This window comes from Amycolatopsis samaneae (assembly GCF_039541975.1).
GTDB classification, from domain to species: domain Bacteria; phylum Actinomycetota; class Actinomycetes; order Mycobacteriales; family Pseudonocardiaceae; genus Amycolatopsis; species Amycolatopsis samaneae.
The window spans coordinates 55982-113652 of the sequence record NZ_BAABHG010000012.1 but is presented as its reverse complement, the minus strand read 5'-3'; the positions used below and the strand labels follow the sequence as shown (position 1 = coordinate 113652).

General features: G+C 69.8%; 49 protein-coding genes (2 of these 49 running past the window's edge). 28 read left to right on the top strand and 21 right to left on the bottom strand.

From position 1 onward, the window contains the following. A protein-coding gene (locus ABD987_RS29475) for a multifunctional oxoglutarate decarboxylase/oxoglutarate dehydrogenase thiamine pyrophosphate-binding subunit/dihydrolipoyllysine-residue succinyltransferase subunit (RefSeq protein WP_345401052.1) crosses the window boundary here: on the bottom strand, positions 1–802 show its 5' portion. 2909 nt of this gene lie to the left of the window's left edge; only the first 802 of its 3711 coding nucleotides appear in the window; the start codon lies at positions 800–802; the stop codon falls past the left edge of the window. A 237-nt stretch (positions 803–1039) separates the two neighbouring features. On the opposite strand from ABD987_RS29475, the gene ABD987_RS29470 reads away from it, so the two are divergent. The 4 genes from ABD987_RS29470 to ABD987_RS29455 are packed head-to-tail and all read left to right on the top strand — an operon-like array spanning position 1040 to position 6836. Beyond that, positions 1040–1588 carry a YbaB/EbfC family nucleoid-associated protein gene (locus tag ABD987_RS29470; RefSeq protein WP_345401049.1) on the top strand — a complete coding sequence of 183 codons (549 nt, stop codon included), beginning with the start codon at positions 1040–1042 and terminating at the stop codon, positions 1586–1588. A gap of 12 nt (positions 1589–1600) precedes the next feature. Then, positions 1601–1921, top strand: coding sequence for a type VII secretion target (locus ABD987_RS29465; protein WP_345401046.1), 321 nt, complete (start codon positions 1601–1603; stop codon positions 1919–1921). Between the two features lie 28 nt (positions 1922–1949). Continuing rightward, the gene (locus ABD987_RS29460; RefSeq protein WP_345401043.1) at positions 1950–6551 is read left to right on the top strand and encodes a DUF6531 domain-containing protein; all 4602 of its coding nucleotides are present in this window, start codon (positions 1950–1952) and stop codon (positions 6549–6551) included. Positions 6552–6557: 6 nt separating this feature from the next. Next, positions 6558–6836, top strand: a complete 279-nt coding sequence (locus tag ABD987_RS29455; protein WP_345401040.1) for a hypothetical protein — start codon at positions 6558–6560, stop codon at positions 6834–6836. A 40-nt stretch (positions 6837–6876) separates the two neighbouring features. Here ABD987_RS29455 and ABD987_RS29450 read toward each other — a convergent pair whose 3' ends face one another. The 5 genes from ABD987_RS29450 to ald all read right to left on the bottom strand — a co-directional run bounded on the left by ABD987_RS29450 (position 6877) and on the right by ald (position 15185). Continuing rightward, a complete protein-coding gene (locus ABD987_RS29450; RefSeq protein ID WP_345401037.1) occupies positions 6877–7497 on the bottom strand; it encodes a DUF4291 domain-containing protein in 621 nt (206 codons plus the stop codon). 173 nt (positions 7498–7670) lie between these two features. Further along, positions 7671–11435, bottom strand: a complete 3765-nt coding sequence (locus ABD987_RS29445) for an ABC transporter ATP-binding protein (RefSeq protein ID WP_345401034.1) — start codon at positions 11433–11435, stop codon at positions 7671–7673. A 124-nt stretch (positions 11436–11559) separates the two neighbouring features. Continuing rightward, positions 11560–12441: an ABC transporter permease subunit gene (locus ABD987_RS29440; protein WP_345401031.1), complete on the bottom strand. Its 882-nt coding sequence runs from the start codon at positions 12439–12441 to the stop codon at positions 11560–11562. Beyond that, positions 12441–13541 (bottom strand): ABC transporter ATP-binding protein, encoded by a 1101-nt coding sequence (locus ABD987_RS29435; protein WP_345401028.1) that lies wholly within the window; start codon positions 13539–13541, stop codon positions 12441–12443. Before ABD987_RS29435 ends, ABD987_RS29440 begins: the two co-directional genes overlap by 1 nt. A gap of 528 nt (positions 13542–14069) precedes the next feature. Then, entirely contained in the window at positions 14070–15185 is a 1116-nt protein-coding gene (ald, locus tag ABD987_RS29430; RefSeq protein WP_345401025.1) for an alanine dehydrogenase, read from the bottom strand. A gap of 196 nt (positions 15186–15381) precedes the next feature. Here ald and ABD987_RS29425 point away from each other — a divergent pair, with 196 nt between their 5' ends. From ABD987_RS29425 to ABD987_RS29415, 3 genes are read left to right on the top strand one after another with little or no spacing between them, the layout of a single operon-like run. Next, positions 15382–16314, top strand: coding sequence for a zinc-binding dehydrogenase (locus ABD987_RS29425; protein ID WP_345401022.1), 933 nt, complete (start codon positions 15382–15384; stop codon positions 16312–16314). Continuing rightward, a complete protein-coding gene (locus ABD987_RS29420; RefSeq protein WP_345401019.1) occupies positions 16314–17201 on the top strand; it encodes an LLM class flavin-dependent oxidoreductase in 888 nt (295 codons plus the stop codon). The genes ABD987_RS29425 and ABD987_RS29420 overlap by 1 nt, the downstream gene beginning before the upstream one ends. Next, entirely contained in the window at positions 17198–17623 is a 426-nt protein-coding gene (locus tag ABD987_RS29415; protein WP_345401016.1) for a pyridoxamine 5'-phosphate oxidase family protein, read from the top strand. The genes ABD987_RS29420 and ABD987_RS29415 overlap by 4 nt, the downstream gene beginning before the upstream one ends. 247 nt (positions 17624–17870) lie before the next feature. On the opposite strand, the gene ABD987_RS29410 is transcribed toward ABD987_RS29415, so the two are convergent. Further along, complete coding sequence (locus ABD987_RS29410; protein WP_345401013.1) at positions 17871–19439, bottom strand: PucR family transcriptional regulator; 1569 nt, start codon at positions 19437–19439, stop codon at positions 17871–17873. A gap of 104 nt (positions 19440–19543) precedes the next feature. Beyond that, complete coding sequence (gene rdmE / locus ABD987_RS29405) at positions 19544–21112, bottom strand: aklavinone 12-hydroxylase RdmE (protein WP_345401010.1); 1569 nt, start codon at positions 21110–21112, stop codon at positions 19544–19546. Between the two features lie 153 nt (positions 21113–21265). Between rdmE and ABD987_RS29400 the strand changes: the two genes are divergently transcribed. Both ABD987_RS29400 and metX read left to right on the top strand, forming a co-directional pair. Next, the gene (locus ABD987_RS29400; protein ID WP_345401007.1) at positions 21266–22582 is read left to right on the top strand and encodes a bifunctional o-acetylhomoserine/o-acetylserine sulfhydrylase; all 1317 of its coding nucleotides are present in this window, start codon (positions 21266–21268) and stop codon (positions 22580–22582) included. Further along, positions 22579–23706, top strand: coding sequence for a homoserine O-acetyltransferase MetX (gene metX, locus ABD987_RS29395; protein WP_345401004.1), 1128 nt, complete (start codon positions 22579–22581; stop codon positions 23704–23706). Before ABD987_RS29400 ends, metX begins: the two co-directional genes overlap by 4 nt. 551 nt (positions 23707–24257) lie before the next feature. Here the strand turns inward: metX and ABD987_RS29390 are convergent. Then, complete coding sequence (locus ABD987_RS29390; RefSeq protein ID WP_345401001.1) at positions 24258–24755, bottom strand: hypothetical protein; 498 nt, start codon at positions 24753–24755, stop codon at positions 24258–24260. 67 nt (positions 24756–24822) lie between these two features. Next, on the bottom strand, positions 24823–25410 hold the full coding sequence (locus tag ABD987_RS29385; RefSeq protein ID WP_345400998.1) for an SACE_7040 family transcriptional regulator: 588 nt from the start codon (positions 25408–25410) through the stop codon (positions 24823–24825). A gap of 177 nt (positions 25411–25587) precedes the next feature. Here ABD987_RS29385 and ABD987_RS29380 point away from each other — a divergent pair, with 177 nt between their 5' ends. The 4 genes from ABD987_RS29380 to ABD987_RS29365 all read left to right on the top strand — a co-directional run bounded on the left by ABD987_RS29380 (position 25588) and on the right by ABD987_RS29365 (position 31235). Beyond that, entirely contained in the window at positions 25588–26388 is an 801-nt protein-coding gene (locus ABD987_RS29380; protein ID WP_345400995.1) for an SGNH/GDSL hydrolase family protein, read from the top strand. Between the two features lie 94 nt (positions 26389–26482). After that, entirely contained in the window at positions 26483–28096 is a 1614-nt protein-coding gene (locus ABD987_RS29375; RefSeq protein WP_345400992.1) for a carboxyl transferase domain-containing protein, read from the top strand. 2 nt (positions 28097–28098) lie between these two features. Continuing rightward, positions 28099–30084: an ATP-binding protein gene (locus tag ABD987_RS29370; RefSeq protein WP_345400989.1), complete on the top strand. Its 1986-nt coding sequence runs from the start codon at positions 28099–28101 to the stop codon at positions 30082–30084. Continuing rightward, complete coding sequence (locus ABD987_RS29365) at positions 30081–31235, top strand: acyl-CoA dehydrogenase family protein (RefSeq protein ID WP_345400986.1); 1155 nt, start codon at positions 30081–30083, stop codon at positions 31233–31235. The genes ABD987_RS29370 and ABD987_RS29365 overlap by 4 nt, the downstream gene beginning before the upstream one ends. 81 nt (positions 31236–31316) lie before the next feature. Here the strand turns inward: ABD987_RS29365 and ABD987_RS29360 are convergent, their stop codons facing one another. Further along, a complete protein-coding gene (locus ABD987_RS29360; RefSeq protein ID WP_345400983.1) occupies positions 31317–32069 on the bottom strand; it encodes an alpha/beta fold hydrolase in 753 nt (250 codons plus the stop codon). Positions 32070–32181: 112 nt separating this feature from the next. On the opposite strand from ABD987_RS29360, the gene ABD987_RS29355 reads away from it, so the two are divergent. The 7 genes from ABD987_RS29355 to ABD987_RS29325 all read left to right on the top strand — a co-directional run bounded on the left by ABD987_RS29355 (position 32182) and on the right by ABD987_RS29325 (position 38614). Next, positions 32182–33300 carry a hypothetical protein gene (locus tag ABD987_RS29355; RefSeq protein ID WP_345400980.1) on the top strand — a complete coding sequence of 373 codons (1119 nt, stop codon included), beginning with the start codon at positions 32182–32184 and terminating at the stop codon, positions 33298–33300. A gap of 163 nt (positions 33301–33463) precedes the next feature. Further along, entirely contained in the window at positions 33464–33976 is a 513-nt protein-coding gene (locus ABD987_RS29350; RefSeq protein ID WP_345400977.1) for a GNAT family N-acetyltransferase, read from the top strand. A 57-nt stretch (positions 33977–34033) separates the two neighbouring features. Next, positions 34034–34915 (top strand): SDR family oxidoreductase, encoded by an 882-nt coding sequence (locus ABD987_RS29345; RefSeq protein ID WP_345401657.1) that lies wholly within the window; start codon positions 34034–34036, stop codon positions 34913–34915. Between the two features lie 117 nt (positions 34916–35032). After that, positions 35033–36091, top strand: coding sequence for an alpha/beta fold hydrolase (locus tag ABD987_RS29340; RefSeq protein ID WP_345400974.1), 1059 nt, complete (start codon positions 35033–35035; stop codon positions 36089–36091). A 199-nt stretch (positions 36092–36290) separates the two neighbouring features. Continuing rightward, positions 36291–36494, top strand: a complete 204-nt coding sequence (locus tag ABD987_RS29335; RefSeq protein WP_345400972.1) for a hypothetical protein — start codon at positions 36291–36293, stop codon at positions 36492–36494. Positions 36495–37162: 668 nt separating this feature from the next. Then, a complete protein-coding gene (locus tag ABD987_RS29330) occupies positions 37163–38077 on the top strand; it encodes a hypothetical protein (RefSeq protein ID WP_345400970.1) in 915 nt (304 codons plus the stop codon). Positions 38078–38290: 213 nt separating this feature from the next. After that, positions 38291–38614: a hypothetical protein gene (locus tag ABD987_RS29325; protein WP_345400967.1), complete on the top strand. Its 324-nt coding sequence runs from the start codon at positions 38291–38293 to the stop codon at positions 38612–38614. Here ABD987_RS29325 and ABD987_RS29320 read toward each other — a convergent pair. Further along, positions 38607–39080 carry an NUDIX hydrolase gene (locus tag ABD987_RS29320; RefSeq protein WP_345400964.1) on the bottom strand — a complete coding sequence of 158 codons (474 nt, stop codon included), beginning with the start codon at positions 39078–39080 and terminating at the stop codon, positions 38607–38609. The two genes, ABD987_RS29325 and ABD987_RS29320, sit on opposite strands and share 8 nt — an antisense overlap. A gap of 8 nt (positions 39081–39088) precedes the next feature. Further along, positions 39089–39832, bottom strand: a complete 744-nt coding sequence (locus ABD987_RS29315) for a DUF5919 domain-containing protein (RefSeq protein ID WP_345400961.1) — start codon at positions 39830–39832, stop codon at positions 39089–39091. A 428-nt stretch (positions 39833–40260) separates the two neighbouring features. Between ABD987_RS29315 and ABD987_RS29310 the strand changes: the two genes are divergently transcribed. Beyond that, positions 40261–40476, top strand: a complete 216-nt coding sequence (locus ABD987_RS29310) for an AMED_5909 family protein (RefSeq protein ID WP_345401654.1) — start codon at positions 40261–40263, stop codon at positions 40474–40476. A gap of 66 nt (positions 40477–40542) precedes the next feature. Here ABD987_RS29310 and ABD987_RS29305 read toward each other — a convergent pair whose 3' ends face one another. Then, entirely contained in the window at positions 40543–41745 is a 1203-nt protein-coding gene (locus ABD987_RS29305) for an acyl-CoA dehydrogenase family protein (protein ID WP_345400958.1), read from the bottom strand. Positions 41746–41768: 23 nt separating this feature from the next. Then, complete coding sequence (locus tag ABD987_RS29300) at positions 41769–43064, bottom strand: acyl-CoA dehydrogenase family protein (protein WP_345401652.1); 1296 nt, start codon at positions 43062–43064, stop codon at positions 41769–41771. Positions 43065–43252: 188 nt separating this feature from the next. Here ABD987_RS29300 and ABD987_RS29295 point away from each other — a divergent pair, with 188 nt between their 5' ends. Further along, the gene (locus tag ABD987_RS29295; RefSeq protein ID WP_345400955.1) at positions 43253–43795 is read left to right on the top strand and encodes a hypothetical protein; all 543 of its coding nucleotides are present in this window, start codon (positions 43253–43255) and stop codon (positions 43793–43795) included. A gap of 105 nt (positions 43796–43900) precedes the next feature. On the opposite strand, the gene ABD987_RS29290 is transcribed toward ABD987_RS29295, so the two are convergent. Next, positions 43901–45097, bottom strand: a complete 1197-nt coding sequence (locus tag ABD987_RS29290; protein WP_345400952.1) for a TetR/AcrR family transcriptional regulator — start codon at positions 45095–45097, stop codon at positions 43901–43903. A 158-nt stretch (positions 45098–45255) separates the two neighbouring features. Between ABD987_RS29290 and ABD987_RS29285 the strand changes: the two genes are divergently transcribed. The 3 genes from ABD987_RS29285 (at position 45256) to ABD987_RS29275 (ending at position 51682) form a co-directional block, all read left to right on the top strand. After that, positions 45256–46467, top strand: coding sequence for an acetyl-CoA C-acetyltransferase (locus tag ABD987_RS29285; RefSeq protein WP_345400949.1), 1212 nt, complete (start codon positions 45256–45258; stop codon positions 46465–46467). A gap of 12 nt (positions 46468–46479) precedes the next feature. After that, positions 46480–48651, top strand: a complete 2172-nt coding sequence (locus ABD987_RS29280) for a 3-hydroxyacyl-CoA dehydrogenase NAD-binding domain-containing protein (protein ID WP_345400947.1) — start codon at positions 46480–46482, stop codon at positions 48649–48651. A 211-nt stretch (positions 48652–48862) separates the two neighbouring features. Next, on the top strand, positions 48863–51682 hold the full coding sequence (locus ABD987_RS29275) for a type 1 periplasmic-binding domain-containing protein (protein WP_345400944.1): 2820 nt from the start codon (positions 48863–48865) through the stop codon (positions 51680–51682). A gap of 142 nt (positions 51683–51824) precedes the next feature. Here the strand turns inward: ABD987_RS29275 and ABD987_RS29270 are convergent, their stop codons facing one another. Beyond that, on the bottom strand, positions 51825–52427 hold the full coding sequence (locus tag ABD987_RS29270; protein WP_345400942.1) for a TetR/AcrR family transcriptional regulator: 603 nt from the start codon (positions 52425–52427) through the stop codon (positions 51825–51827). Positions 52428–52433: 6 nt separating this feature from the next. Then, complete coding sequence (locus ABD987_RS29265) at positions 52434–53297, bottom strand: alpha/beta fold hydrolase (protein ID WP_345400939.1); 864 nt, start codon at positions 53295–53297, stop codon at positions 52434–52436. A 179-nt stretch (positions 53298–53476) separates the two neighbouring features. On the opposite strand from ABD987_RS29265, the gene ABD987_RS29260 reads away from it, so the two are divergent. Then, entirely contained in the window at positions 53477–54160 is a 684-nt protein-coding gene (locus tag ABD987_RS29260; protein WP_345400936.1) for a hypothetical protein, read from the top strand. 24 nt (positions 54161–54184) lie between these two features. Here ABD987_RS29260 and ABD987_RS29255 read toward each other — a convergent pair whose 3' ends face one another. Further along, positions 54185–54838 (bottom strand): GNAT family N-acetyltransferase, encoded by a 654-nt coding sequence (locus ABD987_RS29255; protein WP_345400933.1) that lies wholly within the window; start codon positions 54836–54838, stop codon positions 54185–54187. Positions 54839–54899: 61 nt separating this feature from the next. Next, complete coding sequence (locus ABD987_RS29250) at positions 54900–55304, bottom strand: VOC family protein (protein WP_345400930.1); 405 nt, start codon at positions 55302–55304, stop codon at positions 54900–54902. A gap of 102 nt (positions 55305–55406) precedes the next feature. Between ABD987_RS29250 and ABD987_RS29245 the strand changes: the two genes are divergently transcribed. Continuing rightward, on the top strand, positions 55407–56390 hold the full coding sequence (locus tag ABD987_RS29245) for a helix-turn-helix transcriptional regulator (RefSeq protein WP_345400927.1): 984 nt from the start codon (positions 55407–55409) through the stop codon (positions 56388–56390). A 55-nt stretch (positions 56391–56445) separates the two neighbouring features. Beyond that, on the top strand, positions 56446–57429 hold the full coding sequence (locus ABD987_RS29240; protein ID WP_345400925.1) for a DUF2332 domain-containing protein: 984 nt from the start codon (positions 56446–56448) through the stop codon (positions 57427–57429). Between the two features lie 8 nt (positions 57430–57437). On the opposite strand, the gene ABD987_RS29235 is transcribed toward ABD987_RS29240, so the two are convergent. Beyond that, positions 57438–57671, bottom strand: partial view of a hypothetical protein gene (locus tag ABD987_RS29235; RefSeq protein ID WP_345400922.1) — the end only. The gene runs 846 nt beyond the window's last position; only the last 234 of its 1080 coding nucleotides appear in the window; the start codon falls outside the window, past its right edge — the gene reads right to left on this strand; its stop codon occupies positions 57438–57440.

Here is a 57671-nt window from a genome sequence, read left to right as displayed (position 1 = left end):
TGTTGTTGCGCGCCTTCTTGACGATGTCCTCATACGCCTGCCAGAACTGCAGGAACGTCATGTCCTCGCAGCCCTTGATCGACGCCACGACCAGGGTGCGGGAGTTGTCCTTGCCCTTCATGTCGATCGCGAGGCCGAAGTTGACGTGCTCCGGCGTGACCGCGAACGGCTTCCCGTCGATCAGCTGGTAGTGCCGGTTCATGTTCGGGAAGCTCTTCAGCGCCCGCACCATCGCGTAGCCGATGAGGTGGGTGAAGGAGATCTTCCCGCCGCGCGTGCGCTTGAGGTGGTTGTTGATGACGATGCGGTTGTCGGCCATCAGCTTGGCCGGGACCGCGCGCACGCTGGTCGCGGTGGGCACGGACAGCGAGGCGTCCATGTTCTTCGCGATCGCGGCGGCGGCGCCACGCAGCGGCTTGGACTCCGGCTCGCCCTGCGTCGCGGGCTTCGCGGCGGGCTTGGCGGCCTTGGCGGGCGCGGGCTTGGCGTCGGCGGGCTTGGCCGCGGGCTTCGGGGCCGCGGGCGCCGGGGCGGCGGCCTGCTTGGCGGCGGATGCGGCGTTCTGCACGGCCTGCGTTGTTGGCGGAGTGGGCTGCCCGTTCGTGGTGCTCGCGGCCTGCGCGTCGGCGGTCTGGCGGGCCGTGTCGGCCTTCGCCTGTGCCGTCTGGGTCGGCTTGAAATCCGCGAAGAAGTCGTGCCAGGCGGCATCGACTGAGGAGGGGTCTGCGAGGAACTGGTCGTACATCTCTTCGACCAGCCACTCGTTAGGGCCGAATTGTGACGCAGGGCTGCTGCTGGACACGGCTTGGGCTCGCCTCTATCCGTCTCGATCTTGAATCGGGGTGATGCGCCTACCAGGCTAACCCCCTCCGTAACAGGCGTGTGATCGAACTGGCTTGTGTGAGGCGTGGCGCACTAGGGCATAGGTCACTGATTCGATCACTGACTCGATACAGATCGGGAGGTGACCGGCTTGCCCAGGTGCGGGGAACCAGGGGAAGGTCACTTCCGTCAGTACCGGAGAGCGGAAGGGGCCGAGGTGGCGGATCTGTCGGACGTCGAACAGATGGTCGACGACTGGGAGCGGGACGCGGTCGCGCGGTCACAGCGCTTCCAGGCGATGCAGGAGCAGGTGGGGCAGATCTCGCTCACCGGGACGGTCGCCGGGGGCGCGGTCAGCGTCACGGTGGGTCACAACGGCCTGCCCACCGCGATCAAGATGACCGACGGCGTCCGCTCGATGAGTCCCGACGAGATCGCCGCCAACGTGATGAAGGCGATCCAGAAGGCACAGTCGCAGTACCCGGAGAAGATGCGCGAGATCCTCGCCGAGACCGTCGGCGACGACGAAGCCTCGCGGCACATCGCGGAGACCGCCGAGCGGAACTTCCCGGACGCGCCGGAGGAGGACCCGGAGCCCGCGCTGCCCGCCGAGCCGCAGCGCCGGCTGTTCGAAACGGACGAGGAGCCCGCACCGCCGCCGCGGACCCCGCCGCCCGCGCCCAAGCCACCCGCCGCACCCCGCCGTCCCGCGCCGCCGGACGACGACGAGGACTTCGGCGACCAGAGTTTCCTGCGACGCGACTAGGGGGAGTGGGTCATGCCCGACGGAGGCTTCAAGGTCCTCGGCGAGGAACTGGGGACGCACGAGAGCAAGGTGCGGGGTTTCGCCGACCGGATGAAGGCCGCGGTCGACGCCGCGCAGCAGGTCACCATGGACAACAGCGCGTACGGCGTCATCTGCCAGCCGTTCGCGCTGCTGCTGGACCCGTTCGAGGAAATGGGCGTGCGCGCGCTGCAACAGGCGTCGGACTCGATCAACGGCACCGCGGACAAGGTCAAGGACGCCGCGGACGCCTACCGCAAGCAGGACGAGGCGTCCGTCGACGCGATCAAGAAGGCCGGGCCGAAGGACGCCTGAGGTGTCCTTCGAGTGATGGGGGTTCGTGATGGACGGTAATCCGCTGGTCGCGCAGGCGCAGTCGCAGACGACCGGGGTGACCGGGATCGGTGTGCTGGAGTCGGCGAACGACCTGGCCAACGGCGTCAAGGACGGTTCGTGGGTCGAGGCCGGGCTCGGCGGGCTCGGTGTCGGCCTCGAAGTGCTGTCGCTGGTTACCGACCCGATCGGCACGCTGGCGCAGTACGGCGTCTCGTGGCTCATCGAGCACGTCAAGCCGTTGAAGGACTGCCTGGACTGGCTGGCCGGGAACCCGCCGGTGATCCAGTCCTTTTCGGACACCTGGGCGAACGTGTCCAAGGAGGTCAACGCGATCGCGGGTGACCTGTCCACCGAGGCGAAGGGCGGCACGGCGGGCTGGACCGGCGAGGCCGGGGACTCCTACCGCGGTGAGGTCGCCGAGCAGACCGACGCGCTGGCCGGCGCGGCGTCGTTGTGCGACGGGATCTCCGGCGGCGTCATGGTCATGGGCCAGGTCGTCGCGGCGGTGCGGGAGACCGTGCGCGACCTCATCGGCACGCTGGTCGGGAAGCTGATCTCGTGGGCGCTGGAGGAGGCCTGCACGCTCGGGTTCGCGACCCCGGCGGTGGCGGTCCAGGCGACGACGGCGATCACGAACACGATCAACAAGGTCTCGACGCTGATCCGCAAGCTGATCAAGACGATCTCGAACGTGGGCCCGAAGGTCCGCAAGATCGTGGAGAAGCTGGGCGAGATCATCGAAAAACTGTCCAAACTGGCCAAACGACTGGGCAAACGGGGTGAGCACACCAGCGCGTCCGCCGCCCGCAAGGCCGAGCACGCCGCGGACGACGTCCACGCGCCCAAGGACCACACCTCACCGTCGAGCGCGCACGAGAGCACTTCACCCTCCGGCACCCACGATGGCACGTCCCCTTCGGGCACGAAGGGGAGTGAGCACCCGGACACCGGCTCCCCATCGTCCAAAACGGACCCTTCCGGTCCTGGCGCCCACGACAGTGGCACGGGCTCGCCCGGCTCGGCCGACCCCGGTGGCTCACGCCCGCCGGGCAAGGGGGACGGCACGACGATCGGGGAGAACGCGGATCCCCGGGTCGACGGCCGGGACAACCCGTGGAAGTGCACCGACGGCGACCCGATCGACCTGGCCACCGGCGAGATGATCACCGGGTACACCGACCTCGATCTCCCCGGTGTGCTTCCGCTTGTCCTGCGGCGGTCCCATCACTCCAGCTATCGCGTCGGCCGGTCGTTCGGCGGGACCTGGTCGTCCACTTTGGACCAACGACTGGAGATCGACGACGACGGGATCTGGTACGCCGCCGAGGACGGCGTCCTGCTGCGGTACCCGCACCCGGCGCGGGCGGGCGAGCCGGTGGAACCCGTCGAAGGCGCGCGGCGGCCCCTGGTCCGGGACGCGGACGGTGGCTACGCCGTCCGCGACGTCGCGTCCGGGCGGACCTGGCGGTTCGCTCCCGGCGCCGGGAGCGAGCGGCCACTGAGCACGATCACCGACCGCAACGGGAACCGGATCGACCTGCTCGCCGACAAGGGAGGGCAGGTCACCGAAATCCGCCATACCGGCGGCTACCGGGTCGCGGTCGATCGCGACGGGCCGCTGGTGACCGGCCTGCGGGTACTCGACGGGACCGCGGGTGACGTCCACGTCCTCCGGTTCGGCTACGACGGCGACGGCCGCCTGGCCGAGGTCGTCAATTCTTCGGGACGGGCCGAGCGGTTCTCCTACGACGTGGTGGGCCGCGTGGTCCGCTGGGAAGACCGGACCGGTGAGTGGTATGCCTACCACTACGACGAGAACGGGCGCTGCGTTCGCACCGAAGGCTCCGGCGGGGTACTCACCTGCCGCATCGACTACGACGTCGAAAGCCGCATCACCACCTACGTCGACGCGCGCGGGCACGTCACGAGGTACCACTTCAACGAGCGGTGGCAGCTCGTGCGGGAGATCAGCCCGCTCGGGGTGGCGGCGACGTTCACCTGGGACCGCTACGACCGGTTGCTTTCCCGTCGCGACCCGCTGGGTCGGGTCACCGCCTATGGCTACGACGACGCCGGGAACATCACTTCGGTGACAAGGCCGGACGGCCGGCGCGCGACCTCGGAGTACAACGCGTTCGGGCAGCCGGTGGTCATCACCGATCCGGACGGCGCCGTCTGGCGCTACGAATACGACGGCGCGGGCAACCGGACGGCGATCATCGATCCTTCGGGAGCACGAACGTCGTTCGGCTACGGCATGTCCGGGGAACTGGTGGCGACGAGCGACGCGCTCGGCAACACGCATCGCTTCGAGAACACCACGGCCGGCCTGCCCGCCGTGGTGACCGACCCGACCGGGGCCGTCGTCCGGTATCAGCGTGACCTGCTCGGCCGGGTCGTCTCGATCACCGACCCGCACGGGTCGGTGAGCCGTCTGTCGTGGACGGTGGAGGGAAAGCTCCTCGCACGCACGGCGCCGGACGGCGCGACCGAAGAGTGGCGCTACGACAGCGAAGGCAACCACACCGAGCACGTCGACCCGCTCGGCAAGGTGACGACCACCCGCTATACCCACTTCGGCCTGCCCGCGAGCCGGACAACGGCCGACGGCGCGACGCACACCTTCGAGTACGACACCGAACTGCACCTCACCGCGGTCACGAACCCGCATGGCCTTGTCTGGCGTTACGAATACGACGCGATGGGTCAGGTCACGAGCGAGACCGATTTCAATGGCCGGACGGTGCGTTACCGCCACAATGAGGCGGGCGAGCTCGTCGAGCGCGTCAACGGCGCGGGTGAAACTGTCCGCTACACGCGCGACCTCATGGGCAATGTGCTCGAACGGGACGCCGCGGGCGCGGTGACGAGTTTCGAATACGACCCGCTCGGGCGCGTCCTGCGCGCGCGCAATGCCGACTCGGAGGTGGTCTACCGGCGTGACGTGCTGGGCAGGCCGCTCACGGAGAGCGTCAACGGCCGTGCCGTCGAACTGACCTACGACGTGCTCGGCCGCAAGATCGGCAGGCGTACTCCGAGCGGGGCCGAGAGCCATTGGCGTTATGACGCCAACAACCGTCCCGTGGAACTCCGGGCCGGCGGGCACGCGCTGGCGTTCGCGTATGACGTTTCGGGCAGGGAAACCACGAGGTGGCTCGGCGGCGGTTCGGTGCTGACGCAGGCGTGGGACGGCAACGACCGGCTGATCGGCCAGACGATCCGGCGGACGGCGGACGAATCCGCCCGGCCGGTGCGCGAGCGGCGCTTCTACTACCGGCAGGACGGCTACCTCGGTGCCGTCGAGGACCAGGCGGCCGGGCCGCGGGCGTTCGATCTCGACCCAGTGGGCCGGATCCAGGCGGTGCGAGCCGAGAACTGGTCGGAGCGGTATGCCTACGACACCGCGGGCAATCTCGTCGCGGCGGAGAGTCCTGCCGACGGTGAAACGACGGCGGGGCCGCGACAGTACTCCGGCACGTTGCTCAAACAGGCGGGGAATACGCGCTACGAGCACGACTCGCAGGGGCGCCTGGTATCACGCACCCAGCGCACCCTGTCGGGCAAACAGCGGTCTTGGCGCTATGAATGGGACGCCGAAGACCGGCTGACCGGTGTGGTGACGCCCGACGGGGCGAGGTGGCGGTACACCTACGACGCGACGGGCCGGCGTCTCGCGAAGGTGCGCCTCGGTGACGACGGGGAGACGGTGCTGGCGCGTACCGGCTTCACCTGGGAAGGCACCTACCTCGTCGAACAGGACGACCACACCGGAAAGGCGGTCACCTGGGACTGGCGGCCCGGCACGACCACCCCGGTGAGCCAGTTCGAGCGGAGCGCGGGCGCGGATGGCCAGGACTGGTACGACGAGCGGTTCTACTCCATCGTCACCGACCTGATCGGCACGCCGACCGAGCTGGTGGCCACCGACGGCGCTGTCGCCTGGAGCGCACGGACGACCTTGTGGGGACAGCCGCTCGCGCCGACGGCCGGCCAGGCGAGTACGCCGCTGCGGTTTCCCGGGCAGTACCACGACGAGGAGTCCGGTCTCCACTACAACTACTACCGCTACTACGATCCGGGCACCGCGCGCTACCTCGACGCGGATCCGCTGGGGTATCTGGGCGGTGCCGATCCGCACGCTTACGTGGCGAACCCGACGATGGCCTCGGACTTCTTCGGGCTCACCGGATACGCGTGCGGTCTCACCCAGACGGGGCCGAACACCTACGACTCGCCCGCCGGGCTCAGGTACAACCCGGATCCGAGCCCGCACTTCGACAGCAGGTTCGATCACGTGCTGAACCACGCGCAGGACATCCCGGGGAGGCCGCAGCATGGCGTGTTCGCCGACCCCAACCCGAACTCGGTCGGCCAGGTCGTCGACGACGCTTACCGGAGGGTGCAGAACGGTGAAGCGTTCTCGGTTCCCCAGGGCAACCGGATGGTGCACTACGTGAACATGAACGAGGACGTCGGCTACATCGGCGGTGTGCCCGGCGCGGCGTCGGGTCACCCGCCCGCGCGCTATATTCAGCTCGTTCTCGAAAACGGCAACGAGGTGATCACCGCGTTCCCGGTGTCCGGGATTCCGAGCAGGGTATTGGGGTAGGGCTGGATGTGGTTGGTCGAATGCCCGTTCTTCTGGGACCAGGGGCAGCTCCGCCCGCTGGTCACGGAGTCGGGCAAGGTCGTGTTGTTCTGCGACTCCTGTTCCACCGTGTGGTGTTCACCCGACGATGTGGCGGACGTCGATGCCGAGCGGTACACGTCTCCGTCCGGGCCGGACTGGGAAACCCGGTGCGGTGACCACGTGCGTCCCGGCACCACACGCTGGGCGACGCGAGAAGACCTCGTGCGGGTCGGCTGGGACCGGCTGGACTGGCAGGAGGGCTGACCGGCGGTGTCGTTGTCCGTCCATTGTGGATGGGCAACGGTCAGTGGGGCGTCCCGGTGTCGTGCGCGCCGATCGACGCGGTCAGACGCGAGGGCAGCGGGTACGGCGTTTCCACGGGGAGAAGCTTTTCGGCGTCGGTGGTACGGCCCGCTACCAGGTGAGTGCGGATGGCGTGCATGGCCGGGGTGACGTCGGTGACGCCGGTGATCCAGGAGTCGACGTAGCGGTCGACGGCTTCCCCGCTCAGGCCGATCTGGATGCTCCGGTGCGGCAGCGGCCGGTGGTGCAGATCCCGTTCGGGGTCCCATTGAATCCGCACCGGGTCCGCCCGCACGCTGTCGCGCCAGGCCTGTTCGCTTACGTGGAACGTCCGGTCGAAGTGGCTGAGCGCGGCGTTTTCGAGCGCCCAGGAGAAGCCTTCGCGGGTGATGTCGAGGGCGAGAACGCGTTCCTGGCCCGGTTTTTCACCCCAGCCGCAGCGGTAGGCCATCCACAGGAAGGACGGCTTGATCCAGGTCATCCGCTCGCGCTTGAACGGGGCGACGAAGGTGCCCGCGGCCAGCGCCGCGTCGGCGATCTCGGGCCGGTAGGCCTGGTAGACCCGGATCGTGGTTTCGGTGTGTACCGCCCGGATCTGCCGGGCGGGAATGCGGTCCTGCATGCCGTGATGGTGGCAGGCTTCCGCGCGGTGGTCGACGGAATTGCCGGTCCCGGAAGGCGGTGACGCGGGTTGGCCGGGCACGACGGTCTGTGCGGGAAGGGCGAACTCGGGTGTGTGGGCGGGGGATTCGTGTGCTGGAACGGAGATCTCGCGTGTTTGGACGGGGCTCGCGGTCAGGCCAGGGACCATAGGCGGGCGTAGTGGCCGTTCGCGGCCAGTAGCTCGGCGTGGGTGCCCTGTTCGATGACGCGGCCGTGGTCGAGAACGATGATGCGGTCGGCACGGGCGGCGGTGGCCAGGCGGTGCGCGACGACGAAGGTGGTGCGGCGCCGGGCCAGCTGGTCGGTGGCGCGCAGGACGGTCGATTCGGTGGCCGGGTCCAGCGCGGCGGTGGCCTCGTCGAGCAGCAGGATGTCCGGGTCGACCAGTTCGGCGCGGGCGAGCGCGACGAGCTGCCGCTGGCCAGCGGACAGCGAACGGCCGCGTTCCCCGACCGGCTGCCGGAAACCCGCCGGGAGCGCGGCGACCCCGTCGAGCGCGCCGACGGCGCGGACGGCGGCCTCCACCTCGGCGTCGGTGGCGGACGGGCGGCCGTAGCGGACGTTGTCGGCGACCGTGCCGGAGAACAGGTGCGCCTCCTGGGGGACCACGCCCATCCGGCCGCGCAGGCCGGACAGGTCGTACTCGCGGACGTCGGTGCCGTCGATCCGGAGTTCGCCGCCGGTGACGTCGTAGTAGCGCGCGATCAGCTTCACCGCGGTCGACTTCCCGGCGCCCGTCGCGCCCACCAGCGCCACCGTCTCGCCGGCCGCGACGTCGAGCGAGAGATTCGACAGCGCCTGGGTTTCCGCTGTGGTGTAAGCGAAATCGACCTCCTTGAAGCTGACTTCGCCGCGCAGCCGCGCCGGGACGGTGACCGGGCGCTCGGCCGCGGGCACCGAGGTCGGCGTCCGCAGCAGGTCGCCGATGCGGTCGAGCCCGACGCGTGCCTGCTGGTAGCCATCGAACACCGAGGACAGCTGCTGGATCGGGGAGAAGAACTGTTCGAGGTAGAGCAGGAACGCCACCAGCACACCGGCGGACAGCGCCCCGCTCGCCACCCGGTTCGCGCCGACGACCAGCACCGTGGTCGTCGCCAGGTCGGACAGGAACGCCACCAGCGGGAAGTAGGTGGCGATGTAGGCCTGCGCGCGCAGCCGGGAGCGCCGGTAGTCCCAGCTGCGTTCGGCGAACGCGGCCGCGGAACGCTCCTCGCGCGTGTAGGCCTGGGCGACGCGCAGGCCGCTGAGGTTCTCCTGCATGTCGGCGTTGACCAGGCTGACCCGCTCGCGGGCCTCGTTGTAGGCGCGTGAAGCGAACCGGCGGAAGATCACCGTGGCCACGAGGAGGACGGGCAGCACGGCGAGCGCGTACACGGCCAGCGTCGCGTTGATCACCAGCAGTGCCACGGAAATCCCGGCCAGTGTCAGCACGGAGACGATCGCCGTCGCGACCCCGGTCTGCAGGAACGTCGAGAGCGCGTCGACGTCCGTCGTCATCCGGGTCATGATCTTCCCGGCGAGTTCGCGCTCGTAGTAGTCGAGGCCGAGCCGTTGCAGATGCGCGTAACTGCGCACCCGCAGGCTGTAGAGCACGGTTTCGCCGACCTTCGCGGTGAGCCGGGTCTGGAGGTGGACGATCAGCCAGTCGGTCGCGATCACCAGCGCGCCCACCCCGGCCAGCAGCCACACCACCCACGCCACGCCCGGCCGCACGCCGTGGTCCACGCCCTGCTGGTACAGCGCGGGCAGCGCGATCGAGGCCAGCGCGTCGGCCGCGACGAGGCCGACCACCACGGCCAGTGGCCAGCGCACCGGGCGCAGCAGGCGGCCCAGCCGGAAACCGGGGTCGGGCGCCGTGATGTCCACATCGGACAGCCGGGGCCGGTCGTTCGCCGGTGGCAGGGCGCGGACGCCGTCCAGCAGTTCCCGCGTCGGGGGAAGCGCGAGCGCCGCGCCCTCGCCCCGGCTGCCGACGAACCCGCTGCCCGCCGCGCCCGCGGAGCTGCGTTCCCGCGCCGCGTCGGCCAGATCGTCGACCTCGTCACGGGAATCGTCACGCGGCCACAGCGCGGGGGTGATCCCGGACGGGCCGCACTCCAGGCCCTCGCACCGGCACTTCTCCTCGACGTCGTCACCCGGGCCGGCCACCAGCTCGCGGAACAGGGCACAACGCTCCAGCAACTCCGCCTCGGTACCGACGTCGACGACGCGGCCCGCGTCGAGTACCGCGATCCGGTCGGCGAGCGCCAGGGTGGACCGCCGGTGCGCGATCAGCAGCGTCGTCCGGCTCGCGGTCACCGAACGCAGCGTGTCGTGGATCGCGGCCTCGGTCACCGTGTCGATCGCCGAGGTCGCGTCGTCGAGGACGAGCACCCTCGGGTCCGTGATGAGCGCCCTGGCCAGTCCGAGCCGCTGACGCTGCCCGCCGGACAGCGTCAGCCCGCGCTCCCCGACCTGGGTTTCGTAGCCCTCGGGCAGCGCCCGGATGAACTCGTCCGCCTCGGCCGCCCGCGCCGCCGCGACGATCTCCTCCTCGCTCGCGTCCGGCCTGCCGTAGGCGATGTTCTCGCGGACCGACGAGGAGAACAGGAACGCCTCCTCGAACACCACGCCGATGGACTGCCGCAGATCCTTCAGCCGCACGTCCCGCACGTCGGCACCGCCGACCGTGACCGTGCCCGCGTGCACGTCGTAGAAACGGGGGAGCAGCAGGGAAATCGTCGACTTCCCCGACCCCGCCGTGCCGACCAGCGCCAGCGTTTCCCCCGGTCTGGCCTCGCACGACAGCCCGTCGAGCACCGGCTCGCTGCCGGTGTAGCCGAACCGGACGTCGTCGAGCCGGATCCCGAGCGGCCCCTCGGGCAGGGGGACCGCGTCCGTCCGCTCCCGGACCTCGGGCTGCGCGTCGATCAGCTCGTACACCCGCTCCGCGCCGGCACGGGTCAGCTGCGCCTGCACGACGAACGAGGAGAGCATCCGCGCCGGGCCGATCAGCGCGGCCAGGTACGTCGCGAAGGCGAGGAACGTGCCGAGGCTGATGGTGCCGTGCATCGCCAGGAGACCGCCGAACGCGAGCACGGCGACCTGCCCGGCGGCGGGCAGCGCCGAGGTCGTCGCGGTCGGCACCGCGGCGAGCTTGGCCGCGCGCAGCCGCTCGGCGAACAACAACCGCGCGGTGCGGCGCAGCCGGGAGACCTCGCGCTCCTCCTGCCCGAAACCCTTGACGACCCGGACGCCGGAAACCGTTTCCTCGACGTGCTGCGCCACGTCGGCGGCGCGCTGCTGCGCGGACCAGGTGGCCGGGAAGAGCCGTTTCCTGCTGCGCGCCACCACGATGGCGACCCCGGGCCCGACCACGAGCGCGATGAGGGTGAGCACCGGGGACATCCACAGCATCGCGCCGAGCGCGAGCACCGAGAAGATCACCGAGCCGGTGGAAATGGGGAACTGCATGAGCAGCGCGCTCACCAGCTGCAGGTCGGTGATGGCGCGCGAGGCGACCTGGCCGGTGCGCAGCGAGTCCTGCTTGCCGCCGTCGAGCCGGGAAATCGCGCCGAACACCCGGCGCCGCAGGTCGTGCTGGACGTCGAGGGCGAGCCTGCCCCCGACGTACCGCCGGGCGAACGCGCTGGCGAAGGTCAGCAGTTGCAGCCCGACCAGCGCCGCGGCGAGCACACCCAGCCGCGCCGTCTGCCCCGCCACCGCGTCGTCCACCGCGGCCCGGACCAGCAGCGGGCTCGCGGCCTGCAGGCCCACGCCGAGGATCGCCGCGCACAGCGAAAGCACGAAGAGGGCGGGATGCGCCCAGCAGGCGGCGGCGATCCGGCGTGCCCAGCCGGGCCGCCGTTCCGCCGTCTCGTCTGCCGGGAGCCCTGGACGGGCGCGGGTGATGGTCACGTCTCCACAGTAAGCGCGACCACCGACAGGATTCGCCGCAGCAACGGCCACCTGCGCCGAAGGCCACCTTGAGGGACTTGGATTCCCTCAAGGTGGCCTTCAGAGGCTTTGCGCGCCGGACGGCTCAGGTGATGTCGCGGCGCTGGTTACCCGCCCAGCCCGCCACGAAGAACGCCATCGTCCACGCGAGGAAGATCAGCGCCGAGGCCCACCACGAGAACACCCCTGGCGCGCCCGCGGCGAGCTGGAGGCCCAGCTGCGACCAATGGTCGACCCCGTCCGGCAGGTTCAACGTGTTGATCTTGAAGGCGTCCGCCGCGATCCCGCCGACGATCCCGTTCGCGGTGCCGTTCGGCAGGATCCCGCCGAGCGCGCTGGTGACCCCCCACATCGAGATCACCAGCACGTTCTCCACGATCAGGAACCACACCAGCAGCAGCACCACCGCGAGCGTGACATTGCGCAGCACCGCGCCGAATCCGATGCCGAACAGCATCACCAGCACCGACGCCAGCACCGTTCCGCCCAGCGCCCCCAGCCACTGCGGCCCGCTCGGCAGCCGGGTGGAGTCCACGCTGAGCACCGTCGCGAGCGCGGACACCCCGAAGCTGATCAGCCCGTAGATCACGCCCCACACGATGTAGGTGAGCATCTTCGCGCTCAGCGCGGTCAGCCGGTTCGGTGCGGTGAGGAACGTCGTCGTGATCGTCTTGCTGCGGTACTCGCCCGCCAGCGCGAACACCCCGAACAGTGCCGGGATGATCTGCGCGATGTTGACCCCGTGCGCGATCGCGAGCAGTCCCACCGGAAACGCGTCCGCGTTCAGGCCCACCGACTCGGCGAGTTTCCGCGCCGTCCCCCGCCCGATGTAGGAGGCGAAGTTGTCGGTGATCCGGCCCCACACGAACGTCAGGCCGAAGGACACCACCACCAGCGGGATGATCAGCACCCACCACGTGTTCAGGGTCAGCGTCTTGCGGAACTCCGCCTTCAACAGGTTACCCATCAGCGCGGCCCTCCCCAGCCCTCGTTCTGCTGCTGCGGCTGTTGTTGTTGCTGTGGCGGCGCGCCCTGCTGCCCCGGCGGTGGACCCTGCGGGGCATACCCCGGCGGCGGCCCGTATCCCGGCGGCGCCTGCGGGACCTGCTGCTGCGGCGCCCCGTATCCCGGCGGCGGAGCCTGGCCGTACGCGGGCGCGCCCGCGTACTGACCCTGGGTCAGCTGGAAGAACATCCGCTCCAGATCCGCAGTCTCCTCCTGCATCCCGTACACCGCGATCCCGGCCTTCGCGGCCAGGTCACCGATCTGCTGCACCGACGAACCGCCCACCGCGACCCGGCCGTCCGGCGTCGGCGACACCTGCGTGATCCCGTTCTCCTGCAACGCCTTCGCCAGGCCGGCCGCGTCGGCGGGCTGCACCAGCACCCGCGACTGCTGGCTCTTGCGCAGCTGGTCCAGCGAGCCGTAGTACCGCGTCATGCCCTGGCTGATGATCACCACCTGGTCGATCGTCTGCTCGACCTCGTTGAGCAGGTGACTCGACACCAGCACCGTCCGGCCCTGCTGCGCGTACCCCCGCAGGAAGTTCCGCAGCCACAGGATGCCCTCCGGATCGAGCCCGTTCGTCGGCTCGTCCAGCACCAGCACCTGCGGGTTGCCCAGCAACGCCGTCGCGAGCGCCAGCCGCTGCCGCATCCCGAGCGAGAACCCGCCCGCCTTGCGATCCGCCGCCGCGCCCAGCCCGACCAGCCCCAGCACCTCGTCGGCACGCTGGTCAGGGACCCCGATCGCCGCCGCGTACACCCGCAGATGGTTCCGCGCCGTCCGGCTCGGATGGAAACCCTCGTTCTCCAGCACCGAACCGACCACCCTGGCCGGATTGCCCAGCTGGTCGTGCGGACGGCCGTTGATCGTCGCCGTCCCCGTCGTCGGTGTGACCAGCCCCAGCAGCATCCGCAACGTCGTCGTCTTGCCCGCGCCGTTCGGGCCGAGGAAGCCCGTCACCGAGCCCGGCTCGACCGTGAAGCTCAGGTTCTGCACCGCGTTGACCGGGCCGAACTGCTTGCCGAGGTTCTGCACCACAATCCGGCCGCTGCCGTCGTGCATACCGTCCCCTTATGTTCCCCGAGGTTGAATCGGGCGCCATCCTGCCTCACCCGGGCCACCCACGCGTACGGAACTCCCCGAACCGGCCCTTCGCGACCTAAGTCACGTTCCCTTTGGTACATCCCCGGTCGCTCTCCGTGTCCGAATCGGCTCGCGAACTCGGATTTCCGGCCGGAAAGCGGCTACTTGCCGTGAGCTACGCAACGAAAACGGCCGGATGTGCACCCCGGTGCGGCGAACTCCCCGAGCATTACCTAGACTGGAACACGGCGGCCCGCTCCCAGTGACCCCCAGGCTGGTTGAGCGGGCCGTCGTTAATCCTGTTCGCGCTTCGCGCTTCCCAGTGTCCTCGTACTACCCGGGGGGCCGAGCCCCCCGGACCCCCCACGGTGCGGCAACTCTTGACCCAGCGTGGTTCCGTTGGCATCGGTGTCGGCGTTGGGCCTGGCGGCCCTCGCCTGGTGAGCAAAGGTGAAGGCCCCTTGAGGGAATCTCAAGGGGCCTTCGGTCGCTGGGTGGTCTGGGGGGTCAGGCCAGGACGGTGGCCAGGTCGGTGTGGGGGAGAGAGTGGGCGACTGCCACCGGCTCGTTGGTGAGGTGGCCGTCGTGGGTGTTCAGGCCCTTCGCCAGCGAGGCGTCGGCACGCAGGGCCTGCTGCCAGCCGTGGTCCGCGAGCTGCACGGCGTAGGGCAGGGTGACGTTCGTCAGGCCGTAGGTCGAGGTCCGGGGAACAGCGCCCGGCATGTTCGCGACGCAGTAGAAGACCGAGTCGTGCACCCGGTAGGTCGGGTCGTCGTGCGTGGTCGGCCGCGAGTCCGCGAAGCAGCCACCCTGGTCGATCGCGATGTCCACCAGGACACTGCCCGGCCGCATCCGCGACACCAGCTCGTTCGACACCAGCTTCGGCGCCTTCGCGCCCGGCACCAGCACGGCACCGACGACCAGATCCGCCTGCAGCACCGACTCCTCGATCGACAGCCGGTTCGACGTCACCGTCCGGATCCGGCCACCGAAGTCACTGTCGATCTGCCGCAGCCGGTCCACGTTGGTGTCCAGGATCTCCACGTCCGAGCCCAGCCCCAGCGCGACACGCGCCGCGTTGAGCCCCGCGACACCGCCACCGATCACCACGACCCGCGCCGGGTGCACACCGGGGATCCCGCCCGGCAGCACGCCACGGCCACCGCTCGGCTTCATCAGCGCGAACGCCCCGACCTGCGGCGCCAGCCTGCCCGCCACCTCCGACATCGGCGCCAGCAGCGGCAGCGCGCCGTTCGGCTTCTGCACCGTCTCGTAGGCGATCGCGGTGACGCCCGAGGACAGCAGCGCGTCGGTCAGCGGCCGGTCGGCGGCGATGTGCAGGTAGGTGAACAGCACCTGGACCGAACGCAGCCGCGGGTACTCCTCGGCGATCGGCTCCTTCACCTTGAGGACCAGCTCGCCCTGCGCCCACACCTCGTCCGCGGTGGCCAGGATCTTCGCGCCGGCGGCCACGTACTCCTCGTCGGAGATGGACGAGCCGACGCCCGCCCCGGCCTCCACGAACACGTCGTGGCCGCGCGCGGTCAGCTCGTGCACACCCGCGGGGGTGAGCGCGACCCGGTACTCGTGTCGCTTGATCTCGCGGGGAACGGCGATACGCACTGCTGCCTCCTGTAGGCGGTTCTGCGTGGCAAGTCGTGTTGCCACTCACGGTGATGTACCCGGACGGCGGTGTCATCATGCCCCGAGAACAAAGTTGGACGGAAAACCTGGTTCTCCCGGAACAGCTCCCTTGACCTCTAGTCCGGTTGAGGTTGCACGCTGTATGTCTGCGGATCCGGTGAGGGAAAGGGCGTTCATGCGCGCGGTGTGGCTACGAGAGTTCGGCGGGCCGGAGGTGCTCGTCCCGGGGGAAGCACCCGATCCGGTGGCGGGGCCGGGGCAGGTCCTGGTCGAGGTGGCGTTCGTCAACGTCACCTTCGTGGAAACCCAGTTCCGGGCCACCGGTTCCGGCCCGTACCGGCCGATGATCCCCGGCAACGGGGTCGGCGGGGTGATCAGCGCGGTCGGGTCCGGTGTGGACTCCGCGCTGGTCGGCAGGCGGGTGGTGACCTCGACCGGGGGATCCGGGGCCTACGCCCAGCGCGTCGTGGTGGACGCGGCGGCGGTGTTCCCGGTACCGGACGCGTTGGACACCGACGTCGCGGTGGCGCTGCTGGCGGACGGGCGGACCGCGACCGGTCTCGTCCGCGCCACCGGTGTCGCGCCGGGGGAGCGGGTGCTGGTCGAAGCGGCGGCGGGCGGTGTGGGGAGCCTGCTCGTCCAGCTCGCGAAGGCGGCCGGGGCCGAGGTCGTCGGCGCGGCGGGCGGCGCGGAGAAGGTCGCGCGGGTCGCCGAGCTCGGCGCCGACCTCGCGGTCGACTACCGCGAGCCCGGCTGGACCGAGCGGGTGGGTGAAGTGGACGTCGTCTTCGACGGGGTCGGCGGGGAGATCGGCACCGCCGCGTTCGGGCTGGTGCGCCCCGGCGGGCGGATGGCGCTCTACGGGCTCGCCAGCGGGGCGTGGGCCGAAGTGTCCGAAGAGGACGCTCAGGCGCGCGGAGTGACCCTGGTACGGTCGATCGGCGGGCCGGAGGAGATGCGGACGTTCACCGAATCGGCGCTCGCCGAGGCGGCGGTGGGCAGGCTCGCCCCGGTGATCGGCCAGCGGTTCCCGCTGGAGCGCGCCGCGGACGCGCACACCGCGATCCAGACGCGCGGGACCCTCGGCAAGACCCTGCTGGTGGCGTGATGGACGTCGGGATCACGTTCACCGCGAGGGCGTTCGGGCCGGAGGGCGCCGGCGACGTCGTGGGCGACGCGCGGTTCGCCGAGGCGCTCGGGCTGGAGTCGGTCTGGGTCGGGGATCACCTGATCCCGGTGAGCGGGCCGTTGCTGGACAGCATGACGGTCCTGACGACCGCGGCGGCCGCCACCGAACGGCTCAAAATCGGGTACGGCGTCCTGATCCTCGCGCTGCGGCCGGTGGCCTGGGTGGCGAAGCAGATCGCCACCCAGCAGCTGCTGACCGGGGGCCGGGTGCTGCTCGGCGTCGGCTCGGGCGGGGACGTCCACGGCGACGCGGGCTGGCGGGCCGTCGGCCGGGACTACGCGCGCCGCGGCGCGCTCACCGACGCGGCGCTGGCGGTGCTGCCCGACCTCATCGCCGGTCATGAGTCCACAGTGGATGGTGAGACGGTGCGGCTGGCGCCCGGTGCGGAGGTGCCGCCGATCCTGGTCGGCGGTGGCGGTGCGGCGCTGCGGCGGGCCGCGCGGTACGGCGACGCCTGGTACCCGGCCATGTCCGCCCCGGCGCGGATCGCGGCGGACCTGCCGCGGCTGGCGGAGTTCGCCGACCGGTTCGGGCGGCCGGTGCCGGAGGTGACCGTCGGGGTCAGCCTCGGGCTGGGCGCGTTGCCCGCTTCGGCGGTCGACCGTCAGGTGCGCGGGCTCACCGGGTACGGACTGTCCGAAGAGGACGCCCGCGCCGCGGTGGTCACCGGCACGCCCGCGGACGCCGCCGAAGTGTTCGCCGAACTCGCCGCGATCGGGGTCTCCCGGGTCGTCGGGATGCCGTTCGGCGGAAACTGGCGTGGCCAGGCGGAACTGCTCGCCGAGGCGGCCCGGCTCGTGCCGTGACGGACTTCGATGTCGACGCGTTCCTCGCCCGGCCGCTGACCGCGCGGGTCGCCACGGACGGCCCGACGGTGCGGCCGACCTGGTACCTGTGGGAGGACGGGGCGTTCTGGATCCTCAGCGGCCCGTGGTCGCGGCTGCCGGATCGGGTGCGCGCCTCGCCGAGGCTCGCGGTCACCGTGGACGTCTGCGATCTCGGTACCGGGCTGGTGCGGCAGGTCATCGCCCGTGGCGCGGCTTCGGTGCTGCCGTTCGACGTGCCGCGCGGCCGTCGGAAACTCGTGCGGTACCTCGGCGAGGACGAGCGACGATGGGACGAACGGTTCCGCGCGTACCTGCGCGACGACCCGGCCGAGCGCGGCACGGTGTGGGTGCGGCTGGCGCCGGGATGGCTGAAGGCGCGGGATCTTAGCTATCGGGTCTGACTTTTCGCGTGGTGCGGAGAAGAGCAAGGGACCTTTGCTCTCGCTTTGGGACGGGTGTGGCGATTTTCGTGGTGTGACCGGCCCAGTCACACCCGCGCGAACGGAGGATTCGCGCCACGCGAACGGAATCCGGCCTGCATCGGCGTACCGGGACCCGGGGGTGCGCAGGGGGCCGTGGGGGCCTCCCCGAGGGACTGTAGGTCCCTCGGGGAGGCCCCCACGGACAAACGGACAACGGAAAACGCCCTCAGCTCCACCGCAGCGCGACCAGCTGGGTGATCAGCGCCAGTCGCACGTCGGGATCCTCCAGGTCGAGCGGGACCAGTTCGAGCAGCCGTCGCATCCGGTAGCGCAGGGTGTTGGGGTGGATCCGCAGCTCCCGCGCCGCCGCCCGCGGATCGCCGGGGTGCCGCAGCCATTCGTACAACGTGTCGACGTAGCCCGCGCGGTTCGCCTGATCGTGGGCGTGAAGCGCTTTCAGTGGTCCCAGCTCGGCCACCTTCGCCGCCGCGCCCGCCGTCGCGGCACGGTGCAGGGCCAGCTCGGTCCACACCTCCTCGAAGACGACCACGTGCTCGCCGACCAGGTCGGCTCGCAGCAGCCCGAGCGCCTCCTCGGCCTGCGCCCGCGACACGGCGAGGTCGCCGATCTCGCCCGCCGCCCCCGCCGCGGCCCGCAGGGTGCCGCCCCGGCGTTTCGCGGGCTGCTCGTGCAACGCGATCCGCAGCTCGTGCCAGCCGCCGGGGCCCGCGGTGTCCGGCACGACGGCGTAGAGCAGCCCGCCGAGTTCGGTGGTGATCGGACGGCGGCCGATGCCCTGCGAGATGCGCTCCAGCAGCGCGAGCCGCGGCCCCTCGGCGTCGCGCCCGTCCCCGCCCGCGACCTCGATGACCACCACGCGATGGGGTTCGTCGGACAGGTCCAGTTCGGCCATCGCCCGGCGCGGGGTCGCCTGTCCTTCGAGGACGGCACGCAGAAGTTCCGCGGTGGCCCGGCGTTGCGCGTCGGTGTGCGCGCGCCGCCGGAGCAGGTGCAGCGCGACCACCGGTGCGGCGTCGGCGAACGCGGCGGCGCGCTCCTCCGACACCGGCCCCGCGACGACCGCCCACATCGAACCGAGCAGCTCGCCGCCCATCCGGATCGGCACAATGAGCCGGGGCAGCGTGCCGTCGCGCTGGGCGGGGACGAAGATCGTCTGCCTGCCCCGGGAAAGCTCCCGGAAAACGCCGCGCGAACGGAACCGCGCCAGCACGTCGTCGGGGATGCGGCGGCCCATGATCGTCGCGACGCGCGCGGGGTCGGTGAGGTCCTGCCGCGCGGAGTAGGCGAGTACGCGCGAGTTCGTGTCCTCGATGGTCACCGGCGCGTCGACCACCGAGGCGACGGCGTCGGCGAGGCGGAACAGGTCACCGGCTCCGGGATCGCCGCCGTTCTCCAGCGACTCCGATTCGTCGGCCAGCGCGTCGAGGACGGTGCGCAGCAACCACACCAGCTGGGCCCACGACGTCGCCGCGTGCACCTGGACCAGCGCGATCCCGGCCGACTTCGCCGCCCGCTTCACCGCGGGCTTGGCCGCGAGCGGTGGTTTCAACAGCACCGCGGCGGCGCCCTGGCCCGCCCCGGCCCGGACGAGTTCGGCGGCGTCCGCCGCGTCCGTGATCGCGACACCGAGCACCAGGTCGCCGCCGGAAAAACCGGCCGACCCACCGGGCTCGGCGATCACGACGTCGCCGACGGCGGGGGAGTCTTCGGGAAGCTGGAGCGCGTGGAGCAGCGTCGGGCCCACCCTGTCGACCACGTTGCGCACCGAGACCACGGCTCCATTGTGGCCGACCCGCCGGGCGCCCGCTCGGCACCCACACCGCTCGGGCGGAGCGAGGGAATTCGTGCGCCGGCACGGCGGCGCCGGCGCACGGATCACTACCTGCTGAGCACCCGGCCCAGCACGTTCCACAGCTCCCCGGCGGGATCCTCCGGCGCCGCCGCGGCGCGCCACGCGACGATCCCGTCCGGGCGCACCAGGCTCGCGCCACCCGCCGCCAGGCCGTAGCGCGCGGCGCCCGCGTCGTCCAGCACGTGGCAGTCGACCCGGATCCCCGTTTCCGCCGCGATGTCGGCGGCCGCGGGGCACCATCGGGACCCGTCCTCGGCGCACAGCACCACCCACGCCTCCCCGAAGACGTCCACAGTGGACTTCGGGAAGCCGTCGACGGTGAGCGGGACGGCGGGGCCGCGGAAGCCGGGACGGCCGCTCGGCTCCATCGGGTTCTCGCAGCGGGCCGGGTCGTCGTCCTCGGCGAGCACGGCGGTCGACCGGTAGCGGAAGCCGAGCATCCCGGCGAGCGGTTCCTCGGGCGGGGGCAGCTCGGAGACGTCCAGATCCGGCAGCATCCGCTCCTTGAGGTTGTGCAGCGAGGCCTCCACGATCATCCGCGCGATCGGGCGGCGTTCGGCCTCGTAGGTGTCCAGCAGCCCGTCACCCGCGTCGCCGCGCAGGACCGCCGCGAGCTTCCAGGCGAGGTCGGCGCCGTCGCCGACGGCGGTGTTCCCGCCCTGGCCGCCGGTCGGCGGCGTCACCTTCGCCGCGTCCCCGACCAGGAACACCCGGCCGGACCGGAAGCGTTCGGCGATCCGCGCCGCGATCTCCCACGGTCCCGTCCACTGGATCTCCGGCTCCAGTCCTGGCAGGTCGGTCGCGAGCCGGATCAGCTCCGCGAGCCGCTCGGGCGGGAAGTCCGCCGGGCTTTCACCCTTGTCCGGGCGGTAATCCACCGCGAAGATGTACCGGTTCGGGTGATCGGTGTTGCACACGACGCCGGTGAACTCGGGGTGCTGCAGGTGGAACAGGTCGGTGATCCCCGCCTTGACCCGGTCGCCGAGGTCCGCGTCGAACACGACGCCGACCAGGTGCCCCAGCGCGCCCTCGCCCTCGGTCGCGATGCCGAGGTCTTCGCGGATTCCGCTGCGCCCGCCGTCGGCGGCCACGAGATAGTCGGCGCGCACCACGGTTTCCTCGCCGGAATCGCGGTGGCGCACCGTCGCGGTGACACCGTCCGCGTCCTGGGTGAATCCGGTCAGCTCGGTACGGAAACGCACGCGCGCGCCGAACTTTTCCGCCTGCGCCAGCATGATCGGCTCGACCACGTCCTGGCCGGCCATCCCGAACCGCATCGCGGTCGCCGCGGAGATGTCCGGTTCGTTGAAGTCCTCCAGGATCCGGTTGAACACCGTGCCCGCCAGGCTCGACGCGACCGTGACGCGCAGCCCCTTCGACGCGCGCGGGCTCGCGTTCAGCACCGCGTCGTCGATCCCGGCCCAGTGGAACAGTTCCATGGTGCGCGGGTTCTGCCCGCTCGCCCGCGTGTGGATGGCCGTCCCGGCGTGCCGCTCGACGGCGAGCACGTCGATTCCCCGCTGTGCCAGGAACATCGTCGCCGACAGACCCCCGAGACCGGCGCCGACCACGAGTACCTGTACCCGCTCCTCCATGAATATCTCCCAGTCCGTAAATCTTGATCCCAGAGATATCTTAGCTGGAGAGGTAAGTTTGTCAACTCCCACCCCGTGGGAGCCCTTGGGCTGCTCCGTTCGGCCCAGCTAGCGTCGAGTCACTGTCGAACCCTTGAGCCGCAAGGAGAAATCATGAGCGCCGACGCATCCGAGACCGCTGCGTGGTCGTTCGAGACCAAGCAGATCCACGCGGGCGCGGCGCCCGATCCGGCGACCGGCGCCAGGGCGACCCCGATCTACCAGACGACGTCGTACGTCTTCCGCGACAGCCAGCACGGCGCCGACCTGTTCAGCCTCGCCGAGCCCGGCCACATCTACACGCGGATCAACAACCCCACCCAGGACGTGCTGGAGCAGCGGGTCGCCGCGCTCGAAGGCGGTGTCGCCGCGCTGGCGTTCGCCTCGGGCACGGCCGCGACCACCGCGGCGATCCTGAACCTCGCGAACGCGGGCGACCACCTCGTCTCCAGCCCGTCGCTCTACGGCGGCACGTACAACCTGTTCCACTACACGCTGCCGAAGCTGGGCGTCGAGGTGTCCTTCGTCGAGGACCAGGACGATCTCGACCAGTGGCGTGCCGCGGTCCGGCCGAACACCAAGCTGTTCTTCGCCGAGACGCTGGCCAATCCGGGCAGCAACGTGCTCGACATCCGCGGTGTCGCCGACGTCGCGCACGAAGCGGGCGTCCCGCTCGTCGTGGACAACACGGTGCCGACGCCGTACCTGCTGCGGCCCATCGAACACGGCGCGGACGTCGTCGTGCACTCCGCGACGAAGTACCTCGGCGGGCACGGCACCACCGTGGCGGGGCTGCTCGTCGACGGCGGGACGTTCGACTTCGGCAAGGACCCGGCGCGGTTCCCCGGCTTCTCCGAGCCCGACCCGAGCTACCACGGCCTGAAGTACTGGGAGGCGCTCGGGCCCGGCGCCTACGCGGCCAAGGCACGGGTCCAGCTGCTGCGCGACACCGGCGCCGCGATCGCCCCGCTTAACAGTTTCCTTATCCTGCAAGGAATCGAGACGCTCTCACTGCGTGTCGAGCGGCACGTCTCCAACGCACAGGCACTCGCCGAATGGCTGGAACAGCGCGACGAGGTCGAGAAGGTCTACTACGCCGGACTGCCGTCCAGCCCGCATCACGCCGCGGCACAGAAGTACCTGCCGCGCGGTGCCGGTGCCGTGCTCTCGTTCGACCTGCGCGGCGGCGTCGAGGCGGGCCGCGCCTTCGTCGACGGGACCGAGCTGCACAGCCAGCTGGTCAACCTCGGCGACGTGCGCAGCCTGATCGTGCACCCGGCGTCGACCACGCACAGCCAGCTTTCCCCGGCGGAGCAGCTGTCCAGCGGTGTCACGCCGGGCCTCGTGCGGCTCGCCGTCGGGCTGGAGGGCATCGAGGACCTGAAGGCCGACCTCGAAGCCGGATTCCGGGCGGCGAAGGCGGCTCTGTGACCGATACCGGTGTCCCGCCCGTCACGGGAGCGTGGCGGGCGGGGGACCCGTCCGGCGGACGGCGGTGGATCAGCGGCCCCGGCCCGGTGCGGCTGGAGGCCGGTGGCGTGCTGCCCGCGTTCACGATCGCCTACGAGACCTGGGGAACGCTGAACGCGGACGCCTCGAACGCGGTGCTCGTCGAGCACGCCCTCACCGGCGACAGCCACGCCGCCGGTCCCGCCGGGCCGGGGCATCCGGGCCCCGGCTGGTGGGACGGCCTGATCGGGTCCGGCCGGGCGTTGGACACCGGCGAGTACTTCGTCGTCGTCCCGAACGTGCTGGGCGGGTGCCAGGGCTCGACGGGACCGTCCTCGCCGCATCCCGACGGCCGGGCCTGGGGCCGCCGCTTCCCCGCGCTGACCGTGCGTGACCAGGTGGCCGCCGAGGCGGTGCTGGCCGACGCGCTGGGCATCGACCGCTGGGCGGCCGTGCTCGGCGGTTCGATGGGCGGGATGCGTGCCCTGGAATGGGCCGTGGGCCTGCCGGAACGCGTCGCGTCGGTGCTGGTGCTGGCCTCGACGGCGCGAGCGTCGGCGGAACAGATCGGCTGGGCGGCGCCGCAGCTGCACGCGATCCGCGCGGACCCGCACTGGCACGGCGGCGACTACTACGATTCGCCCGCCGGGCCCGCTCAGGGGCTCGGCGTCGCCCGCCGGATCGCGCATGTCACCTATCGGAGTGAACCCGAACTGGCGGAGCGTTTCGGTGCGCGGCCCCAGGACGGCGAGGACCCGCTGCGCGGCGGGCGGTTCGCCGTGGAGTCCTATTTGGACCATCACGCGGACAAGCTGGCGCGGCGGTTCGACGCGGGCAGCTACGTGGTGCTGACGGAGTCGATGAACACCCACGACGTCGGGCGGGACCGGGGCGGGGTCGCCGCCGCGCTGGGGCGGGTGCGGGCGCGCGCGGTGGTCGCGGGTGTGGACAGCGACCGGCTGTACCCGCCGTACCAGTCGGCCGAGATCGCCCGCGGGATCGCCGGGGCGGGGGAACCGTCGGTGATCACGTCTCCGTACGGGCACGACTCGTTCCTGATCGAGACCGACCAGATCGCGGCGCTGGTGAAGTCGCTACTCGGGTAGTACCCCGGTTCGGGTGATTCTCGGGGGTGGTGTGTGCGTCGGGGGTCTCTGAAGGCCACCTTCAGCGCGCTGGACGCCACAAATGTCCCCTTCGCGCCCGAGGATTCCCGCGGCGGGGACCGGGCGGCGCTCGACGCGGTGACACGTTCGGCGATGCCAGTTGCGTTCCTGTGGCCGGGGTGTGCTGAAGGACGCCTTCGGTGCGCTCGATGCACTGAAGGCGTCCTTCAGCGCGGCCAACGCACTGAAGGCGTCCTTCAGCGCCCGGCCCCGGGAGCCGACGCCGTCCGTGATGCGTCGTTCGGGATGACTGCGTCCGAGGGCGTCCCCACGCCGTGAAAGACGCCTGACGCGCCCGATTTCCGGAGTTGTCCACAGCTATGGAGCACATGTGGACAAAACGCGCCCTCCGCGGCTTTCGCGGCGGTTTTGTCGGACCCCGGCGATAGGATTGCTGCGGGGTCGCCCCCCAGGGCGGGTGGGGGTGACCTCAGGTGGGGGAGAGGGCCGGGCTAGAGGGAAAGAGCCTGGTGGGTAAGGGAATCCGGGGCTCAGCCCGCGACGGCGTCGGAGATCCAGGGGGCCACCGGGAGGTCGCGGTCCAGGCATTCCACCGAAAGCCGGATGGTCCAGCGCAGGGCCTGGAGCACGAGCGAGTCGACCTCGTCGGGGGCGGCGTTGGCCAGCGCGATCTCGACCTGCTCGCGCGCGGCCGCCGTGTTGCCGTGTACCTCGGCCAGCAGCGTCCGCACGGCCGTGCGCACGGGCGGGTCGGCCTGATCGATCGAGACCTCCTCGCCCGCCTCGTCGAACACCTGCACCTTCACCGGTGCGCTGCCGCCGTCCCCGAGCGTCGAGACCATCGCGCTGCACTCGCCGAACAGCAGCAGCATCAGCGCCTTGGTCTCCTCCGAGCGCGCCTGGGGCTCGGCCGCGGTGGGCGCGACCTGGTCCAGCGCCTCGGCGTCCTCGCCGAGGCTGATCGCGATGAGCGCGCGCTGCGCTTTCTCGACGAGCCGCCGCTCGTCCTCGCTCCTGTCCGGGTCCACAGCCCCTATCAAACACCAGCGGCGGTGATCGTGGGGATACCCGGAACCGGCCCGGCGGCCCGCCCGCTCACTCGGCCGCGCGCAGCGCACCGAGCGCGAGGCGGCACAGCAGCTCGGTCAGTTCCTCGTCACCGAGATGGCGGTTGTAGGGGGTCGAGTTGATCAGCCCGAACACGGCGTGTGCCGCCGAGCGGGCCCGGCGTTCGCTCAGCCCGGACACCGTGTCCCGGATGGCGCGGACCCACACCTCGACGTACTGGCGTTGCAGGGCCCGCACCTGCTTGCGGTCACTGTCGGTGAGGTTCGCGAGGTTGCGTTCCTGCACCGTGATCAGCGCCGGGTGCTGCAACGCGAAGTCGACGTGGAAGCGCACCAGCTCGCTCAGCACGTCCTCCGGCGCACCGAGCCCGGCCCGCGCGGTGCCGCCGTCGAGCAGGTAGCGGCTGATCGAGTTGAGCATCTCGCCGAGGATCGAGTCCTTGCTGCGGAAATGCCGGTACAACGCGGGCCCGGAAATCCCGACGGCGGCGCCGATGTCGTCGATGCCGACGCCGTGGAATCCGTGATGCGCGAACAGCTCGGCGGCGGCGGCCATGATTTGTTCACGCCTGTTCGCCTTCGCGCCGTTCGCGAGTGGGGTGGGATTCGCCGGCATCGGACCATAGTAAACGGTCGCTAACGGCGTCTGCGGGCTCTCTTCGGCGGCAAGCACGGCAGAACTGACCACGACTTCCTGACTGGGCCAAGCGGGTCATCTGGGGAAAACCACCCTCGCGGTGGAGGACTGGCCTGTAATGCTCGGTCCCCGTCAGGCTGTCACGAAGGAGTGACTATGCGCGTATCCTCCCGTTCCCTTGTCCGATGGTGCACGGCCGCGGCCGTCGCCGCTCTCACCACGCTCGGCCTCGCCGGGACCGCCGGCGCGGTCCAGGCCGCCAACTACGTCGCGCTCGGCGACTCCTACTCCTCCGGCGTCGGCGCCGGGGACTACGGAGACTCCGGCAACTGCATGCGCAGTTCCAAGGCCTACCCGCACCTGTGGGCCAACGCCCACTCGGGCACCAAGCTCACCTTCGTCGCCTGCTCTGGGGCTCGTACCGGCGACGTCATCAGCCAAGCTTCCTCGGTGACCTCGGGGGCCACCCTGGTCACCGTGTCCGTCGGGGGCAACGACGCCGGCTTCGTCGACGTCATCAAGACCTGCACCCTCAACGACGACAACGCCTGCGTCAACCGGGTGAACCAGGCGAAGACCTACGTCAACGGCACGCTGCCCGGCCTGCTCGACAAGGTCTACGGCACCATCAAGCAGAAGGCGCCGAACGCGAAACTCGTCGTGCTCGGCTACCCGCACATCTACAAGGTGCCGGGCTCGTGCAACGTCGGGCTGTCCGACGCGAAGCGCTCGGCGATCAACTCCGGTTCGGACGCGCTCGCCTCCACGATCTCCAAGCGCGCTTCGGCCGCCGGGGCTACCTTCATCGACATGCGGGCGCCGTTCGGCGGGCACGAGATCTGCTCGTCCGACCGGTGGCTGCACAGCCTGACCTGGCCGGTGGAGGAGTCCTACCACCCGACCGCGACCGGGCAGTCGAGCGGCTACTACGCGACGCTGAAGTCCCGTATCGGCTGATCTCCCTCCGCACCGCTGGACAAGACGGGTTAGCGGTCGTTAACGTGTTAGCGACCGCTAACCTGTTCACGTACCCAGCGGTGATGAGGGAGTCATGGATACGCCGGTACTGACCAGCTCCGCCGATCCACGGAGTGAAACGTACGCCCGGAGCGCCACCTCGCACGCCGAGCTCGTGGAGGACCTGCGCAAGCGCATGGACACCGCGCGGCTGGGCGGTTCGGAGAAGGCGCGCACCCGCCATGTCGAACGCGGGAAGCTGCTGCCGCGCGACCGGGTGGACGCCCTGCTCGACCCGGGTTCGCCGTTCCTGGAGCTCTCCCCGCTCGCGGCCACCGGGATGTACGACGACGAGGCCCCGTCCGCGGGCATCATCACCGGTGTCGGCCGGGTGTCCGGCCGCGAATGCGTGATCGTCGCCAACGACGCGACCGTCAAGGGCGGCACCTACTACCCGATGACGGTCAAGAAGCACCTGCGCGCCCAGGAGGTCGCGCTGCACAACAACCTGCCGTGCGTCTACCTGGTGGACTCCGGCGGCGCGTTCCTGCCCCGGCAGGACGAGGTCTTCCCGGACCGCGAGCACTTCGGCCGGATCTTCTACAACCAGGCGACCATGTCCGCGCACGGCATCCCGCAGATCGCCGCGGTGCTCGGCTCGTGCACCGCGGGCGGCGCGTACGTCCCGGCCATGAGCGACGAAGCGGTCATCGTGCGCAACCAGGGCACGATCTTCCTCGGCGGCCCGCCGCTGGTGAAGGCCGCGACCGGCGAGGTCGTCACGGCCGAGGAACTCGGCGGCGGCGACGTGCACGCCCGCCAGTCCGGCGTCACTGACCACCTCGCCGACGACGACGCGCACGCGCTGCGCATCGTTCGCTCGATCGTGTCGACGCTCGGGCCGCGCGCGCCGCGCCCGTGGGACGTGACCCCGGTCGAGGAACCGGCCGTCGACCCGGCCGAGCTCTACGGCGTCGTGCCGACCGACCCGCGCGTGCCCTACGACGTCCGCGAGGTGATCGCCCGCACCGTCGACGGCAGCCGGTTCGCCGAGTTCAAGAAGGAGTACGGCGCCACCCTGGTCACCGGGTTCGCGCGGATCCACGGTCACCCGGTCGGGATCATCGCGAACAACGGCGTGCTCTTCGCCGAGTCGGCGATGAAGGGCGCGCACTTCATCGAACTGTGCGACAAGCGCTCGATCCCGCTGCTGTTCCTGCAGAACATCACCGGGTTCATGGTCGGCCGCGCGTACGAGGCCGGCGGCATCGCCAAGCACGGCGCGAAGATGGTCACCGCCGTCGCGTGCGCGAGGGTGCCGAAGCTGACCGTGATCATCGGCGGTTCCTTCGGCGCCGGGAACTACTCGATGTGCGGCCGCGCGTATTCGCCGCGGTTCCTGTGGATGTGGCCGAACGCGCGGATCTCCGTGATGGGCGGCGAGCAGGCGGCGTCGGTGCTCTCCACGGTCCGCCGCGACGCCGTCGAGGCACGGGGCGGTGAATGGTCCACTGAGGACGAAGAGGCGTTCAAGGACCCGATCCGTGCGCAGTACGAGGCGCAGGGCAGCCCGTACTACTCGACGGCGCGGCTGTGGGACGACGGCGTGATCGACCCGGCGGACACCCGCACGGTGGTCGGGCTCGCGCTGTCGGCGGCGGCGAACGCGCCCCTGTCCGAGGTCAACTACGGCGTCTTCAGGATGTGACTATGTTCGACACGGTTCTGGTCGCCAACCGGGGCGAGATCGCGGTCCGCGTCATCCGGACCCTGCGTGAGCTGGGCATCCGGTCGGTCGCGGTGTACAGCGACGCGGACGCCGGTGCGCGGCACGTCCGCGAGGCGCACGCGGCCGTCCGCATCGGCCCCGCCGAGGCGGCGAAAAGCTATTTGTCGATACCGGCGATCGTCCAGGCGGCGCTCGACACCGGCGCGCAGGCGGTGCACCCCGGCTACGGGTTCCTGGCGGAAAACGCCGGGTTCGCGCGGGCGTGCGAGGAGGCCGGGCTGGTGTTCATCGGCCCGCCGGTGACCGCGATCGACGCGATGGGCGACAAGATCCGGGCCAAGGCGACGGTGTCCGCGGCCGGCGTCCCCGTCGTGCCCGGAGCGTCCGATGTGGACATTCCGGACGGCGGTTTCGCCGAGGCCGCGGCGCGGGTCGGGTATCCGCTGCTGCTCAAGCCGTCCGCGGGCGGCGGTGGCAAGGGCATGCGGCTGGTCACCGAACCGTCCGAACTGGACGCCGCGATCGAGTCCGCGCGCCGGGAGGCGAAGGGTTCCTTCGGGGACGACACGCTGCTGCTGGAGCGGTTCGTCACCACGCCGCGGCACATCGAGATCCAGGTGCTCGCCGACCGGCACGGGAACGTCATCCATCTCGGCGAACGCGAGTGCAGCCTCCAGCGGCGGCACCAGAAGATCATCGAGGAGGCGCCGTCGGCCCTGCTGGACGAGGCGACGCGCGCGAAGATGGGCGCGTCCGCGGTCGAGGCCGCGCGTTCGGTCGGCTACGTCGGCGCGGGCACGGTCGAGTTCATCATGTCCGCGCACGACCCCGGCGAGTACTTCTTCATGGAGATGAACACCCGCCTGCAGGTCGAGCACCCGGTCACCGAGCTGGTGACCGGGCTGGACCTGGTCGAATGGCAGGTCCGCGTCGCGGCGGGCGAACCGCTCGCGCTGGCACAGGACGACGTCCGGCTGACCGGGCACGCGGTCGAAGCGCGGGTCTACGCCGAGGATCCCGCCAGGGGGTTCATCCCGACCGGCGGGACCGTGCTGGCCGTGCACGAGCCGTCCGGCGACGGCGTGCGCGTCGACTCCTGGATGTCCGAGGGCGCGGTGGTCGGCTCGAACTACGACCCGATGCTGGCCAAGGTCATCGCGCACGGCCCGGACCGCGCGTCCGCGCTGCACCGGCTGGACCTCGCGCTGGCCGACACCGCACTGCTCGGTCTCGGCACGAACATCGCTTTCCTGCGCGGATTGCTGGCCGATCCCGAGGTGCGGGAGGGAAAGCTCGACACCGAACTCGTCGACCGTCGGCTGTCCACTTTGGTCTCTTCGGCGGTGCCGGAGGAGTTCTTCGCCGCCGCCGCGCTGGACCGGCTGCTGGAGCTCCAGCCGTCCGGGTCCATTGTGGACCCGTGGGACGTGCCGAGCGGCTGGCGGCTCGGTGGCTCGGGTGGTGTCACCTTCCGGCTGAAGGCCGGGACCGAGCAGGCAGTGGTGAAGGTCGAGGGCACCCCCACCGACGCGGTGGTCACCGTCGGGGACGGCGAACCGGTGCGTGTTTCGGCGCGGCGGGACGGGGACGTGCTGGAGGTGCGGTATCCCACCGGCTTCCGGCGTTTCCGGCAGGCCTGCGGACCGGACCGGACGGTCTGGCTGGCCGGGGACGGGCACGGCTTCGCCTTCGGGGAACAGGAAAACGTGCTCTCCGCTCGTGGCGAGGCGGCCGGTGCCGGGCCGGTCACCAGCCCGATGCCCGGCACCGTGCTGGTGGTGAAGGTCGCCGAGGGCGACGTGGTCGCCGCGGGGGCGCCGCTGTTCGTCGTCGAGGCGATGAAGATGGAGCACACCGTCACCGCGCCGGTCGACGGTGTGATCGGCGAACTCTCGGTCCGGGCAGGCCAACAGGTCGCGCTGGACGAAACCCTTGCCGTCGTGCAACCCCACGAGGAGAAATCGTGATCGACTTCCGCCTTGACGACGAGTACGAGTCGCTGCGCAAGACCGTCGAGGACTTCGCGCACAGTGAGGTCGCCCCGGTGATCGGCGAGTTGTACGAGCGGGAGGAGTTCCCGTACGCGCTCGTCGCGAAAATGGCCGAGATGGGCCTGTTCGGCCTGCCGTTCCCGGAGGAGTTTGGCGGCATGGGCGGCGACTACTTCGCGCTGTGCCTGGCGCTGGAGGAGCTGGCGCGGGTCGACTCCTCGGTCGCGATCACCCTGGAAGCCGGGGTTTCGCTGGGGGCGATGCCGATCTACCGGTTCGGCAGCCAGGAGCAGAAGGACAAGTGGCTCCCGGCGCTGTGCGCGGGCGAGGCGCTGGGTGGTTTCGGGCTGACCGAGCCCGGCGGCGGTTCCGACGCCGGGGCGACCCGCACGCGGGCGCGGCTCGACGGCGACGAGTGGATCATCAACGGCAGCAAGGCCTTCATCACCAACTCGGGCACCGACATCACGAAGCTGGTGACCGTCACCGCGGTCACCGACGTGATGGAGAACGGGCGCAAGGAGATCTCCGCGATCATCGTGCCGTCGGGGACTCCGGGCTTCGCGGTCGCGCCGAAGTACTCGAAGGTGGGCTGGAACTGCTCCGACACCCACGAACTGTCCTTTTCGGACGTCCGGGTGCCGGTGGACAACCTGGTCGGCGAGCGGGGCAGGGGATACGCCCAGTTCCTGTCCATTTTGGACGAGGGGCGGGTGGCGATCGCCGCGCTGAGCGTCGGGCTGGCGCAGGGCTGCGTCGACGAGTGCCTCAAGTACGTGAAGGACCGCATCGCCTTCGGCAGGCGGATCGGGGAGTACCAGGCGATCCAGTTCAAGATCGCCGACATGGAGGTCCGCACGCACACCGCGCGGCTGGCCTACTACCAGGCGGCGTCGAAGATGCTGCGGGGCGAGCCGTTCAAGAAGGAGGCGTCGATCGCGAAGCTCGTCGCGTCGAACGCCGCGATGGACAACGCGCGCGACGCCACGCAGATCTTCGGCGGCTACGGCTTCATGAACGAGTTCCCGGTGGGCCGCTTCTACCGCGACGCCAAGATCCTCGAGGTCGGCGAGGGGACCAGCGAGGTGCAGAAGATGCTGATCTCGCGCCATCTCGGCGTCGCCTGATCCCCTTCCAGAAGTCCGTGAATGCCACATTGAGGGACTCTGAGTCCCTCAATGTGGCATTCACGGACCGTCGCGTGGGAGCTAGAGCCGGTCGTGGACGAGGTCGGTCACCAGCGCGGGCTCTTCGAGGTGGACGTCGTGGCCGGTCGGCGTGTGGACGAGTTCCAGCACGCCGTCGGCCGCGAGCGCGGTGAGCTGTTCGCCCAGCCAGCGTTCGTGGGCACGCCAGGTGTCCCGCACCGCTTCGGGCAGCAGACCCGCCATCGAGCGGGACGACCGGGTGACCACCAGCGGACCCTGAGCCCGGCGATAGGCCCCGAAACGGTCGAGGACTTCGAAGGCGCGTACGACCGTCAGCAAGTAGTCGTCGAGCCCCGCGCCCATGCTCTCCAACTCGGCACGTAGCGCCGTATGCGCCCGGGTCACCTGGTCGGGTGCGAGTCCCGCGTACTGGCTGGCGTGGATGGGATTTCCGTGTCCGTCGAGATTGACCGCGAGCGGGCAGTCCGGGTGGTCCGCCGCCCAGAGCGCGGCGATCATGCCACCGAGCGAGTGCCCGACGACGGCGGGCCGCACGAGACCGAGCGCCTCGTTCACCGCGGTGACATCGGACAGCACGAGGTCCCACGACCACGGCGCCGCCGGTGTCCGGCCGTGGCCACGGAGGTCGACGGCGACCGGGCGGTGGCCGAGCGCGCGCAGGCGTCCGGCGATCTCGGTCCAGTCGTCACTGGACCGGTCGCCGCCGTGCAGGAGCACGATCGCCTGTCCGTCGCCGCCGTGGTCGACGACGTGCAGTGGTACTTCCCCGTTGGTCACGGTGCGGGTGATCATGGCACAACACAAGCATGTGCGGCGGGCGCGAGGCCACGGGATTAGCCGGCGACATGTAACCCCGGTCCGTATTGCGTGATGACGTTTCCGGCGTCACACCAAGGAGGGTTTCATGCGCAAGCGCTTACCGGCGGCCGTGGTGGCCGCAGGCGCGATGGCCGGGGTGATCGGCATGTCCGCACCCACTGCGGAGGCGGCCCCGGCACCGCAGTACAGACTCGTGCTCGGTTCCGCGACCACGCTGGAATACCGCGGGATCAACGCGCACGGTGACATCATCGGTCTCGGTACCGACCCGTCGTCCCAAGGGCGGGAGAAAGGGTTCATCCTCAAGGCCGGCTCGAAGACCCCCGTCTTCCTCAACGCGCCCGGCAGCGGCGCCAGCCTGCGCGAGGAAACCAGGGCACTGTCCATCAACGACCAGGGCATGGTGGTCGGGCGGTACGGGAAGGTCGTGGTTTTCCCCGGCGGCGTGGCAGAAGTGCCCCGGCCGGTCAGCTGGCAGGGTCCCGGCGCCACCGGGACCGATCTCGGCGTGAATCCCACCGGGACGGCCGAGGCACTCGGGGTCAACGACAAACAGCAAATCGTGGGCACGCAGGGCGGCATCGCAGGCACTCCGTGGCTCAAGCAGGGCCCGACGGTGACCAACCTGCCGCTGTTCCCCGGGGGCAGGACCGGCGAGGCGCTCGCTGTCAACGGCACCGGAGTGGTGGTCGGCGATGCCGCGCAGGCCAACGGGGACAAGCTCGCCGCACAGTGGGTCAACGGGAATCTCAGCTCACTCGGCTCGCTCAACGGCGGCCCCTCCGCCGAAGCGCTGGCCATCAACACCGCCGGCCAGGCGGTGGGCGACGCTCTCCCGCCCGGCGCCCCGCCCAACCTGCCCCACGCGGTGCTGTACGCCAACGGCAAGGCGGTCGACCTCAACGTCCCGGGCACGGGCACGAATTCCGCGCGAGCCGCGGCGATCAACAGCCACGGTGACATCGTCGGCGAGGACGGGGTGATCCCGCCCCTCGACCTGGTGGGCAGTGGCAACGGCTTCCTCTACCGCAACGGCCACGCGACCGAACTCAACACGCTGATCGCACCGACCCGGAACGTACGGCTGGCGGAGGCCACCGGCATCAACGACGCCGGGCACATCGTCGGCATCGCCGCGGTCACCGCACCGGACGGCTCGCAGTCAAGCGTCGGCTACGAACTGGTGCCCCTTTCGGCCAGGTAGTCCCAGCGAACACCGCCGCGTCCGGGCCGCGCACCGGTCCGGACGCGGACGGGCCCGCGTCGTGCGTGTCGAACACCGCGGATCGGCGGGCTGATCCGGACCAGAGCGATGACGCGGCACGAACTGTCGGCCGACAGCCTCGCGGTCCTGTAAACAGGAGAGTATGAGTCAAATCGTCATCCGTTCGGGTGATACTGGGGATGAGAAAACGTTGCTGGGATTCTTCGACGACGCGGTGGCCTGGCTGGTCTCGCGCGGCAGTCCCGGCCAGTGGGGGACCGAGCCGTGGTCGGAGATCCCGAAGCGGATCGAGCGCGTGCGGGGGATGGCGGCCGATCCGGGCCTGCGGATCGCGGAGGTCGACGGCGAGCCCGCGGGCGCGCTGATCGTCACCGAGGAGTGCCCGACGCATGTGCAGAAGGTCGAGGAGCGGGAGATCTACGTCGGGCTGCTGATCACGTCGCGGCGCTTCACCGGGCACGGGGTCGGCGCCAGGCTGCTCGAGTACGCGCTGGACGAGGCGGGGCGCCGGGGGATCGACCTCGTCCGCGTCGACTGCTGGGCCGGCGGTGACGGACAGTTGCAGCGGTACTACGAGGGGCAGGGGTTCAAGCCGACCGTGCGGTTCAACGTCGACGGCTGGATCGGGCAGGTGTTCGAACAGCGCGTGGGGTAGCGGGATCGGCGGCGGGGGCGCACCATAGTTGACGGATCGCCAACAACCTTGGAGTCACTGAAGACGAAGAGGAGCACTGTCATGGCCAAGCAACCGCGTTCGCTCACCGGGAAGGTCGTCGTCGTGACCGGCGGCGCGCAGGGCATCGGGGCGGCCACCGCCGCCGCGGCGGCCCGGCTCGGCGCGCACGTGGTGATCGGCGATCTCGACGAGGTCCGCGCGGAAAAGACCGCCGCCGAACTCGGCGGTGACGTCGTGGCGCTGCGCCTCGACGTCACCGACACCGCCGGGTTCACCGCGTTCCTCGACGAGGTCGAGCAGCGCGTCGGGCCGATCGACGTGCTGATCAACAACGCGGGCATCATGCCGCTTTCCGAGCTGGCGGACGAGGACGACGCATCGACTCGCCGCCAGCTCGAGATCAACCTGCACGCGGTCGTGCACGGCACGCGCGAGGCGATCCGGCGGATGCGCCCGCGCGCCACCGGGCACATCGTCAACGTCGCCTCGATGGCGGGCAAGGCCGGGTTCCCCGGTGCGGCGACGTACTGCGCGACGAAGCACGCCGTCGTCGGGCTGTCCGAGGCGGTGCATCTGGAACTGCACGGCAGCGGCGTGCTCGTCTCGTGTGTGATGCCGGGGATCGTGCGGACGGAACTCGCGAGCGGGCTCGGCGAGGCGAAGTTCTTCAAGTCGGTACGGCCGGAGGATGTGGCGCACGCCATTGTGGACGCGCTGCGATTCCCCCGGTTCGACGTGTTCGTGCCGCGATCATTGGGAACTATGGGCAGGATCACGCGGCTGCTGCCGAGGCGATGGGGCGAGTCGATCGCGCGAGCACTCGGCGCGGACCGGGTTTTGGCTTCAGCGGCCCATTCCGCGGCGCGCGCGGACTACGAACGCCGGGCCGCCGGGAGCGCGCCGGGCGCGGATTCGTGACCCGGATGGCGCAACCACTGTCCGAATTGGACTAGTCGCTTCCGTGGAATCTGTTGAGTTGCCCGCCACCGCAAGGCAAGATTGCCGGGAAGTTCGCACGGCCCAGGAGGCAAGGACATGGCTTCACCACCGGCACGGATCGCCGCCGCGGCGTCGAACGTCGTGGGCAAGGTGTTCCACGGTGGGGTCGCCGATCTCCGGCCGATGCCCCGGGTGCTGCTCGACCAGGGCCCGAACCGCTCGCTGTACCGGCTGACCCACGGCGCCGCGAAACAGGACGGCCCGCCGATCCTGCTGGTGCCGCCGCTGGCCGCGCCCGCGCTGTGCTTCGACCTGCGCCGCGGGTGCAGCCTCGCCGAGCACCTGGTCGACGGCGGCCGCAACGCTTACCTTGTCGACTACGGCAACGTCGCGTTCTCCGACCGCCGTCTCGGTATCGAGCACTGGATCGACGACGTGCTGCCGAGGGCGATCCGGAAGGTCAGCGAGGACTCCGGCGGGCAGGGCGTGCACCTGGTCGCCTGGTGCCTCGGCGGGATCTTCGCTCTGCTGACCGCCGCCGACCAGGCGGACCTGCCGATCGAATCGATCACCACGATCGCCGCGCCCTTCGACTTCACCGCGATTCCGCTGATCGCGCCGTTCCGGCCGCTGGTCGATCTGACCGGCGGGCACCTGCTGACGCCGTTCTATCGCCTGCTGGGCGGCGCGCCGTCGGGCATCGTCAGCCGGGTGTTCAAGGTGACCGGGATCAACAAGGAGATCACGAAACCCCTTGCCATCCTGAAAAATCTCGACGACCGGGACTATCTGGCGCAGATCGAGGCCGTCGATCACTTCATGGACAACATGATCGCCTACCCCGGCCGCACGTTCGGCCAGCTGTACCACCGTTTTTTCCGGGCGAACGACCTCGCCGAGGGTTCGGTAGACCTGGGCGGGCGGATCATCGCGCTGTCCGGGGTCAAGGTGCCGACACTGGTGATCGCGGGCCAAAACGACACGATCGCGCCGCGCGGGGCCGTCGAGCGTCTGGTGGAGCTGCTGGAAAACGCGCCGTCCGTGCGCTTCGAAACCGCGCCGGGCGGCCATCTCGGCGTACTGACTGGCCGCAAGGCACGCCACACCACGTGGCGCTATATCGACGAATTCCTCGATTCCCAGGTTGCTGCCTGAGGCTTCGTCGGGCGAGGCGGCGGCTGTCCTGAAGGACGCCTTCAAGACGTTGAGTGTCCTCAAGGACGCCTTCAGGACATGGCGCGGCATTGCGCCGGGGCTTTCACGGAACGTTCCGGATGCGTTACGCTGAGCGTGACGCAGGGCCGCCGCGTCGGGGTGGGGATTCTGACAACCTGGCGGCCGAGGAGCCGATATCGTGCTTGCGTTATCGGGGGGATTCTGGCTGGTGCTGGCCGCCGCGGCGATGCTCGTCGTGGCTGGCGGCGTGACCCTTGCGCTGCTGGCGAAGATACTGAGCGCGTCTGAGCGGGACGTCCGGGTCCGGGTCGTGGTCTTTCCCCGCCCCCGCATCGAAATCGACGCCAAAACCGTAACGTCGAAAGGTTCTGACGACGGCTGATCGGTGAGCTGCCCGGCTGTGTGTCTATTAAGGACGTTCACGGCCGGGCGGGCAACCTCCTCGTCTTGCCGAGGACGCAGCGAGCAACGATGGGTGGCTGGATCTACTGCGTCCCTTCGAACATGTCCAGGATTCTCAGCCGGTCCTCGCGCATCGGTGCGATCTTTGTCTGAAATGGCCCTTGAACTGCGCTGATGCCTCTCGCTAGTTCGCGCAGCCTGTCGCTGCTGCCCAACCCCCTGATGGCCCGGTACTAGGCTCCACCTGCACTTGCATCCCGATACGAAGCCCTTCACGCGAGGGCAAGACACTCCTCATCGGCTTGAGGCGGGCGCTACCGATCGTTGTCACGATACGGCGTCAGGATGGGTGACCCTGACGACGGTACGTAACGGAGAACGAGCCATAAACGACCCGAATGTCACACCGTTCGTAGAGGGGAGGTCACGTTGGCTCAGGGGGACTGGTGTGCTGCGGTGGGCTGTTGGTGGCCTACACCGCCCGGCTGGCGGCGAACCGGAGCGACCCGGCCTGTAGGGGAGCGGGACGCGGTCGCCAAGGCGAGGAGTTGCATAGGTGACAGGTGCACAGCCGCTGGCGGCACGCTCTTGATCCTATAGAACCATATTCGGCAACTCGGGTGGAAAGCTAATGAGTAGGAGGCGAGCATGTTAAAGCGACGGATGGTCTTCTATCGATGGTCTTCGCAAGACTCTGACAAGTTGTTCGACCCGTATACCGTGGTGGCGGATCTGTATACGCGAATTCAGACTGACGAAGAGGCCGGAATCCTTGATGACGGTGACAGTACAGTTGCCGTGGTTCCAATCGAGTTCATCGATAGGTCGAAGCCTGTCCGGTTGCAGCTGCTGTCACTGCGAAGTGCTGGCCGACTGCCTGCAAAGTGGCGACCTGATGCACCGCTTGATTCAATCCCGCTTCTAGCAGGTGAGTACTCGGCGGATGTGACACACGTCTGTATTTGGCCTGATGGAATCGCGGGTCAAGAGTACCACGCAAACGCTCCTCGGCTCAATCGCCTGTCCTTCTTCTTTAGAAGGAACTCTGGAGTAAGAACCCTATTTGAACCGTTGTATAACCCGGACATGTTCGACAGGCTTGAGCGTCTCCGGGGACGTTTGCGATCGGTACACATTACGCTAGTTAATCCTCATTATGCGCATGCCACTGACCGGTCTGGTGCGTTTGGTGAGCTGATTCCTGCGGTCTTCGGGTCTCGTGCACCTTCTTTAAATGTGCAACTGGGTATGGGCAGGTATGGGCCACGTGATCGATTCTTGGATGCTGGTATCGAGGATGCAGTTTTTGATATTGCTGAGCATGCACATGAGCAAGTCGATAGAATGGTGGTAGGCGGAATCAATCCGACTACCGGAAAGGCTGAGCGGGTCGACTTACTAAACGAACGTGTGCAGATCGAGAGAAACTTGCCAGAAAACCCCCGGGTGAAATCGATTCCAGAATCGGATGTTGCCTTTTTGGCAATCGGGGAGGCTCGTGTCGAACTAGATAGAAGCGCACTGATTGCGCGATCCGTGCAAGCGCAAGCTGTGCACAAGTAGCCCGTGATGCGCAAGTTTATTAGAATCTTGGATCGGCATGTTTGGTCTGTTCCAGTGCTGATAGCCGGCTTGGCATTCATTGCGTTGCTGGTTTACAGCTGCTTTTCGGGGCCGCCGATACTTCTAGGTTCGGCCAAGTTGTCAGTTCGGCAGCAGGTGTACTCATCTCTCGCCAGCTCCTCGGGGTCTCTTTTGGGATTTACGATCGCTGCTGTGACGGTTTTGGCCGCATTCGGTCCTCGGCGGCAACGGCTTCGGCGGGAGATTGAGCGCGAAAAGCGCCTGGGCAAGGCGAGAATCTTGATTGGGAATTCGCTGCTTTCATCGGCGTTAGTACTGCTGGCGATTTTGGTGATATCGACAGTGCTTCTAGGTGTAGACAGCTCTGATTTCGCTCCTGAACTTTTGATCACGATAGATACTGCATGCGTGTTCGGCGCTATTGGTGGCCTTTTAATGGGTTGTGCAGGGCTGACGCTCGTAATAATTGAAAGAAATCAAGCTGCGCAGCAGGATGGCGAGCCTGATGTCAACTAAAGTAAATTGTGCAATTACTTTTGGTTATCGCGTGCTTGATGCGCAATTGGATAGATGGATGAATTTTTAGGAAATCGAGAGACTTTGGAGTGATCCAAAACACTTCGCTGCTTTCGGTGCTGGTCCGCAGCTTTCCGCTCATTACTCTGCCCCGAAAGCAGATGGAGAACTCTTGCCTCACTTCGCCGTCGTCGTAGGCGATGACGTGCTGGGGGTCCGAGTACAGACCGATCACGCCCGTGACCTCGCACTCGATGCCGGTTTCTTCGCGGACCTCCCGGACCGCTGCCTCGGCCAGTGTCTCGCCGAGTTCCAGTTGGCCACCCGGGATCGAGTACAGGTCGTTGTCGGTGCGTCGGATCATGAGGATCCGGCCTTCGTCGTCCTGGATGAACACCGAGACCGCTACCGCGATGCTGTTCGCCGCGGGGGCGTTCGGGTCGTTGTAGTAGTCGACTCGGGTCATGGTGCCTCCTAGAAGGTGGCTGGCTTGGCGAGGTTCCAGACTGACTCGAAGCTCTCCGAGTACGTCTCGAAAAGGTCTCCGGCGGAGAGGCGTCGCAGGTGGAGGGTTGGGGCGTGGGCGCCCTGGATCCCGTACACGTGCGTGTTGACGATCATTTCGTCGTCGAACCGGAAGATCGAGTTGTAGAGCGTGGTGTCGTGGAAGCGCATCTCCACGCCGTCGACGCCGATCAGTGGGCGGTAGGACGCCAGTGCGTTGCGGATGCGTGCCGCGAGTGTTCCGTCGCCGAGTTGCTCTTCGGCGCTGCGCAGGGCGACGCTGTCGCCTTCCGGGTCGCCGAACAGCAAGCGGACGTGAGCGCCGGCGGAAGCCTTCGCGGACAGGTCTTTGATGAACCGCGGGCGTTCGACCAGGAACAGCGCCGCCTGTACGAGGACCTCCACGGTCTCCGAGGCGTCCTTGATCATCCTGTCCCACAGTTCGACGGGAACGGCGTGGCGGTGTGGGAAGACCTGGACGACCTCGGCGGCGGCCGTTTCGGCTTTACGCTCCGGGGCAACCGAGTCCGGCCAGAGGTAGGTTTCCGACTCGCGCGCCATGGCGGCGATCTTGTGCCGGTGTTTGGGGTAGGGCGTCCGGTTCTTGGTGATCCAGCGCTCGACGGTCTTCTGATCGACGCCGACGGCCTCGGCGACCTGCTCCAACGCGAGGCCGTTGCGCAGTAGCGCGTCACGCAGGCGTTCGTTCGGCACCGCCACCCCTTGGGACGTGTAGGGACGTCTTTGACGGTAGCAGGGACGTCCCCAAGTGTCCTGCCAGGTGGTGATCACGTCCCGCGTTTGAGTCGAGAGTGGTGTCAGGTTGCCGGGGCAGGTCCGGCGGCGGGACGCCGAGGAGATGGGCGTGAGCGTTGAATGCCGTCCGCTCGGACAAGCGGCGACGTGGGATGGTTGGGGGCTTCGTTGGACGGTGGACTCGGCGACCGAGGTAACCGTGGAGGAGACCGGGCCGCGCGCCTCGTGTCCGCCGGTGCTGGTGCTGGCCGGGGTCTGTGTGGTGACGCTGGTACCGCCGGAGGATCAGACGGCTTGGCAGGGGTGCGCGACTTTCCTGCGTCGGCTTCGGGACCAGGCAGACGAGTTGGCGACGCTGCTGGAAATCCGTGCGGAGGGGCGTGATCATGCAGCAAGGTGAGCCGAGGACGTTGCTGGAAGCTCACGAGGTCGTGATGAAGCGTCGGCCTCCGAATACCGCGAAACCGTCGGACTGGGTGGCGTTCCGGCTTGGCAACGCGCGGGTGTACGAGGCCGTCGCGGACGTGGACCGGGGGCATCACCACGAGGCGTTGTACTGGGCCGGGTACGAGAAACGGCGGGCGGAGGAAGGGCAGACATAGGACCGCCCGGCCACCGTGTCCACAGAGGACACTAGCGGCCGGGCGGGGACCCTCCCGGAAACAGGGTTACTTCAGCTCGGCCGAGGACTTGCCGAGGACTCGGCGGGCGACGATGAGCTGTTGGATCTGTTGTGTGCCTTCGAAGATGTCCAGGATCTTCGCGTCCCGGCTCCACTTTTCCAGCAGCGACTCCTCGGAGTACGCGCCGGTCAGCTCGACGCACTTCAGCGTGATCTCGACGACCGAGCGGCCCGCCTTCGCCTTGGCCATCGACGCCTGCAGCGAGTTCGGCTGGCGGTTGTCGGCCATCCACGCGGATTCCAGCGTCAGCAGGTACGCCGATTCGTAGTCCGCTTCCAGCTGGAGGAAGGTCGCGGCGGCCGCGTGCTGGGTGTTGGCCGGGCGGTCGTAGTCGATGGTGACGCCGGCCTCGGTGAGGACGCGCCGGGTTTCCTCCAGCGCCGCCCGCGCGACACCGATGGCCATCGCGGCCACCAGCGGGCGGGTGTTGTCGAAGGTCTGCATGACCCCGGCGAACCCCTTGGCCGTGTCGATTTCCGGCGTGCCGAGCAGGTTTTCCTTGGGGACACGGCAGTTTTCGAAGCGGAGTACCGCGGTGTCCGAGGCGCGGATGCCGAGTTTGTGCTCGACCCGCACGACCTCGAAGCCCGGCGTGCCCTTCTCCACGACGAACGACTTGATCGCCGCGCGGCCCTTCGACTTGTCCAGTGTCGCCCACACGACGACGGCGTCGGCGCGCTGGCCGGAGGTCACGAAGATCTTCTCGCCATTGAGAACGTACTCGTCGCCGTCGAGGCGGGCGGTCGCGGTGATCGCCGCGGAGTCCGAGCCGCAGCCCGGCTCGGTGATCGCCATCGCGGCCCACAAACCGTTGAACCGCTTGAGCTGTTCGTCGGTCGCGACCGAGCCGATCGCCGCGTTGCCGAGGCCCTGGCGCGGCATCGACAGCAGCAGACCCACGTCACCCCAGCACATCTCGATGGTGCCGAGGACGACGTTCAGGTTGGCGCCGTTTCGGTTTCCTTTCGCGCCGCCCTTGTCATCGCGGCGGACACCGGCCGCGCCCGCGCCGCCCTCACCGGAGGAGTTGAGTCCGTCCAGCAGCGCGGCGAACATGTCGAGCTCGGCCGGGTAGGTGTGCTCGGCGCGGTCGTACTTGCGCGAGATCGGGCGGAACACCTCGGACGCGGCCTGGTACGCCTGGTTGATCAGCGCGCCGGCCTTCTTGGGGACTTCCAGGTTGATCATGAGTGCTTACCTTCCGAGAAAGCTTAAAGAAGAACGGCGCCTTCCATCACGCCGATGGCGCGCAGGTCGCGGTACCAGCGTTCGACCGGGTGCTCCTTGACGAAGCCGTGCCCGCCGAGCAGCTGGACACCGGCGCTGCCGATCTGCATGCCCTTGTCGGCCGCGAGTTTGCGGGCCAGCGCGACCTCGCGGGCGTAGGACTTGCCCTGCTCGGCGCGGGCGGCCGCGCGCAGGGTCACCAGCCGCAGGCCCTCCAGCTCGATCGCGATGTCGGCCACCGAGAACGCGACGGCCTGGCGGTGGCTGATCGGCTCGCCGAACGCGGTCCGCTCGTTGACGTAGGGCACGACGTAGTCGAGGACGGCCTTCGCGGTCCCGGCCGCCAGCGCCGCCCAGCCGAGCCGCGAGAGCCGCACGATTTCGGCGAACGTCTCGGGCTTTCCGCCACCGAGCAGCGCGCCCGCGGGCAGCGAAACCTTTTCCAGGTGCAGTTTCCCGGTCGCGGCGCCACGCAGGCCCATCGCGGGCTCGGCCTCGATCGTCACACCGGAGTTCGACGATTCGACGATGAAGAGCGCGGGTCCCCGGCCTTCGAGATCGGCCGAGACGAGGAACAGTTCCGCCTGCGCGGCACGCGGCACCAGCGACTTGACGCCGTCGAGCTGGTAGCCCTTCGGCGTCCGGCGGGCCTTCGTCCTTGGCTTGAACGGGTCGAACAGCGGGGCGCGTTCCTGCAGCGCGAGCGCGGCGGCGGGGACGTGCTCGGTGGCGAACGCGGGCACGTAGTCGGCCTGCTGCTGCTCGTCGCCGTAGGAGACCAGCGCGGTGCTCACCGCCGACGGCGCGAGCACCGCCACGGCGAGCCCGAGGTCGCCGTGCGCGAGCGCCTCCGCGACGAGCGCGTTCGTGACCACCGAGCGTTCGGTGCCGACGCCGCCCAGCTCCTCGGGGATCCCGACGAGGCTGATGCCCAGTTCGGCGGCCCTGCTGAGCAGGCCCTCCGGCGCCGCGAGCTTCGCGTCGGCGTCCGCGGCGGCCGGGCGCAGCTGCTCGGCGGCGAACTCGGTGACGGTCTCGACGATGAGCTGCTGGTCCTCGCTCGGGGTGAGGTCGAACATCCCGGTGTCCGACGCCGGCGCGAGCCGGGCGGGCTTGCCGAGCCGCTGCGCCTTCTGGAACGAGCGGGTGGCCGCGCCCGCGGCGCGGAAGCCGTTCCTGGTCCCCGCGGTGACGAGGTTTTCGACGGGCTTGCGCAGCCCGGCCTTGTCGATGACCTTGCTCCCGGCCAACCGGGTGAGCGCGGCCAGGCCGAAGCCCATCGCGTCTCGTTTCCTTGGCGCAGCCATGGTGGCCCCTCCATCTCGCTACCTACTCGTGAGTAGGTTAGCGCCCATGGCCGGTTCGTGCCAGCGGCGGGCCGAGATTCGGTGGCCGGACTCACCCGGCCGCCCGTGAGCCGGGCGAAAACCGGGTGCGGGTGCGAGACGGCTGAGTCACGCTTTCCGGCATGGACATCGACGGCAAGCTGCGCAAGGCGTGTGCGAAGCGCACCCTGGTCCACCTGCACCGGGACATCGACGGCGCGGACCGGATCGCCGGGTTCGTGCTGGCCGTCGGCGTCGAATGGATCTTGCTGGCGCGCCTCGATCCGGGGATCTTCCTGGACGGCTACACGTTCGTCCGCCGCGAGGACCTGCGGCGGGTGGAGAAGCCAGCGTCGCGGCACTTCGTCCGCAGGGCGCTGGAACTGCACGGCGAATGGCCGCCGGTGGCGCCGGAGCACCGGCTCGACGGGATCGTGCCGGTGCTGGAGTCGGCCGCCGCGGCCTTCCCGCTGCTCACCGTGCACGTCGAGCGTGCCGATCCCGAGGTCTGCTACATCGGCACTCCGGTAAAGATCGGCCGTCGCGCGCTGCGGCTCGCCGAGGTGACGCCGAGTGCGGAATGGACGGACGAGCCGTCGAAGTGGCGGTTCGCGGACATCACGCGCGTCGAATGCGGTGGCCGGTACGAGCGGACACTGTCCGAAGTGGCCGGTCTGCTCGGGTAGCCCGGTTCGCGCGGCTGAGTGCTGAAGGACGCCTTCGGTGCGTTGGGCGCAGTGAAGGACGCTTTCAGTGCGCTGGATGCACTGATGGCGTCCTTCAGCACCCGCTTACCCGGGCAGGCCGAGCGCGGCGTGCAGGAGTGCGCTCAGCTCGGCTTCGAGGTTCGGGCGGTGCGCGACGCGGCGGGTCCTGGTCAGGTCGTTCGCGATGGTCAGCGCGGCGTGCACGGTGATCTTCACCTCCCGCGCGGGCAGCTCCGGGCGCACCGCCGAGAGCAGGGAGATCCAGCGCGCGACGTAGTCCCGCTGCACGCGCAGCAGTCCGGCCTTGTCGCGGTCGGGAATGCTCGCCCGGTCGGCGGAGAAGGCGACGTGCAGTTCGGGGGTGTGCAGCAGGGTGTGCACGTAGGACGCGGCGAGCCTGCGCAGCGCGTCCCGTTCGTCGGCCGCGCGCAACGCCTCTTCGGCGGCGACGGCGAGCCGGTCGCCCGCGCGGTGCCCGATCGCCACCACCAGCGCGCCCTTGCTCGGGAAGTGCCGGTACACGCTGGGCCCGGTGATCCCGGCGGCTGAGCCGATGTCCTCCATGCTCACCGCGCGGAACCCGCGGTCGGCGAACAGCCGGGTCGCCTCCGACAGCAACTGCTCACGCCGCGAAGGCGTGCCGAGCACGGCCAGCGGCGGCGGTTCCGGGGCCGCGCCCGTCGCGGGCAGTGTGGTTTCGAGCACAGTGAGGGCCCGTTCGACGAGCAACTGGCCGAAGCGTTTCTTCGCGACCGTCGTGTGGTGCACGGACACGCTGCCGAACACCGAAAGCGTCGCCCAGCACAGCAGCTCGGCGTCCGCCGCGGCCAGGTCCGGACGGACCCGCAGCAGCGTCTTGCTCCACGCCGCGAGCAGCGCGCCGGACCGCCTGCCGATCTCCCGCTGGTCCTCCCGCGGGAGGTGCCTGCCCTCCCAGCGCCACAGCGCGGCGACCTCGCGGCGCTCCACGGCCTGGGCCGCCAGCACGGCGAGCAGGGATTCGAGCTGGTCGCCGGGTGTCTTGGTGTCGGCGAGCGCTTCGGCGGTCGCGGTCTCCATGTCGTCGATCCCGGAGAGCACGACGTAGGCGAGGATCGCCTGCTTGTCCGCGAAGTGCCGGTACAGCGCCGGCCCGGTGACGCCGCCCGCGGCGGCGATGTCGTTGATCCCGACGCCGTGGAAGCCCCGCTCGCGGAACAGCTCCGCGGCGACCGCGGCGAGCTGCGCCTTGCGGTCGCGCGGCCGCCTGGCGCGGGCCTGCCGGGGTGAAGGTGACGTCATGGTGAACCGACGATAGCGCGTGCATGGTAGGAAACAACCCATTGACACCATGGGGTTACTCGGGCATATGTTAATCGGCATTAGCGCGTACTCGGCAGTATGATCGCGGTAGGCGATACAACGCGGTACCAACCACGCCCTGCGCGGAGGAGTGTTCAGTGAGTAGCGAGGCCTACATCTACGAGGCGATTCGCACGCCTCGCGGCAAGAACAAGGGTGGTGCCCTGCACGGCACCAAGCCGGTCGACCTGGTGGTCGGCCTGATCAACGAGCTGAAGGTCCGCCACCCGAACCTCGACCCGGCGGCGATCGACGACATCGTGCTCGGCGTCGTCTCCCCGGTGGGCGAGCAGGGCGCGGTCATCGCACGGACCGCCGCGCTGAACGCGGGCCTGCCCGACACCGTCGCGGGCGTGCAGCTCAACCGGTTCTGCGCCTCCGGCCTGGAGGCCACCAACACCGCCGCGCAGAAGGTCGCCTCCGGCTGGGACCAGCTGATCATCGCCGGTGGTGTCGAGTCGATGTCGCGGGTGCCGATGGGCTCCGACGGCGGCGCGCTGTTCATGGACCCGGCCACCGCCTACGACAACTACATCGTCCCGCAGGGCACCGGCGCGGACCTGATCGCGACCATCGAGGGCTTCTCCCGCGAGGACGTCGACGCCTGGGCCGTGCGCTCGCAGGACAAGGCCGAGGCGGCCTGGTCCGGCGGCTACTTCTCGAAGTCCGTCGTACCGGTGAAGGACCTCAACGGCGTCACGATCCTCGACCACGACGAGCACCGCCGCCCCGGCTCCACGCTGGAGGGTCTCGGCAAGCTCAAGCCTGCCTTCGCCGGTATCGGCGAGCTGGGCGGCTTCGACGCCGTCGCGCTGCAGAAGTACCACCAGGTCGAGAAGATCAACCACGTCCACACCGGCGGGAACTCCTCGGGCATCGTGGACGGCGCCGCGCTCGTGCTGGTCGGCAACGAGCAGGTCGGCAAGACCTTCGGCCTGACCCCGCGCGCCCGCATCGTGGCCACCGCGTCGATCGGTTCCGAGCCGACGATCATGCTCACCGGCCCGACGCCCGCCACCCAGAAGGTGCTCGACAAGGCCGGGCTGACCCCGGACGACATCGACCTGTGGGAGCTCAACGAGGCGTTCGCCTCCGTCGTGCTCAAGTGGATCAAGGACCTGAACCTGCCGGAGGAGAAGGTCAACGTCAACGGCGGCGCGATCGCGATGGGCCACCCGCTGGGCGCCACCGGCGCGATGCTGGTCGGCACCGTGGTCGACGAGCTGGAACGCCGCCAGGCGCGCCGCGCGCTGGTGACCCTCTGCATCGGCGGCGGCATGGGCGTCGCGACCATCATCGAGCGGGTCTGAGGGACAGGGACAATGACTGAAGCGAAGACCATCCGCTGGGAGCAGGACGCCGACGGCATCGTCGTGCTGACCCTCGACGACCCCAAGCAGTCCGCGAACACGATGAACAGCGACTTCCGCGAGTCGCTCGGCGTCGTCGTCGACCGGCTGGAGTCCGAAAAGGACTCCATCACCGGCGTCGTGCTCACCTCGGCGAAGAAGACCTTCTTCGCCGGTGGCGACCTCAAGGACCTGATCCAGGCGCAGCCGGAGCACGCGGCCGAGATCACCGAGAGCAGCCTCCTGATGAAGGGGCAGCTGCGCCGGCTGGAGCAGCTCGGCAAGCCGGTCGTCTCCGCGATCAACGGCGCCGCGCTCGGCGGCGGCCTCGAAATCGCGCTGGCGACGCACCACCGCATCGCGGCCGACGTCAAGGGCAGCCAGATCGGCCTGCCCGAGGTCACCCTCGGCCTGCTGCCCGGCGGGGGCGGCGTGGTGCGCACCGTGCGCCTGCTGGGCATCCAGAGCGCGCTGCTGAACGTCCTGCTGCAGGGGCAGCGGCACCGCCCGGCCAAGGCACTCGAACTCGGCCTGGTGCACGAACTCGTCGGCACCGTCGAGGAACTGCTGCCCGCGGCGAAGGCGTGGATCAAGGCCAACCCCGAGGCGAACACGCAGCCGTGGGACGTCAAGGGCTACAAGATCCCCGGCGGCAGCCCGACGAACCCGAGCTTCGCGGCGAACCTGCCCGCGTTCCCGGCGAACCTGCGCAAGCAGATCAAGGGCGCGAACATGCCGGCGCCGCGCGCGATCCTCTCCGCGGCCATCGAAGGCGCGCTCGTCGACGTCGACACCGCGCTCCAGGTCGAGACGCGGTACTTCGTCAGCCTCGCCACCGGCCAGGTCTCGAAGAACATGACGAAGGCGTTCTTCTTCGACCTCCAGACCATCAACTCGGGCGGCTCCCGCCCGGACGGGGTGGAGAAGTACACCGCCAAGAAGGTCGGTGTCATCGGCGCCGGGATGATGGGCGCGGCGATCGCGTACGTCTCGGCGAAGGCCGGGATCGACGTCGTGCTCAAGGACGTCACGCTCGAAGGCGCCGAGAAGGGCAAGGGCTACGCGGTCAAGCTGGAGGAGAAGGCCCTCTCCCGCGGCAAGACCACCAAGGAGAAGTCCGAGGCGCTGCTGGCGAAGATCAAGCCGACCGACAAGGCGGAGGACTTCGCCGGGGTCGACTTCGTGATCGAGGCCGTGTTCGAGAGCGTCGAGCTCAAGCACAAGGTGTTCCAGGAGATCGAGAACATCGTCAACCCGGACGCGGTGCTCGGCTCGAACACCTCGACGCTGCCGATCACCTCGCTCGCCGAGGGCGTGCAGCGTACCGGGGACTTCATCGGCATCCACTTCTTCTCGCCGGTCGACAAGATGCCGCTGGTCGAGATCATCTGTGGGGAGAAGACCTCGCCCGAGGTGCTGGCGAAGGTGTTCGACTACACCCTGCAGATCAAGAAGACGCCGATCGTCGTCAACGACAGCCGCGGGTTCTTCACCTCGCGGGTGATCGGCACGTTCATCAACGAGGCCGTCGCCGCGCTGGGCGAGGGCGTCGAGCCCTCGTCGATCGAGCAGGCGGGTTCGCAGGCCGGGTACCCGGCGCCGCCGTTGCAGCTGATGGACGAGCTGACCCTGACGCTGCCGCGCAAGATCCGCAAGGAGACCCGCGAAGCGATCGAGGCGGCCGGTGGCACCTGGACGCCGCACGCGTCCGAGGCCGTCATCGACAAGATGCTCGACGAGTACGACCGCAAGGGCCGCTCCACCGGTGCCGGGTTCTACGACTACGACGAGGCGGGCAAGCGGACCGGGCTGTGGCCGGGGCTGCGCGACGCCTTCAAGTCCGGGAGCGCCGACGTGCCGTTCGAGGACCTCAAGGAGCGGATGCTCTTCGCCGAGGCGCTCGAAACGGTGAAGTGCTTCGACGAGGGCGTGCTGACCTCGGTCGCGGACGCGAACATCGGGTCGATCTTCGGCATCGGCTTCCCGGCCTGGACCGGCGGTGTCATCCAGTACATCAACCAGTACTCCGGTGGCCTGCAGGGCTTCGTCGACCGCGCGCGTCAGCTGGCCGAGCGCTACGGCGACCACTTCACCCCGCCACAGTCCCTTGTGGACAAAGCGGCCAAGGGTGAGATTTACGAATAACCCAGTAAGTACGTTAATCCGGTAGCGCGATAAACCCAGGGCCCGTCTCGCACATCGTGCGAGACGGGCCCTGGGTTTTCCTGGTGTGTTAGTCCTTGTGGCGTAACGGTTTTCGGCGTCCGAGTGAGCCCGTTCCGGCCGATAACGGAACGACCCTCTGTTGTCACAAATGACGAACCGCTCACCCAGAGCGCATGAAAGACTTCGGGCCATGGCCTTGACACCGACGGTGCGTGAGCGGGATCCGCTGGTTTTCGGGGGCGCCGATCGGCTGGTGAAACTGATCGGCGCGCTGTACCAGCGCCCGCGCGCCGGTGACCGGCCGAGGGAACTCGACGAGGTCGCCGTGCGCTGGAAGCCCGGCTACCACGACGAACGCTCCGGGCGGCGCGGGCTGCCGATGGTCTGCCTGGTGCGCCCCGACTCCGCCGCCGACGTGCTGCCCGAGCTGAGCCGCTGGCTGGCGGAGGCGAAACCGGAACCGGTCCGGCACGCCTACCTCGGCCTGGCCGGGCGCGAGGGGGCCGACGCCGACGGCCCGGCGACCCAGCGCAGCGTCAAGGCCGTGCGCGAGCTGTTGTGGGAGGCCCGCAACGCGCTGATCCGCGACCCGAGGGCGCGGGGCAGCAGGCTGCGGTTCGGGCTGTTCACCCTCGTCGTGTGGCTGATGAGCCAGAAGATCGCCGAGCACGACCCGAATCCCGACCGGACCCTGCTGCGGCGCGTGCAGCGGCTGGGCATCGTCGAACGGTTCCGCACGACTATCCAGCACGTCGACGACAAACTGCCCGGCGACAAGTTCTGGTGGCGCGTGCCGCTGGCCGTGCTGCGCGGGCTGACCGCGCTGAGTTTCCGGGCCGCGGCGACCGGCCGGGTACCGCTGCTTTCCGGCCCGTACCGGTGGTTTCTCCGCCAGCCACACCTCGCGCCGGAGATGTCCGGCAGTTTCGTGCGGTTCGCGCGGCGGCTGACCGACGGCGAATGGCAGCGCGAGGCCCCGGAATACGTGTCCCGGCTGCTGGTCAACGCGTTCCTCGAGGATCTGCGCCGCGCCTACCGCATCCGCCCGTGGCAGCCGTGGCGGCGGCGCCGGATGACCTACCCGGTGCTCATGCTCGACGCGATCAGCCCGGCCAACGGTGGATACCGGCTGCTGCGGCTGATCAACGGGGTACGCAACCAGGTCGGTCTCTTCGATCCGCTGCTGGTGGTCAGCGCCAGCGACGACGTCCCGCCGGACGCGGGCCGGGGTGACCCGGAGCGTCCGCGCTTCGACGCCACCACCGCGGCCGAGGGCTACCGGGCCTGGCAGAACGCGCTGCGCGACGACCGCCGCGCCCGCCGCGACACCGCCTGGTACCTGCCGATCCGGATCCGGGAGGGCGAGCCGAAGGAGGCGCTCGACGACGCGCGGCGCCGGCTGGCCTCGTTCGACGGGTACCACCTGGAGCGCAGGCTCGCGCGGCCGCCGTGGTGGGCGAGCCGCTGGACCCGGATCGGCGTGCCGGTGCTCGTGGTGGTGCTCGCGGCGGCCGGGCTGATCGTGCAGCGTCAGACCACTTTGGACAGTCACTGCGGGACGGACAGCCCGTCGCTGGTGTGGACCGGCACCGAGTGCGTCGGGATGTCGGACGGGGCGTTCGACCTGTTCCAGCCGTCCGACGACACCACCGCGCAGGTCAGCCGGATCATCCACGAGCAGAACCTCCGGGCCGAACAGCTGCACCGCGCGCATCCGGAACGGCCCTACATCACGATCGTCGACCTCGAAGCGGTGACCTCCTCGACCGGGACCGTCGAGGGGGTCACGGCCGAACGCGAGTCGCTGGAAGGGTTCGCGGTCGCGCAGCTGCGGCAGCTGTCCGCGCCCGCCGCCTCGGATCCGATCGTCCGGATCCTGCACGCCAACGCCGGGCGCGGGATGCGCGAGGGTGTCCGGGTCGCCGGGATGCTGCGCGAGCTGGCCGAACAGGACCGCAGCATCGTCGCGGTGGCGGGGCTGGACCTGAGCAGCGATCCCACCCAGCGGGCGATCACCGCGCTGTCGAACGCCGGGATCCCGATGGTCGCCTCCACGCTGTCGGCCGACGGCCTCGCCGACAACAACCCGATGTACTTCCAGGTGACCCCGCAGAACCGGCGCGAGGCCGAGGTCGCGGCCGCGTTCGCGCAGCGGCTGCCGGAGGCCGCGCCCCGGCAGGCCCGCGTCTACTACTCGGACGACGACGCCGACATCTACAGCACGAATCTCCGTGACGACCTCATGAAGTCTTTCGCCGCAAGGGGTTTCGCCGTCGAGGCGCGGGCGCTGACGCCGAACGGCGGCATCGGCGGGCAGCCGGCGCACGAGCGGTACGGCGAGCGGCTCGTCGGGAACCCGGCCGCCGCCGGGCGGGACACGTGCTCGTTCCCGGGTGTCGTGTTCTTCGCCGCGCGCGGGGTCCCGGACTTCGGTGAGTTCGCCGGTGGCGCCGGGCAGTGCGGCACCAAGGCGGCGGTCATCGGCGACGACGACGTGACCCGGTACGTCGCCGACAAGGTGTCGCGGCAGCTGAACCGGGCGTTGTCCTTCTACACTATGTCGTTCGCGACCGAACCGATCACCGCGCCGCAGGGCCTCGCCCGCGACTTCTACGGCACGCTGAACCAGCTGTTCCCGTTCGAGCAGACCGAGCGGGGACGCTCGCTCGACGGGCACGCGGCGATGGCGTTCGACGCGGCGCAGGTGCTGATCACCGCGACCGCGTACCTGCGGGAAACCGCCGCGAGCATCCCGGTGACGCCGGGCGCGGTGTGGCGCGAGATCACCGCCGTGCACACCTCCCGGCCGGACGCGCGGCAGACCAACAAGTACATCGAGGGTGTCACCGGCACGATCGACTACGGCGGCGACATCAGCCGCAACGTCCCGGAGAACAAGCCGGTCGCGGTGCTGCGCGTCGAAGGCGGCGAGGTCAGCCGGACGATCCAGGCCTTCTGTGGCAACGCGGCGGGCCGGACCGCCGACCCGTGGTGCCCGGTCGAGAAGTGACGCGGTGTCCCGAACGGCGCGCTCGGGACATGCTCGGGCGGGCGGGGCGGCCTGCCGAGGGACGCCCTTGGTGCGTTGGATGCGACGAGGGCGTCCCTCGGTGCGCTGGACGCACCGAAGGCGTCCCTCGGTGCGGCTGTCCTCACGCTTCCGGGGGCGGGGCGAGGATGCCCGCGAACCACAGGCCGAGCGCGTGTTCGGCCTCGGCCCTGGTGCTGGCGGGATCCTCGGCGGAGGCGATGACGAGCGCGGCCTCGATCAGCGCGCTGAGCACGAGCCGGGCGAGCACGTCGACCGGCTGTGGCGCGATGAGTCCCTCGTCGACGGCACGGGTGAGCATGTCGACCAGGGTGCCGAGGCCGTGTTCGGCTTCGATGGCACGCCATTCGTTCCAGCCGAGCACGGCGGGCGCGTCGGTCAGCACTACCTGGCGGATTTCCGGGCGCGCGCAGATGTCCAGGAACGCCCCTAACGCGCCGACCATGCCGGTCGCGAGGTCGGGCGCGTCGCCGAGTACGGCGTCGATCTCGGCGGTGAACTCGGTTTCGATCTCCACCACCACGTCCCGGAACAACGCCTGCTTGTCGGCGTAGTGGTGGTAGAGCGCGCCGCGGGTGACCCCGGCGGCACGCACGATCTCGTCGGCGGGCACCGCGTGGTAGCCGCGCGCGGCGAAGAGTGCGCGGGCGGCGGTGGTCAGTGCGGACCGGGTGCTGCTGGAGCGATCGTGCTGACTGCGGCGCATGACCCATCAGTCTGCCAAGGCGTACACCCGCTCTCGCGCGAACCCGACGATCAGCTCGCTCAGCGTGTCCGGCCGGTCCTCCGGGACGAACGTGTAGCTGTCGTCGATCTTGGTCAGCCGGGCGTCGCCGAACACCGCCAGCAGGCGTTCGGCCAGCGAAACCGGGAACAGCCGGTCTTCGGTGGCCCACGCCAGGAGCACCGGGCGGTCGAACCCGCGCAGCCTTTCCGCCGCTTCGAGGGTGTACCGCTTGTGCACCCCGCGCAGGAACTTCCGCAGATCGCGCCGGACACCCGCCGAGCGCCACGCGGGATCGATGTAGGAGTGGACCGCGTCCAGCGGGACCGGCCGCTTCGCCACCGAGCCGAACACGATCGGGAGGGCACGGACGGCCTTGCTGCGCAGCCCGGCCGCCAGCACCGCCGTCGAGCCGGGGATCCGGGCGAGCAGGGGGAGCGGGGCGAACATCGGCGGGAAGAAGTACTCGAACGAGTCCGACGGCGTCAGCACCACCCCGGCGATCCGCTCGGGGTGGTTCGCCAGCAGGAGCTGGGTGAGCGCGCCGCCGGTGTCGTTGGCGACCACCAGCACGTCGCGCAGGTCGAGTTCGGCGAGGAAGCCGGCGATCAGCCTCGCCAGGCCGGGCGGGCTGAGGTCGGCGTCCGGGGCCATCGGCCGCCGGTGCGATCCGAGCGGCAGATCCGGTGCGAGACAACGGAATCCGGCCCCGGCGACGGCGGGCACCACCTTCCGCCAGAGGTCCGCGTTCACCAGTACCCCGTGCACGAACACCATCGGACGGCCGGCGCCGGTGTCCACGTAGTCGAGCGTGCCTTGGGGAAGCCGTAGCTGACCGGTGCGTTCGAGCATGATGCCCTCCTCGGTTCGGTACGGCCACGATACATACATGATGTATGTATGTAAATGTCGAGAGACGCTGTCCGACGGCTTGTGCACTCTTTCGGCGGTTGCCCCTCCGGCCCTGACTGAACGCAGGAACGGGCAAACGCGCGGCGGGCGAGGTCGTGGCCTGTGAAAGTGGTGCTCCGGTGGTGAATACCTGTTTCGAGGGGCTGAGCATGGGCAGCAACGCCAAGACGATCCGGCGGGGCGCGACGGCGATCGCGGCGGTGGCGGCGATCGGCGCGCTGGGGGCGTGCTCGAACGCCGGGCAGCAGCCCGCGGCGGGCGGTGCGGCGGCGGCGCCGGTCACGCAGGCGCTGACCACCGTGCCCGCCCCGAAGATCTCGGACACGCGGAGCACGCCGCCCGTGGCAGGGACGGGCTCGGCGACGGCGCCACGACCGGCCGCCACGGACGCGAGCCTGCTGGGACCGGGCGGGTACGGCGCGCTGAAGCTGGGGATGAGCCGCTCGGCGGCACTGGCCACCGGCCTGTTGTCGCCCGCGAAGCCGGGCGCCGCTTCCGGCTGCACCGGGCACGACGTCGTCGGGCACGCCACCGGCGCCGATTCGGTCGGCGTCTACGTGTCACCGACCCGCGGGGTCGCGCACATCTCGGCGGTCCCCGGCTGGCACACGCCCGAGCACATCGGCCTCGGCGCCACCAAGGCACAGGTCACGGCCGCCTACCCGAAGCTGGAGGTCGGGATCAACGGTGCGCACACCCTGGTGCCCGGCAACGTCCAGGCGGTGTACCGCTTCGAACTGGACCAGGCCGGAAAGGTGACCTCGCTGGCACTGGAGCTGGCGGAGCAGGACTGCGCCAACTGACCCGGGCAGCGCCGCCGACCGGCGTCAGCCGAGGTCCGCGGCGCGCCGGTGCCGTCCCCGGCGGCGGCGCCAGTGCCTGCCCCGCGTGGAGAGCGAGAGCGGGCCGTCGCCGACGAAGTCCGGATGGCGCGCGGCGAACTCCCGCGCGGTGATCCCCATCGTCACCGGGTACTTGACCTGTCCGCGCAGCAGTTCGGGATCGGGCCGCCTGCCTTCCTCGCGGAAGCCGAGGCTGCCGTGCAGCGCCAGCGAAGCGAGGTTGCCGCCGTAGACGCTGACCTCGCACTTGCGGAAGCCGCGTTCGCCGAACATGGCCGCGAGCACGACCGCGATGGCGTCGGCGGCGTAACCACAGCGCCGGTGCCGCGGCGCGATCCCGACGCCGTAGCCGAACCGGCCGGAGAGCGGGTCCGTCTCGGCGATCCACACCGAGCCGACCAGCATCCGGCCGCGCAGCGTCTCGATCGCGAGCTGGAAATCGTCACCGGTGCTCGCCCGGTGTGCCGCCCAGTGCCGGTATCCGCCGATCTGCGGGGCGCGGCCGCTCGCCGAGTCCCGGTCGAACCCGGCGAGCGTGCGCTGGTCCGCGGCGGTGATCGCGCGCAGCCGGACCTTGCGGCCGATCCAGCCCGGTGACCCGGCCGGCGCCGATGCGGAGCGGAGCGACTGCGTGATCATCGCGGCGATGATATCGGGCCGGAGGGTCCCGGGTCTTCGGGTTTCCGGCGGTTCACCGGTGTCAGTGAGCGAGCCTCGCGCGGGCCTGTTCGGTGACCGGCGTGAAGAAGTTGATCAGGTTGCCGTCGGGGTCGCGGAACAGCAGCGATCGGTTCCCCCACGGCATTGTCGTCGGCTCCTGCACGATTTCGGGGGCGTCGTCGAGGTTTCGCAGCCGCTCGTGTTCGCGGTCGACGTCCTCGACGCGGAACTCGAGGATCGCGGTCCGGTTCGACTCGGGCACGGCGGCCCCGGCGCTGAACAGCGCCATCGTTTCGGCGCTGCCGATCGCCAGTGTGCACGACGGGCCCACGAGTTCGGCGAACTGCTCGGCGGGCCGGCGGGCGGCGAGCCCGGTCGCCTGCTCGTAGAACCGGGCGAGGCGGGCGACGTCGTCGCTGATGACACGGACGGAAACGAACTGCACGGCGGATCCTTTCGGTGGTGGAGGTTGTCCTCCGGGGGACACACCGGGCACGTTAGGGGCAATAGTGGACAGGATCCGCCCGGTATTGCGAGGATCTTTTCCGTGACCCGGCCGATCGCCCGCGTACTGACCCTGTTGGAGATCCTCCAGGGCGGCGGCACGCGGACCGTCGCCGAACTCGCCGAGCGGCTCGGCGTCGACGAGCGCACCGTCCGCCGATACGTCGAGCACCTCCTCGACCTGGACATCCCGGTCCGCTCGGTGCGGGGCCGCTACGGCGGGTACCGGCTGGCGCCCGGCTACCGGATGCCCCCGCTGATGCTCACCGGTGAAGAGGCGCTCGCCGTCCTGCTCGGCCTGGTCGCGGGCAGACGTGCCGGGATGGTCACCACCTCGGCCGTGGCTGCCGAGAGCGCGTCCGCGAAGATCCGGCGGGTGCTGCCCGAAACCCTCGGTCGCAGGCTCGACGCGCTGCTGGCGGTGGCCGACTTCACCGCGCCCGCGCGCCCGGCGCACTTCTCGGAGGCCGAAACGCTTCTCGCCGTCGCGGAGGCGGCGCGGGATCGCCGTCCGGTCGCGCTGTCCTACGTCGCGGGCCACGGCCGCGCCAGCGAACGCGTCGTACATCCCTACGGGATCGTGGCGCATTCCGGGCGGTGGTACCTGACCGGTTTCGACTCCGCCGGCGGCGAGGTCCGGACCTTCCGCGTCGACCGGATCACCGCCGTCGAGCCGCACAGCGGGACGTTCGAGGTCCCGGACGGTTTCGACCCCGCCGAGCGGGTGCTGACCGCGATGGCCGAGGCGCCCTACGAGCACGAGGTGTCCGTGCGGATCAGGGCGACCCCCGAAGAGGTCCGCGCCGTCTTCCCGCCTTCGGTGGCCACGTCGACGGAGATCTCCGTCGAGTCCGGGTTTTCCTGGCTGCGGGCCGGAATCCGGGCACGGCGCCTGGACTGGATCCCGCCCCGGCTCGCCCTGCTCGACCGTCCGTTCGTCATCGAACGACCCGAGGCGCTGCGGGAGCTGGTGCGGTCCTTCGCCGGAAGGCTGGCGGACCATGCGGGAAACCAGCCGGAAAGCTGACCCTTCTGCTCGGGGAACCGTTGCGGGACAACGAATCCAGGGGCATGGTGGTGAGGTGACGACGGCTGGGCGGTATCGGGCATTCGGGACGCGTCAGGCACGGGGGAGTTCTCCGGCGTACGAACGTCTCGCGTTCGCCGTCGCCGAGGATGCCCGGCTGCTCGCCCTGCTCGGCGAACTGCCCGAATCCCGGCGGCAGCCCAACCTGCTGTTCGCCGCGACGCGGTACCTGGGCGGTCCGGTCGAGGATCCCGCCGCCTTCCGGGACTGGGTGATCCGGCACTGGGGCGAGCTGGCGGCGGTGCTGCGGGTCCGGCGCACCCAGACCAACGAGGTGGCCCGGTGCGGTGTCCTGCTGCCGGTACTGGCACGGCTGCCGCAACCGTTGGCGTTACTGGAAGTCGGGGCGTCGGCGGGGCTGTTCCTGTATCCCGACGCCTACCGGTACCGCTACGGCGAGGACGCGCGGACCGTCGGCCCCGCGGACAGTCCCGTCCTGCTGCGGTACGCGGTACGGGGACCGGTGCCGCTGCCCGGACGCGTGCCCGAGGTGGTGTGGCGGGCGGGCATCGACCTCGACCCGCTCGACGTCACCGTGGACGAGGACCTGCGCTGGCTGGAGGCACTGGTCTGGCCGGAACACCACGAGCGTCGTGCGTGGTTGCGTGCCGCGGCGGAGATCGCCCGCGCCGATCCGCCGCGGCTCGTCCGCGGCGATCTGCGCACCGCGCTGCCCGCGCTGGCCGCGCGGGCGCCACGTGACGCGACACTGGTGGTGTTCCACAGTTCCGTGCTGTACCAGGTGCCGGAACCGGATCGAGCCGCGTTCGCCGACCTCGTCCGCGATCTGCCGGGGCACTGGGTGTCCAATGAGGACACCGAGGTTTTCCCCGCGATGACGGCCGCGGTTCCCGTGCCCGGCCACGGGCCCGCGGTTTCCGTTCTGTCGTTGGACGGGCGGCCGCTCGCGCTTTCCCTCTCGCACGGTCAGACGCTCGAATGGTTGCCCGCGGCAGCCGATGTTTTCCCTGCGGGGTAAGGGATTTATCAGCTGGTCAGGCGGGCGGCGTTGGCCGCCATCGACGCGTAGAACTGGGAGTTCTGCACGCCGTAGGTCTGCAACCGCACCTGCAGTGCGGTGTCGTAGCGGCCGAGCTTGACGAAACCGTCCGCGATCCAGCCGTTGCTGGTGCCGGATCCGTCGACGTATTCCGGGTAGGGCGGGCCGCCGAGCAGGCCGGTCAAGGTACGGGCGAAACGGGCCAGTTCCCCGGCCGACCA

Coding starts and splice junctions, on each gene's coding strand:
- ABD987_RS29370 (WP_345400989.1), top strand. CDS start 28,099: ATGTTCGACACGGTTCTGGTCGCCAACCGGGGCGAGATCGCGGTCCGC.
- ABD987_RS29310 (WP_345401654.1), top strand. CDS start 40,261: ATGCAGCAAGGTGAGCCGAGGACGTTGCTGGAAGCTCACGAGGTCGTG.
- ABD987_RS29360 (WP_345400983.1), bottom strand. CDS start 32,069: ATGATCACCCGCACCGTGACCAACGGGGAAGTACCACTGCACGTCGTC.
- ABD987_RS29400 (WP_345401007.1), top strand. CDS start 21,266: ATGAGCGCCGACGCATCCGAGACCGCTGCGTGGTCGTTCGAGACCAAG.
- ABD987_RS29295 (WP_345400955.1), top strand. CDS start 43,253: ATGGACATCGACGGCAAGCTGCGCAAGGCGTGTGCGAAGCGCACCCTG.
- ABD987_RS29385 (WP_345400998.1), bottom strand. CDS start 25,410: ATGCCGGCGAATCCCACCCCACTCGCGAACGGCGCGAAGGCGAACAGG.
- ABD987_RS29450 (WP_345401037.1), bottom strand. CDS start 7,497: ATGCAGGACCGCATTCCCGCCCGGCAGATCCGGGCGGTACACACCGAA.
- ABD987_RS29455 (WP_345401040.1), top strand. CDS start 6,558: ATGTGGTTGGTCGAATGCCCGTTCTTCTGGGACCAGGGGCAGCTCCGC.
- ABD987_RS29350 (WP_345400977.1), top strand. CDS start 33,464: ATGAGTCAAATCGTCATCCGTTCGGGTGATACTGGGGATGAGAAAACG.
- ABD987_RS29440 (WP_345401031.1), bottom strand. CDS start 12,441: ATGGGTAACCTGTTGAAGGCGGAGTTCCGCAAGACGCTGACCCTGAAC.
- ABD987_RS29330 (WP_345400970.1), top strand. CDS start 37,163: ATGTTAAAGCGACGGATGGTCTTCTATCGATGGTCTTCGCAAGACTCT.
- ABD987_RS29355 (WP_345400980.1), top strand. CDS start 32,182: ATGCGCAAGCGCTTACCGGCGGCCGTGGTGGCCGCAGGCGCGATGGCC.
- ABD987_RS29435 (WP_345401028.1), bottom strand. CDS start 13,541: ATGCACGACGGCAGCGGCCGGATTGTGGTGCAGAACCTCGGCAAGCAG.
- ABD987_RS29425 (WP_345401022.1), top strand. CDS start 15,382: ATGCGCGCGGTGTGGCTACGAGAGTTCGGCGGGCCGGAGGTGCTCGTC.
- ABD987_RS29280 (WP_345400947.1), top strand. CDS start 46,480: ATGACTGAAGCGAAGACCATCCGCTGGGAGCAGGACGCCGACGGCATC.
- ABD987_RS29465 (WP_345401046.1), top strand. CDS start 1,601: ATGCCCGACGGAGGCTTCAAGGTCCTCGGCGAGGAACTGGGGACGCAC.
- ABD987_RS29255 (WP_345400933.1), bottom strand. CDS start 54,838: ATGATCACGCAGTCGCTCCGCTCCGCATCGGCGCCGGCCGGGTCACCG.
- ABD987_RS29460 (WP_345401043.1), top strand. CDS start 1,950: ATGGACGGTAATCCGCTGGTCGCGCAGGCGCAGTCGCAGACGACCGGG.
- rdmE (WP_345401010.1), bottom strand. CDS start 21,112: ATGGAGGAGCGGGTACAGGTACTCGTGGTCGGCGCCGGTCTCGGGGGT.
- ABD987_RS29305 (WP_345400958.1), bottom strand. CDS start 41,745: ATGATCAACCTGGAAGTCCCCAAGAAGGCCGGCGCGCTGATCAACCAG.
- ABD987_RS29265 (WP_345400939.1), bottom strand. CDS start 53,297: ATGCTCGAACGCACCGGTCAGCTACGGCTTCCCCAAGGCACGCTCGAC.
- ABD987_RS29340 (WP_345400974.1), top strand. CDS start 35,033: ATGGCTTCACCACCGGCACGGATCGCCGCCGCGGCGTCGAACGTCGTG.
- ABD987_RS29270 (WP_345400942.1), bottom strand. CDS start 52,427: ATGCGCCGCAGTCAGCACGATCGCTCCAGCAGCACCCGGTCCGCACTG.
- ABD987_RS29380 (WP_345400995.1), top strand. CDS start 25,588: ATGCGCGTATCCTCCCGTTCCCTTGTCCGATGGTGCACGGCCGCGGCC.
- ABD987_RS29290 (WP_345400952.1), bottom strand. CDS start 45,097: ATGACGTCACCTTCACCCCGGCAGGCCCGCGCCAGGCGGCCGCGCGAC.
- ABD987_RS29375 (WP_345400992.1), top strand. CDS start 26,483: ATGGATACGCCGGTACTGACCAGCTCCGCCGATCCACGGAGTGAAACG.
- ABD987_RS29275 (WP_345400944.1), top strand. CDS start 48,863: ATGGCCTTGACACCGACGGTGCGTGAGCGGGATCCGCTGGTTTTCGGG.
- ABD987_RS29420 (WP_345401019.1), top strand. CDS start 16,314: ATGGACGTCGGGATCACGTTCACCGCGAGGGCGTTCGGGCCGGAGGGC.
- ABD987_RS29300 (WP_345401652.1), bottom strand. CDS start 43,064: ATGGGCTTCGGCCTGGCCGCGCTCACCCGGTTGGCCGGGAGCAAGGTC.
- ABD987_RS29320 (WP_345400964.1), bottom strand. CDS start 39,080: ATGACCCGAGTCGACTACTACAACGACCCGAACGCCCCCGCGGCGAAC.